Source organism: Microcoleus sp. C2D2 (assembly GCF_036702495.1).
Lineage (GTDB): Bacteria > Cyanobacteriota > Cyanobacteriia > Cyanobacteriales > Microcoleaceae > Microcoleus.
In genome coordinates, this window is sequence record NZ_JAUBTO010000011.1 from 57672 (window position 1) to 106245 (window position 48574).

General features: G+C 46.6%; 38 protein-coding genes and 1 pseudogene (1 of these 39 running past the window's edge). 21 read left to right on the forward strand and 18 right to left on the reverse strand.

The annotated features are described in order from the left end of the window. Positions 1–1877, forward strand: the 3' portion of a protein-coding gene (locus QUB61_RS06310) for an alpha-mannosidase (protein ID WP_333125272.1). Its footprint begins 1678 nt before the window's first position; the window shows 1877 of its 3555 coding nt (coding positions 1679–3555); its start codon lies off the left edge, out of view; its stop codon occupies positions 1875–1877. A 247-nt stretch (positions 1878–2124) separates the two neighbouring features. Here the strand turns inward: QUB61_RS06310 and QUB61_RS06315 are convergent, their stop codons facing one another. Continuing rightward, a complete protein-coding gene (locus QUB61_RS06315; RefSeq protein WP_333125269.1) occupies positions 2125–2712 on the reverse strand; it encodes a cytochrome b/b6 domain-containing protein in 588 nt (195 codons plus the stop codon). Positions 2713–2883: 171 nt separating this feature from the next. Between QUB61_RS06315 and QUB61_RS06320 the strand changes: the two genes are divergently transcribed. After that, entirely contained in the window at positions 2884–3210 is a 327-nt protein-coding gene (locus tag QUB61_RS06320) for a glycosyl hydrolase-related protein (protein WP_333125266.1), read from the forward strand. An 86-nt stretch (positions 3211–3296) separates the two neighbouring features. On the opposite strand, the gene QUB61_RS06325 is transcribed toward QUB61_RS06320, so the two are convergent. Continuing rightward, positions 3297–3884 carry a cytochrome b/b6 domain-containing protein gene (locus QUB61_RS06325; RefSeq protein ID WP_333125264.1) on the reverse strand — a complete coding sequence of 196 codons (588 nt, stop codon included), beginning with the start codon at positions 3882–3884 and terminating at the stop codon, positions 3297–3299. A gap of 128 nt (positions 3885–4012) precedes the next feature. Beyond that, the gene (locus QUB61_RS06330) at positions 4013–4225 is read right to left on the reverse strand and encodes a hypothetical protein (protein ID WP_333125262.1); all 213 of its coding nucleotides are present in this window, start codon (positions 4223–4225) and stop codon (positions 4013–4015) included. 297 nt (positions 4226–4522) lie between these two features. On the opposite strand from QUB61_RS06330, the gene QUB61_RS06335 reads away from it, so the two are divergent. Further along, positions 4523–8491, forward strand: coding sequence for a PAS domain S-box protein (locus QUB61_RS06335; RefSeq protein WP_333125260.1), 3969 nt, complete (start codon positions 4523–4525; stop codon positions 8489–8491). 101 nt (positions 8492–8592) lie between these two features. Here QUB61_RS06335 and QUB61_RS06340 read toward each other — a convergent pair whose 3' ends face one another. Beyond that, positions 8593–13233 (reverse strand): choice-of-anchor Y domain-containing protein, encoded by a 4641-nt coding sequence (locus QUB61_RS06340; protein ID WP_333125257.1) that lies wholly within the window; start codon positions 13231–13233, stop codon positions 8593–8595. Here QUB61_RS06340 and QUB61_RS06345 point away from each other — a divergent pair. Beyond that, positions 13232–13531, forward strand: a complete 300-nt coding sequence (locus tag QUB61_RS06345; RefSeq protein ID WP_333125254.1) for a hypothetical protein — start codon at positions 13232–13234, stop codon at positions 13529–13531. The genes QUB61_RS06340 and QUB61_RS06345 overlap by 2 nt on opposite strands. Positions 13532–13650: 119 nt before the next feature. Here the strand turns inward: QUB61_RS06345 and QUB61_RS06350 are convergent, their stop codons facing one another. Next, the gene (locus QUB61_RS06350) at positions 13651–18132 is read right to left on the reverse strand and encodes a tetratricopeptide repeat protein (RefSeq protein ID WP_333125251.1); all 4482 of its coding nucleotides are present in this window, start codon (positions 18130–18132) and stop codon (positions 13651–13653) included. A gap of 214 nt (positions 18133–18346) precedes the next feature. Between QUB61_RS06350 and rpiA the strand changes: the two genes are divergently transcribed. Further along, positions 18347–19063, forward strand: a complete 717-nt coding sequence (gene rpiA, locus QUB61_RS06355; protein WP_333125248.1) for a ribose-5-phosphate isomerase RpiA — start codon at positions 18347–18349, stop codon at positions 19061–19063. A gap of 115 nt (positions 19064–19178) precedes the next feature. Here rpiA and QUB61_RS06360 read toward each other — a convergent pair whose 3' ends face one another. Then, the gene (locus tag QUB61_RS06360; protein WP_333125245.1) at positions 19179–19361 is read right to left on the reverse strand and encodes a hypothetical protein; all 183 of its coding nucleotides are present in this window, start codon (positions 19359–19361) and stop codon (positions 19179–19181) included. Here QUB61_RS06360 and QUB61_RS06365 point away from each other — a divergent pair. Both QUB61_RS06365 and QUB61_RS06370 read left to right on the forward strand, forming a co-directional pair. After that, complete coding sequence (locus QUB61_RS06365; protein ID WP_445300178.1) at positions 19353–20537, forward strand: aldo/keto reductase; 1185 nt, start codon at positions 19353–19355, stop codon at positions 20535–20537. The two genes, QUB61_RS06360 and QUB61_RS06365, sit on opposite strands and share 9 nt — an antisense overlap. 241 nt (positions 20538–20778) lie before the next feature. Continuing rightward, positions 20779–21534, forward strand: a complete 756-nt coding sequence (locus QUB61_RS06370; RefSeq protein WP_333125243.1) for a Fe-Mn family superoxide dismutase — start codon at positions 20779–20781, stop codon at positions 21532–21534. 304 nt (positions 21535–21838) lie between these two features. Here the strand turns inward: QUB61_RS06370 and QUB61_RS06375 are convergent, their stop codons facing one another. The 3 genes from QUB61_RS06375 to QUB61_RS06385 form a co-directional block, all read right to left on the reverse strand. Next, on the reverse strand, positions 21839–23044 hold the full coding sequence (locus QUB61_RS06375; RefSeq protein WP_333125240.1) for a transposase: 1206 nt from the start codon (positions 23042–23044) through the stop codon (positions 21839–21841). A gap of 147 nt (positions 23045–23191) precedes the next feature. Next, positions 23192–23935 carry a 16S rRNA (guanine(527)-N(7))-methyltransferase RsmG gene (gene rsmG, locus QUB61_RS06380; protein ID WP_333125237.1) on the reverse strand — a complete coding sequence of 248 codons (744 nt, stop codon included), beginning with the start codon at positions 23933–23935 and terminating at the stop codon, positions 23192–23194. A gap of 108 nt (positions 23936–24043) precedes the next feature. Continuing rightward, a complete protein-coding gene (locus tag QUB61_RS06385; protein WP_333125234.1) occupies positions 24044–24715 on the reverse strand; it encodes an energy-coupling factor ABC transporter ATP-binding protein in 672 nt (223 codons plus the stop codon). 375 nt (positions 24716–25090) lie between these two features. Between QUB61_RS06385 and QUB61_RS06390 the strand changes: the two genes are divergently transcribed. Both QUB61_RS06390 and QUB61_RS06395 read left to right on the forward strand, forming a co-directional pair. Then, complete coding sequence (locus QUB61_RS06390) at positions 25091–26107, forward strand: Sll0314/Alr1548 family TPR repeat-containing protein (RefSeq protein ID WP_333125231.1); 1017 nt, start codon at positions 25091–25093, stop codon at positions 26105–26107. Between the two features lie 15 nt (positions 26108–26122). Next, on the forward strand, positions 26123–26575 hold the full coding sequence (locus QUB61_RS06395; protein ID WP_333125228.1) for a DUF3531 family protein: 453 nt from the start codon (positions 26123–26125) through the stop codon (positions 26573–26575). A gap of 702 nt (positions 26576–27277) precedes the next feature. On the opposite strand, the gene QUB61_RS06400 is transcribed toward QUB61_RS06395, so the two are convergent. From QUB61_RS06400 to QUB61_RS06410, 3 genes are all read right to left on the reverse strand, one after another. After that, a complete protein-coding gene (locus tag QUB61_RS06400; RefSeq protein ID WP_333125226.1) occupies positions 27278–27643 on the reverse strand; it encodes a phage holin family protein in 366 nt (121 codons plus the stop codon). Positions 27644–27664: 21 nt separating this feature from the next. After that, complete coding sequence (ychF, locus tag QUB61_RS06405) at positions 27665–28756, reverse strand: redox-regulated ATPase YchF (RefSeq protein ID WP_333125222.1); 1092 nt, start codon at positions 28754–28756, stop codon at positions 27665–27667. A gap of 167 nt (positions 28757–28923) precedes the next feature. Next, complete coding sequence (locus QUB61_RS06410) at positions 28924–29172, reverse strand: gamma-aminobutyric acid A receptor, epsilon-like protein (RefSeq protein WP_333125219.1); 249 nt, start codon at positions 29170–29172, stop codon at positions 28924–28926. 358 nt (positions 29173–29530) lie between these two features. Here QUB61_RS06410 and QUB61_RS06415 point away from each other — a divergent pair, with 358 nt between their 5' ends. The 3 genes from QUB61_RS06415 to QUB61_RS06425 all read left to right on the forward strand — a co-directional run bounded on the left by QUB61_RS06415 (position 29531) and on the right by QUB61_RS06425 (position 32994). Then, entirely contained in the window at positions 29531–31039 is a 1509-nt protein-coding gene (locus QUB61_RS06415; RefSeq protein ID WP_333125217.1) for an aminotransferase class I/II-fold pyridoxal phosphate-dependent enzyme, read from the forward strand. Between the two features lie 99 nt (positions 31040–31138). Beyond that, entirely contained in the window at positions 31139–31732 is a 594-nt protein-coding gene (gene cbiT / locus QUB61_RS06420) for a precorrin-6Y C5,15-methyltransferase subunit CbiT (RefSeq protein ID WP_333125215.1), read from the forward strand. A gap of 344 nt (positions 31733–32076) precedes the next feature. Further along, complete coding sequence (locus QUB61_RS06425; RefSeq protein ID WP_333125213.1) at positions 32077–32994, forward strand: phosphatidate cytidylyltransferase; 918 nt, start codon at positions 32077–32079, stop codon at positions 32992–32994. Between the two features lie 124 nt (positions 32995–33118). On the opposite strand, the gene QUB61_RS06430 is transcribed toward QUB61_RS06425, so the two are convergent. After that, on the reverse strand, positions 33119–33910 hold the full coding sequence (locus tag QUB61_RS06430; RefSeq protein ID WP_333125210.1) for a DUF2993 domain-containing protein: 792 nt from the start codon (positions 33908–33910) through the stop codon (positions 33119–33121). A 135-nt stretch (positions 33911–34045) separates the two neighbouring features. On the opposite strand from QUB61_RS06430, the gene QUB61_RS06435 reads away from it, so the two are divergent. From QUB61_RS06435 to QUB61_RS06445, 3 genes are all read left to right on the forward strand, one after another. Then, positions 34046–34240 carry a hypothetical protein gene (locus tag QUB61_RS06435; protein ID WP_333125208.1) on the forward strand — a complete coding sequence of 65 codons (195 nt, stop codon included), beginning with the start codon at positions 34046–34048 and terminating at the stop codon, positions 34238–34240. Between the two features lie 271 nt (positions 34241–34511). Next, positions 34512–35306 carry a pseudouridine synthase gene (locus QUB61_RS06440; RefSeq protein WP_333125205.1) on the forward strand — a complete coding sequence of 265 codons (795 nt, stop codon included), beginning with the start codon at positions 34512–34514 and terminating at the stop codon, positions 35304–35306. Further along, positions 35303–36184 carry a RodZ domain-containing protein gene (locus QUB61_RS06445; RefSeq protein WP_333125201.1) on the forward strand — a complete coding sequence of 294 codons (882 nt, stop codon included), beginning with the start codon at positions 35303–35305 and terminating at the stop codon, positions 36182–36184. The genes QUB61_RS06440 and QUB61_RS06445 overlap by 4 nt, the downstream gene beginning before the upstream one ends. A gap of 165 nt (positions 36185–36349) precedes the next feature. On the opposite strand, the gene malQ is transcribed toward QUB61_RS06445, so the two are convergent. The 4 genes from malQ to QUB61_RS06465 form a co-directional block, all read right to left on the reverse strand. Continuing rightward, entirely contained in the window at positions 36350–37858 is a 1509-nt protein-coding gene (gene malQ / locus QUB61_RS06450; RefSeq protein ID WP_333125199.1) for a 4-alpha-glucanotransferase, read from the reverse strand. Positions 37859–38321: 463 nt separating this feature from the next. Then, positions 38322–38447 (reverse strand): photosystem II protein Y, encoded by a 126-nt coding sequence (locus tag QUB61_RS06455; RefSeq protein ID WP_332960340.1) that lies wholly within the window; start codon positions 38445–38447, stop codon positions 38322–38324. Positions 38448–38650: 203 nt separating this feature from the next. Further along, positions 38651–39409, reverse strand: a complete 759-nt coding sequence (locus tag QUB61_RS06460) for a MinD/ParA family protein (RefSeq protein ID WP_333125196.1) — start codon at positions 39407–39409, stop codon at positions 38651–38653. A 71-nt stretch (positions 39410–39480) separates the two neighbouring features. Next, a complete protein-coding gene (locus tag QUB61_RS06465; RefSeq protein WP_333125193.1) occupies positions 39481–41271 on the reverse strand; it encodes a CHASE2 domain-containing protein in 1791 nt (596 codons plus the stop codon). Between the two features lie 339 nt (positions 41272–41610). On the opposite strand from QUB61_RS06465, the gene QUB61_RS06470 reads away from it, so the two are divergent. From QUB61_RS06470 to QUB61_RS06485, 4 genes and pseudogenes are all read left to right on the forward strand, one after another. Continuing rightward, entirely contained in the window at positions 41611–42348 is a 738-nt protein-coding gene (locus tag QUB61_RS06470; protein WP_333125191.1) for a DUF928 domain-containing protein, read from the forward strand. A 385-nt stretch (positions 42349–42733) separates the two neighbouring features. Further along, positions 42734–44001, forward strand: a pseudogene (iscB, locus tag QUB61_RS06475) (RNA-guided endonuclease IscB). 85 nt (positions 44002–44086) lie between these two features. Further along, positions 44087–44830, forward strand: coding sequence for a DUF928 domain-containing protein (locus QUB61_RS06480; RefSeq protein WP_333125188.1), 744 nt, complete (start codon positions 44087–44089; stop codon positions 44828–44830). 569 nt (positions 44831–45399) lie between these two features. Further along, entirely contained in the window at positions 45400–46194 is a 795-nt protein-coding gene (locus QUB61_RS06485; RefSeq protein ID WP_333125185.1) for an HAD hydrolase-like protein, read from the forward strand. A 45-nt stretch (positions 46195–46239) separates the two neighbouring features. On the opposite strand, the gene QUB61_RS06490 is transcribed toward QUB61_RS06485, so the two are convergent. Further along, positions 46240–46590 (reverse strand): hypothetical protein, encoded by a 351-nt coding sequence (locus tag QUB61_RS06490; protein WP_333125182.1) that lies wholly within the window; start codon positions 46588–46590, stop codon positions 46240–46242. 140 nt (positions 46591–46730) lie between these two features. Here QUB61_RS06490 and QUB61_RS06495 point away from each other — a divergent pair, with 140 nt between their 5' ends. Beyond that, positions 46731–47948 carry a DNA double-strand break repair nuclease NurA gene (locus tag QUB61_RS06495; RefSeq protein WP_333125179.1) on the forward strand — a complete coding sequence of 406 codons (1218 nt, stop codon included), beginning with the start codon at positions 46731–46733 and terminating at the stop codon, positions 47946–47948. 237 nt (positions 47949–48185) lie between these two features. After that, positions 48186–48404: a hypothetical protein gene (locus tag QUB61_RS06500; protein WP_333125177.1), complete on the forward strand. Its 219-nt coding sequence runs from the start codon at positions 48186–48188 to the stop codon at positions 48402–48404. Positions 48405–48574 lie beyond the last annotated feature (170 nt).

The window sequence follows — 48574 nt, forward strand, 5'->3', positions numbered from 1 at the left end:
AACGTGATGTTCCCGAATCGGACAATCAGGAGAATTTGGGGGCGCTAGAATTTTCCAACTTGTCGGCAATGAAGGATGCAAATCCTCCCATCTCACAACTCAAAACTCTTCCCGTTTGGCAAGACGAACTTTATTTAGAATTCCACCGGGGTTGCTACACGACTCGCGCCGACCAAAAACGCCAAAACCGCCGCTGCGAAGAATTGCTCTACCAAGCTGAGTTGCTGTCTTCGCTGGCAACGATTTGTACTGGTGCGGTTTATCCGAAATCAGAATTAGAATCAGCTTGGAAACAAATTTTGTTTAACCAGTTTCACGATATTTTGCCCGGTTCTGCGATCGCCCAAGTTTATGCGGATGCTAATCTAGCCTTTGCCGAGGTCGATCGCGCTTGTCGCGAAATCCTGCTAAAATCTTTGGATGCAATCTCGGCTCAAATTTCTCTCCCTTCCCCTCCTCGGCCCGACGCTCAACCAATTTTGATTTTCAATACCCTCAATTGGTCGCGCTCTGAGGTTGTCGCCGTACCGCTTCCCGATGCCGCTGATTCAGCTTGGCAAATTTACGATTTTTCCCGACGGCGACTCGCTTCGCAGATTGTCAGGGGCGATCGACCGCAATCGCACTCTACACTGTTATTTTCGGCAAATAATCTCCCCGCCCTTGGCTACCAGGTGTTTTGGCTCTGTCACGAAGACGCTCAAACTGTGGATAATGCCTGCGCGAGTCCAGAAACCGACAAAAAGACAGATTTATCAAAACTTACATACGGTATAGCACAAAAAAACACACCTTGTCAAGAAACGCATTTTGCAGCCGCAGAGATGGTTTTAGAAAATGAATTTATTCGGGCAACAGTAGACGGAAAAACCGGGGATTTATCCAGCATTTGGGATAAAGTAAATAACAGAGAAGTCCTGAATGCAGCAGGCGGCAATCAACTGCAAGCATTTCAAGACAGCGGTCAATATTGGGATGCTTGGAACATCGACCCAAATTATCAAAAACATCAATTACCCGCGCCGACACTCAAAGATATTTCTTGGGTAGAGGAGGGCGAATTGCGGCAGAGTTTGCGCGTAGTTCGACAAATTGGCAAATCGGAGTTTTGCCAAGATTATATAGTAGAAATAGGTTCGCCGCTGCTGAAAATCAAGACAGTTGCAGATTGGCAAGAAAGTCACGTTTTAGTAAAAGCAGCTTTTGGGTTAAATGTAGAAGCAGATTTTGCAACTTGCGAAATTCCCGCAGGTGCGATCGCACGCACAACCAAGCCGCAAACACCCGCCGAAAAAGCCAAATGGGAAGTGCCGATTTTGCGCTGGACTGATATCAGCAATGACGGTTTTGGAGTGAGTTTGCTCAATGATTGCAAATACGGTTGCGACATTCAACCAAATCAAATTCGGCTGACATTGCTTCGGGGTTCGACTTGGCCGGATGAACAAGCAGATGTAGGAGTTTCCGAATTTACTTGTGCAGTCTATCCCCACAGCGGAAATTGGCAGGAGGCAGGTACGGTTCGACAGGGGTACGAGTTGAATTTACCGCTGCTAGTAAAGGTGTTACCCAAGTTAGAGGAAAATGGCCGCAAGACTCTGCCCGCAGTGGGCAAGTTTTTGGATTTGTCCGCCGAAAATTTAGTGCTGATGGCATTCAAACAATCGGAAGATGATTCTAATGTGTGGATTTTGCGGTGTTACGAGTGTCACGGTGAAGAGGCGAAGTTGGAATTAAAGAGCGATTTGGGTTTGGCGATTAGTCAGCCTGTCGATTTATTAGAACAACCCATATATTTGCCCCAGAAGTCAGACGATGGGACAAGTTTCAGAATATCGCCGTGGAAAATAGCGAGTTTTGCAGTCAATTTATCATAAATAGTCTTGGACGCATCAACTAATTATGTAAGGTAGGCAGCGTGCACCCTACCGCTACCAATTGAGAATAGTACCCCACCGCAAATTTATATCGTTTCCGGCTGCATCGGAATGATAAATTAGAGGGCAATTCATGAATTATTTTTACAAGTCGCCACCTATCTCGGCGCAATCTTCAGCTATTCGATTCACAGTCAACAGTCAACAGTCAACAGTCAACATCATTCCGGTGTAACCGGAATTGATATTATCCAACCTTTTGAGACTTTGCGAACTTAGTGCCAACAAAATTTGTCAACCTGCGCCAATTAGCTCTGACAACTTTCTTCTGCTCTAAAAGATGCAAAATTACAAACGCTAAAAACGTGTACGCCAGCCAAAAATGCAAACTCCTTCCCACCTCAACCATTGCGGGATTCGGCGGAAACACATTCACGAAAAAAATTCCGAAAAATGGCACATTATTACTTCTGATAGAGTTAGAAAGTAAGAAACCAGCAACCGGAACTAGCCACATAAAAACGTACAAACTCGCGTGCAGAGCAAAACTTTTGTACCATTCCTTGGTAAACTTTGGCAGGCGTTTCGTATATTTTTTCCACCATACCCGCAGCAGAGTCAAAATCCGCAAAGTCAGGAAAGCCATTGTCAGCACCCCTACGGATTTGTGAAAAGCGTAAAGCGGATTTCGGATAAAGAATTCTTTCTGCAATTCAGACATAAATGGACCGGTAATAAACAGCACTAAATAGCAAGCTGCCATCGCCCAGTGTAAAGACATCAGTTGTTTGAATGCAGAATTAAGTCTGGGTTTCGCAGCGGGTTGGGTAGTCATTCTTCCTTACCTCCTTAGCGTTTGCTGGACAAGATTAAGTAAAAACTATCGGGCTAAAGCCCCTGGTACAATGTGCATTATAAGATATACTTAACTTAATTATTGCAAATATTTATTAAACAGTCAAATTAAGTATATTCACGATCGTCATTCCCAAGACAAAACGATCGTATGCTAGTAAAGGTGTTACCCGAGTTAGAGAAAAATGGCCACAAGACTCTGCCCGCAGATGGCAAGCTTTTAGATTTGTCCGCCGAAAATTTAGTGCTGATGGCATTCAAACAATCGGAAGATGATTCTAATGTCTGGATTTTGCGGTGTTACGAGTGCCACGGTGAAGAGGCGAAGTTGGAATTAAAGAGCAATTTGGGTTTGGCGATTAGTCAGCCTGTCGATTTATTAGAACAACCCATAAATTTGCCCCAGAAGTCAGACGATGCCAGAAGTCTCAAAATATCACCGTGGAAAATAGCGAGTTTTGCAGTCCATTTATCATAAATAGTCCTGGACGCATCAACTAATTATGTACGGTAGGCAGCGTGCACCCTACCGCTACCAATTCAGAATAATACCCCATCGCAAATTTATCCAACCTTTTGAGACTTTGCGAACTTAGTGCCAACAAAATTTGTCAACCTGCGCCAATTAGCTCTGACAACTTTCTTCTGCTCTAAAATATGCAAAATTACGAACGCTAAAAACGTGTATCCAAGCCAAAAATGCAAACTCCTTCCCACATCAACCATTTCGGAATTCTGCGGAAACAGATCCGGCAAAGGAATTCCGAAAAATTTCACAATGTTACTTTTGTAAGAGTTAGAAAGTAAGAAACCAGCAACCGGAACTAGCCACATAAAAACGTACAAAGTTGCGTGCAGAGCAAAATTTTTGTACCATTCCTTGGTAAACTTTGGCAGGCGTTTCGTATATTTTTTCCACCATACCCGCAGCAGAGTTAAAATCCGCAAAGTCAGCAAAGCCATTGTCAGCACCCCTACGGATTTGTGAAAATCGTAAAGGGGGCCTCGAACAAACAATTCATCCGGCAATCGAGCCATAAACGCACCGGTAATAAACACCACTAAATAGCAAGCTGACATCGCCCAGTGTAAAGACATCAGTTGTTTGAACGCAGAATTAAGTCGGGGTTTCGCAGCGGGTTGGGTAGTCACTCTTCCTTACCTCCTTAGCGTTTGCTGGACAAAATTAAGTATAAACTATCGGACTAAAGCCCCTGACCGATTGTGTATTATAAGATATACTTAACTTAAGTATTGCAAATATTTATTAAACAGTCAAATTAAGTATATTCACGATCGTCATTCCCAACACAAAACATCGTACTGGGGTCGATCGCCCGCCAAGCAGTTTTCAGGTCGAGTATCCCCAAAGCCACCGCAAAAGCTGACCCAACAATTGCAACCGCCGCCCAGTTCATCCGCAGCCCCGGCCAATATCCCAAACCGAATCCCAAGTAGGTCACTGCCAATACTAAATATTTGAGTGTTATCATATATACTTAGAAATCAGGGATAGTCGGTTTTTTCCATTGTCTAGGATGCTAAAAGTACAGACCGGGTAATTGCAGCTAAACCTGCTGGCATTGCAACTAGCGGGAAATATCGCCGGCAGAGGGTCTACCAACTACAAACAAACACTGTGGTTGCATTGGAAAGCGAAAAGCAGGGTGCTGGACAAGTGGTAATTTTGTTACAACTTGTAACTTTTTTATAACAACAGGTTTAATTTAGTTTCACAAGGAAGTTAAATTCCAGAAAGTAAAATTAATTACAGTCGAGTTAAGCTAAAAGTGTTTGCTAAAAAAAGTCATTCAAGCAACCCAGAAACCAACAATTCTTACTTAATCGGCACGGAGGACGAGCTCGCCGCAGCAAAACTTTCGTGCAGCCAACAAGTCCCACAGGATTGGTATCGAACTCTCTACGACAATTTTCCTGGCATTTACTTCGTCCTTGACGCTTTGGGAAGAGTTTTTTCGCTCAATCAATTCGGCGAGTCTCGCCTCGCCTACAAATCGCAGGAATTAATTTGTCATTCAGTTTTTAACATATTTTACTGCCAATATCAAGGGGAAATGCAGGCAGAATTTGCCGGACTAGCCCTGCCGGAAAACGGTACGTCAACTCCAAAAGTTGCCTGTTGGGAAGGTTATTTGACTTGCAAAGACGGCAGGGTAATCACGGTAAAAGCAACCGCGCGCGCCATGCCGGCGGTTGAGTGGAAAATAGAGAAAAATACCAACGGTGGCTCTGTTCCCAATTTTCAAGGGCCGGCTGTACTGTTAGTTTGCGAAGAAATTAAGCCCGCTTGGCAGTCATCCACGCTATCGGCGCCGTCCAAACAAAGAGAAAATTGGCGCCGTCCAACTTTGGCGATCGCAAAATTAGCCCAAATTCAAATTAAAAAACGCAACAATATAGAACAATTCATCCGCGAAGTAACAGAAACCGCTGTCAGTATAGTCAACTGCGATCGAGCCAGTATTTGGCTGTACGGCGAAGACAAAACGCAGCTTCACTGCATCGACCTTTACGAACAAAATACTAAACTCCATTCCGTACAAATAATCATCACAGCCGCCGACTGTCCGGCATATTTTCAAGCTTTAAAATCCGCAACTGCGATCGCAACAGTGGCCGCAGAAAATGACCCGAGAACGCGAGAACTTGTCGGTCTTTATTTGGCAGATCGGGACAGGAATTCCCTGTTAAACGTACCGATTGTGCTGGCAGGTCAAATGGCTGGAATAGTCAGTGCCGAACGCCACGGTTCCGAGGGCAATTGGACAGAAGAAGAACAGGAATTAACCCAAATATTAGCCGAATTTGTATCGTCAAGTTTGTCAGATAGCGAAAGCGTTAAATTAGAAGCAATGCGGCGCGAACAGCAGCAAAGCTTGCTGACCCAATACTACGATCAACTAGAAGAAAGAGTAGACAGACGCACTGCTGAACTCAAAAAAGCCAACCAAAAACTGCAAAAAGAAATAATTAAAAGAAAACAAGCAGAAGCAGAAATGCGCCGGCAGCAACAAGAACAGCAAATTATTTTTGATTCCGTGCCGGCGATGATTTGGTACAAAGATACCGAAAGCCGCCTGCTGCGAATTAATCAAGCCGCCGCTGCATCGAGAGGTTTGCCCGCAGCTCAATTAGAAGGTAAATCTTTTTATGAAATCTATCCAGACGAAGCAGAGCAATATTATTTAGAAGATTTGGAAGTAATCAATTCCGGCCTTCCCAAACACGGCAAAATCGAACTGCTGCCAACTGTCTCGGGTCAAAAATGCTGGGTGCGGACAGATAAAATACCTTACCGCGACGAAACAGGTCAAGTCGCTGGCGTGATTGTGTTTGCAGTAGATATTACTGATTTAATTAGAGTAGAAAAAAAACTGCGAGAATATCGCAATAGACTTGAAGCAAAAGTCGAAAAGCGCACTGCTATGTACAGGCAAGCCATGACCGCTTTGTACTCGGCAAATACGCAATTACAACAGCTAATTAACAACAGCTATTCCGGCGAAAATGGCAGCAGCAGCTCAGCAGCGCGCTTGCTCGAATGCGAAGATTATTTTGAAGCAGTTGCGGTGGCTGACCGCGACACAATTTTGAGCGTCAGCAACAAGTTTGCCGAGCTGTTCGGTTACGAACCTGCGTCCATGGCGGGAATGAGCTTGCTGGAACTGCTGTCGCCGAAATCATACAAACAGGCGCCGCAAATGATTTCTGCAGCTAGCAATACAGTCTGTGAAACTATTTTTATCAGGCGAGACGGGACTGCTTTTCCCGCTGACGTGCGCAGCAAATTCGTATTTTGGGAAGGTCGTTTAGTGCAGGTGAAAGCAGTGCGAGACCTCACAGAACGCAAATTAATCGCAGCAGAATTAGAGCGATCGCGCTCTCTGCTGCACGCTACCTTGGAAGCAACGGCAGACGGCATTCTCGCTGTTACTACCGCCGGAGAACTGATTAGTTTTAACGAAAAGTTAGTCCAAATGTGGGGAATTTATGAAGAAGTTAGAAACTCAATGGATCGAACGGTGCGGCTGGCATTTCTCACCAAGCAAGTTAAAGATCCGAGCGCTTTTTTGCAGAGAGTTAAAGAAATTTATAGCGATGCGGAGTCCGAAGGCTGCGATATTCTAGAATTTAAAGACGGCCGCACTTTTGAGCGCTACACCCAGCCGATTCGAGTCGGACATAATATTATTGGCAGGGTGTGGCGCTTCCGCGATATTACCTCTCGCGAAAAGGTGACGGCAATGTTGGGAGATTCTCAAAGGCGCTTTCGGGCAATTTTTGATTCTTCTTTCCAATTTGTGAGCTTGTTGAAACCGGACGGCACTCTCCTGGAAGCTAACCAAACTTCTCTGGATTTCGCGGGAATTAAGCTGCGGGATGTGGCAAATAGACCGTTTTGGCTGTTGCCGTGGTGGGGAGATTCTCAGGAAGTTCGCCAACAGTTGCAAGATGCGATTTCTCGATCGGCAAAAGGTGAATTTGTCCGCTATGAAGTGGAAGTTCAAGGCGTAAATCGGACGGCAACTGTTGATTTTTCTCTCAAGCCGGTCGCGGATGAAACTGGCAAAATAGTATTGCTGCTGCCGGAAGGTCGGGACATTACTCAAAGCAAGCAAGCCCAAGTCGCGCTGCGGCAACAAATAGAACGGGAACGCCTGATTGCACAGATTCAATCGCGCATCCGTTCTTCTTTGGATCTGCAAGATATTCTCAACACTACAGTAGCGGAAGTGCGGGAGTTTTTGGCAACCGATCGCGTGCTGATTTTCCGCTTCCGACCCGACTGGAACGGAGATGTGGTGGTGGAGTCGGTTGGAGAAGGATGGATGCCACTAAAGGAGATGGCAATTGACGATTGCTGTTTTGCCGATAGTTACATCGGACAGTATTTAAAGGGCCGCATTCGCGCCATAGAGGATATTCATGCTTCTAATTTGACCGAGTGTCACATTAATTTTTTGGTGGCGTGTCAGGTGAAGGCAAATTTGGTAGTGCCGATTGTCCAGCAGGGAATAGAACACCGCGATGGCAATCCTTCTTGTCAAGTGCCGCAGTTGTGGGGTTTGTTGATTGCCCACCACTGTTCGGCACCCCGCCAGTGGCAGCAGTTTGACGTGGATTTGCTGAGTCAGTTGGGCACTCAAGTGGCGATCGCGATCGAACAATCTTTACTTTACCAGCAGTTAGCTGCTGCTAACCAGCGGTTGGACGCGTTGGCGAATTTGGACAGTTTGACTCAATTAGCTAACCGCCGCCGGTTTGACGAGGTGATCAACCGGGAATGGGAGCAGTCGAGCTCGGAGGAACCGCTATCTTTGATTATGTGCGACATTGACTGTTTTAAACTTTACAACGACAATTACGGCCACCAAGCCGGGGATGCTTGTTTGCAGCAAGTGGCGCGGGCGATCGGGGATGCTTGCACGAACGCACCCGCAGAACGCCTCTATTTGGCTGCTAGGTACGGCGGCGAGGAATTTGGGGTAATTTTGCCAAATACGAATATCGTGGCTGCACAGGCTGTTGCTGAGGGAATCCGCCAGCGCGTCAAAGCCTTAGCAATTCCCCACATCAAGTCTGTTGTCAGCGATTGTGTGACTCTCAGCTTGGGAGTTGCGGGCGTTTCCGAAAGTCAAAATTCCCCGAAAATGTTGATTGAAGCGGCGGATAAGGCACTTTATCGAGCTAAGTCGGGCGGGCGCGATCGAGTGGCGATCGACTACTCACTAAAGTGAAATTATAGCCTTTCTCAGTAACATGAGGTACTATCTGGCCCACGGGCATAGGGCATAGGGCATAGGGCATAGGGCATAGGGCATAGGGCATAGGGCATACCTCACCACGCGATCGAACCGCTATATATCGATCGCTGTGGTGCGATCGCACTAGCTTGCACCCCTACCAACAGCACCAAACCTTCCCCACTTGCTTGACTAATTAAAGTGCCTTCGGGAATTTGACTGATTGCCAATCCCCCAATACTTGCGCCTTTATATTGTAGCACATCCAGCCCTGACGTGAAATCAGAAATAACATCAAATCCGGCGTTACTTTCTAACACAAACGTGTCATTTCCTAGACCTCCAGCTAGACTATCATTCTCCAAACCTCCGATTAAAATGTCATCGCCCAAACCGCCAATGAGAGTGTCACTACCAGCCCCGCCAAAGATAGTATCATTTCCCTCGCAGCCATCTAGCAAATCGCTACTTTGATTCCCGCTTAAGAAATCATTTCCAGCCCCTCCGCAGAGAGTATCGCTGCCAAAATAGCCGTAGAGAAGATCGTTGCCTTTGGCACCGAACACAACATCATTACCTTTGCCGCCAAATGCAGAATCATTACCTTTACCGCCGTGGATAAAATCAGCATCTTCATTACCAAAAATTAAGTCGTTATCTTCCTTGCCATTTATGGAATCGTTGCCGCGATTGCCAAAAATGATATCTTCACCTTCCCCGCCAACAATGATGTCATTATTTTTGCCTCCAAAAAGGAGATCGACTCCCTTGTTCCCGTCAATAAAATCCTTACCTCGGTTGCCGTAAAGGATATCGTTGCCTTCACCGCCGTAGAGGTTGTCGTCGCCTTTTTCCCCATCGAAAATGTTGGGATTGGGACTGCCGTAAAAAGCATCATTTCCCGCAGTGCCAAACTGAATTTCATCGCTACCATTGCTGTTGATAATATTGTCAACTTGATTTGGTTGGTGGAAGTTTGGCCCAGGAATAGTATCGCAAATGCAATCGCTTTCCGTTGGAGTCGGAGTCGGTGTTCCCGATTGGGTGGGAGTAGGTGTTCCCGATTGGGTTGGCGTCGGCGTGGACGATGGCGTGGGAGTAGGTGTTTCCGTCGGAGTCGGGGTGGACGGTGGTGTGGGAGTAGGTGTGGACGTTGGAGTCGGACTCGGCGTTTCGGTCGGCGGGGTTCCCGTTGGAGTCGGAGTAGGTGTGGACGTTGGAGTGGGCGTCGGAGTTTCCGTCGGAGTGGGAGTTGGTGTTCCCGTTGGAGTCGGTGTTTCCGATGGTGTGGGTGTTGGAGTTTCCGTCGGAGTCGGTGTTGGTGTTCCCGTTGGAGTCGGAGTCGGAGTCGGAGTTTCCGTTGGAGTCGGCGTCGGTGTTTCCGTTGGAGTCGGAGTCGGAGTCGGAGTTTCCGTTGGAGTCGGAGTCGGCGTTGGAGTCGGAGTCGGCGTTGGAGTCGGAGTCGGCGTTGGAGTCGGAGTCGGAGTCGGAGTCGGAGTCGGAGTTGGCGCGGTAATATTAACGCTGAAGGTTCCTAAAGTCGTAGCATCTACAGGATTCCCAGCAGTATCTTTAACTTGATTACCTTGCAGATTAATACTGTAAGTTGGATTATTATCTGCAATATCCCAACTTCCCCCAGGCGGAGTAAATGAATAACTCGCGGCCCGCGTCAAGCCATTAGTATTAGTATCAACACCGATTGAGCTAACAGGAATACTACCGCCTGACCAATTGATTAAAAAGTCAGAACTGTCGAGAGTTGTAACATCGATCGCACTATTATCGTTAAAAGTAACAGTAAAACTTTGACTGGTTCCCCCCGCCGCCGTAATATCAGCAATAGTGGTCGGATTTACAGTTGGGGCAATGCCATCAATTACAAGATCCTTATTTTGGCCCAAGGAATTAGCAGCACCCGGATTCGGCAAAGTCAAGACAGCAGCAGCATTGGCAGCATTCTTAATAGTACCGCCGTTGAGAGATAAGGCAGTTGTGGAGGTATAATCTAAGTCGGGACTGCTATTGCCGGCTGTTACTGTGTAATTAAATGTCAGAGTATTGCTGCCGCTGCCGCTAACATAATTAACGAGAGTACCTGCACCGGCTGTGGCTAAGGTAAGCTGCGGCGTACCCGTAACAGTAACTGGTTGATTGAATGTGACGGTAATGGGAATAGTTGCACCGATCGCGTAACTTCCATCTGCCTGAGTTGATGTGATATTAGTAATAGTAGGTAAAGGACTAACTGTAATGCTGGCAGTTTCGCTGGCGGTACTAAAAGGACTAGAAACGCCGTTAGTTGTTAAGTCTGTTGTGACATTAGCCGTGCCGCCGTTAGTGCCAGTAATTCGATCCCAAGCATTGAAGGTAATGCCGTTAGTAACTGTTCCGGTGTAGTTAGGATTGGGAACGAAGCGGAGGCGGGTTGTCGCGTCGGCTGCTAACAACAGTGCAGTTGCAGCCGTAGGAACAGTAGTAATATTATTCCAAGTTGTGCCATCTGTCGTATACTGCCAACTGCCGTTTGTAGTATCTAAATTTGTGAGGGCGATGCCTCTGGGACGCTGGGAAATGACATCGTTGGGGTCGGTAATTAGGGTGCCGATAATAGCAGATATTAATGTGCCGCTGTTGTTGGTTTCGTTGGCGTTAATTGCTGTTAAATTAGGCGTGCCGGAATTGTTGAGGACTGGGGAATTGTTGACGAGGACGCTGACAGTTGATGTGCTGTTGCTGTAACCGTCAGTTGCTGTGTAGGAGAAGGTGTCGAGGCCGTTGAAATTGGCGTTTGGGGTGTAGACAATGCTGCGTTTGGGGTCGATCGCGATCGCCCGGACTCTATCGTCCGCGTTGGGGTTAAAAGCAGGATCTGCCAACCCAGTGCTGCTGTTCAACCGGGCAATTCTGTTGCGCGGCAGCCCGCCGATATTGGTAAAATTGCCCCCGACTACTGGATTGTTATTAGGATCGATCGCGATCGCATAGACTTCCCGATCTGCGTTGGGGTTAAAAGTAGGAACTGCCGTGCCGTTGCTGCTGTTGAACCGGGTAATTCTGTTGCGCGTTTGCCCGCCGATATTGGTAAAATTCCCCCCGACTACTGGATCGTTATTAGCATCAAGCGCGATCGCATAGACTATACTATCTGCACTAGAGTTAAAAGTAACATCTGCCGTGCCGTTGCTGCTGTTCAACCGGGCAATTCTGTTGCGCGCTTGCCCGCCGATATTGGTAAAATTCCCCCCGACTACTGGATTGTTATTAGCATCAAGCGCGATCGCATAGACTGCATTATTCGCATTAGGGTTAAAAGTAGCATCTGCCGTACCGTTGCTGCTGTTCAACCGGGCAATATAATTGCGTGTCTGCCCGTCGATCTCGGTCAAAAAGCCACCTACTACTGGATTGTTATTAGCATCGATCGCGATCGCGTAAACCCAATTATCCGCATTAGGGTTAAAAATAGGATCGGCCGTGCCATTGCTGCTATTCAACCGGGCAATATAATTGCGAGGTTGCCCGCCGATAGTATTGAATAGGCCTCCTACTACTGGGTTGTTGTTAGCATCGATCGCGATCGCCTCGACATAATCATCCGCATTGGGATTAAAAGTAGGATCTGCCAACCCATTGCTGCTGTTCAACCGGGCAATATGGTTGCGCGACTGCCCGCCGATATTGGTGAAATAGCCGCCTACTACTGGGTTGCCGTTGGCATCGATCGCGATCGCCCTGACTTGACCGTCAGCATTCGGGTTAAAAGTAGCATCGGCCGTACCGTCGCTGCCATACAACCGGGCAATATTATTGCGCGGCTGCCCGCCAATATTTGTAAAATTTCCTCCTGCATAAATCCAGTCGTCAACAGTAACAGTGCCGCCTGTTGGTTGAGTAACACTCTGCACTCTCAGTGCCTTTGTGCCGCCCGTATCATTTGTCAGGACTTTAATTTTAATATTAGGAGTGCCGACAGTTGCGATCGCACTGTCGGGACTAGCAACAGGCAAATCATTAACAGCTATCCTGCCCAAAAGAAATGTAGCGCTTCCCTGGTCAGTATTGTCACCAAAAAATAGGAAACTCGGCAATGTGTAAGGATTGAAACTTAAAGGAGACTGGGTTTGTCCTGGGTTAAACTCGATTTGACGCAGTGACCCTGTTAAAATGGGATCGGCGGAATTATTTGCAAAAAGTTGGTAATTTAGTCCTTGTACTTTCAGGACATAATTGTTATTAGTAGTAGTATTAAAATTAACATTTTCCGACTCTTCTAAATTTTCTGACTGAGCGAATATTATGCCATTTTTAAAACCCAATTCTAAACCGTTCAAGCCGTCGCTGCTAATAGCGGTGACACTGAAACCAGCGCGGTTGGGATTGCTAATTTCTGTGGGAATTGCTGCATTAAAAGATATCGTATAACCAGCCGTGCGGTCTAATGTGGCCGCGGTGAAAGGCGGCAATATCGCTGGTGTCGGAGTAAGCAGCGATTGTGGATTGTAATTGCTGTAACCCGCATAGCCAGGGCTATTGGCAGGGGAGATAGTGGCAGTATTGATGCCCGTTGTGTTTGGCCAAAACGCACCCTCCGCCTCATAAGCAACAATAGGTGGAGTTGTCGAAGGTAAGGGTATCTGTAGGTAAGCAAGGGCGGTGCCGCTGGGCGTGCCTATGCCGGGGGGCGTTCCGGCTGGAAGGTTGGTAATCGCGTCGTAGAGGGTAATGTTGGGCATGATGTATCTAAAGGTAGATGTTTTGCTGAGTTTTATAGCAGAAGGAAGAAGTCCGATGGAAGTCGGAAGAAGGAAGAAGGAAGAAGTAGTAATAGCAATGGTTTCAGCGATTAAGAATGTCCTAACCGTCTTGGCGGTTGCTATAGAAGTCAAGCCTAGCCAATTTACCGATCAGTATCAGCGTTTTTGTACCTGCTGTCAAAATAATTACGCAATCTTTTACTTGGGCGCAATTCTGGCACCACAAAAAAACGATCGCCCTAACTGGCATAAAGTTAGGGCGATCGCGCTACCATGAATCAGCTATTTATTAATCAGACTCGGCGCCTAGCTTTTACGCATTTTCACGAAGATTGTGACACGACTTCACAGAAAGAAAGCAAGAGTGCCAGATGCGGAAATTTTTCCTTCTAATCACTAATGACTACTGACTGCTGACTGCTGACTAACCTGTTTAGCTAACAGTTTTTGAAATACCTCATACATTTCCCTTGCCAACTTTTTAGGATTCCACAAAGGTGCGAGATGTTCTGGCTGCTTAGATTTTACTAAATGCTCTTTCACCGCATTTCTGAAACCAGCATCGCGGCCAAACTTAACTCCCCACTGCGTGTATTCATCCCAACTCCACGCCGCACCGACATCAAGATTTGCACTTTTCAGAAAAGCGTAACCCATCCGCGAAAGATATTGGTCGCCCGATCTAGTTACCACTGGCAAATTCGCCCACAAAGCCTCTAAATTGTGAGTCCCCCCGTTGTAAGGATAGGAATCTAAAAGCACATCAGCTACATAATAAATAGCCCGGTGTTCTTCCTCACTTCGGGTTTGCCCTATAAACTTAATCCGAGCAAAATCTACTCCCTGAATTTCGCATTCTTCGCGGTAAGTCCTGTGAATAACATCGGGGTCGCCTTGACCTTTGCGGATTAACAAACTATCTGGTACTTCCTTAAGAATTTTAACTTGAGCTCGTACCATTTCGGGATTAGTTTTTCTGCCCGGAGCAACGCACAGATAAGTCATTTTATCCAAGCCAATTCCGAGAGCATTTCTAATCTCCTCTCGATTCACAGGAACGCTTTGCAGTTCGCCAATTGCTACAGAACAAACAGGCAATCTTACTAACTGTTCTAAGTAATTTTTTTCAACACCAGGGGGGTGAGTGTGTTCGTCGCACAGAAAGTAGTGATTATCTGAAATGTAGGGCGCGTCAAATCCTAGCCAAGAAACGCAAATCCCCGCAGGATATTGATACAGCACTTCGACATTTGTTGGTACTGTCATCGAGTCTAAGTCTATTAAAACATCCAAGTTGTCTTGCGCTACTTCCGCGAGGATTTCACCGCCATCAGCAAAGCCGTTTGGATATTTTTTAGGCCAGTAAAACTTGCCCGCCATTTCTTCAAACCGCTGCGTAACCTCATCTCGGTTGAGTTTTCCGGTGACGTAAAGGTGAACGTGGGGGGTGATGTGGCTTAATTCGCGAATTAAAGCTTCGCTGCACCAACCTACCGAGTGGCGGCGGAAGTGTTTGGAAAGGAAGCCGATTTTTAAAGGCTGTTGTTTGATTTGGTAATCGGCGGGTTTGATGCTGTTAAATTGCTGCCGCTGGGGGACGGCTTTTTTGTAGTATTCTTTGGCAATTAATCTGTAGAAACTGGCATTTTTTTCGCGGTTGTCTCGCAGGTGAGAAACTGCAAACAGGAAGATTTCGTAGAGCAGTTTTAGTTCGATTACGCTAAAGGTTTCGACCTTTTCGTAGCAGAGTTTTTCGATTTCTTCGAGTTTCTGAATAGCCTGTTTGCTGACACCTGATTGCAGGTAGGAAAAGACGTAGGCTGTAGCTGACATGACAGGGGCATTTTCGCCGCAGTTTTCGCAGTATTTGTCGGCTACGCTGCGGGCGGCGGCGAGGTTGGTGGAATGGCTTAGCAAGTCGCACAGTTGTTGGTGGGCTTCGCTGAATTTGGGGTTGCAGGCGATCGCCTTTTCAAAATTGGCGATCGCCTCCAACGGACGATCGTGTTTCTGAATGTGTCCCAGGCGACAGTAAACCTCTGCCCAATCCGGTTTTAATACCAAAGCTTGCTGATAGCTGGCTAAAGCTTCTTCCAGCCGCCCCAGCATGGAAAAACAACTGCCGAGGTTAGCGTGAACTTCCGGCCAGTCGGGCTTAATTTTGAGAGTATTTTGATAATTAGCAATCGCTTCTTCATACTTGTATTGCTGTAAATAAGAATTGGCTAAATTGAAGTGCAAAACTTCTAATTCCGGCTTTAAAGCTACAGCTTTCTGATAGTAAGCGATGGCAGCATCGAGATTGCCTTGCTGAGATTGCGCGCTGCCGATGTTACCGTAAGCTTCGGCCCAATCCGGTTTAATGGCGATCGCTTTTTCGTAGCTTTCGATGGCTTCCTCGCGCTTTCCTTGGCTGAAAAGTCGATTACCTAAGTTAAAGTGGAAGTCGGCACCGACTAGCTGCGGGTTGAGTTCGGATGTTCTTTTAAAACAGGCGATCGCTGCTTCGGTGTTGCCGTGTTTCTGATATACTTTCCCTAAATTCCAGTGAGCGCCCGCTAAATCTGGACTGAGGGCAATGGCTTGCTGGTAATGGGCGATCGCTTCTGGCAAACGCCCCATTTTGAAATACATACTGCCGATATTGGCGCGCACTTCCGCAAAGTTTGGCCGCAATTCTAGGGCTTGAAAATACGATCGAATCGCAGCTTCAACTTTGCCTTCTGCTTGCAAAGCATTGCCTAAAGTGACGTAAGCGTGAATAAAATCTGGTCGGATTTTTATCGCTTGCTGACACGCTGCGATCGCCTCTTTAATTTTACCTTGAACTAAAAAATTTTCGGCGAGGTTTTTGTAGGGTTCTACTTCTTGAAAATTGACAACTTGTGCGCTATCTGGAACATTGAGCGAGGTAACTTGTTCGGAAACTTCGGCGGGGTTTGTAAACGGAGTATTTAAAGTCTCAGTAGTTGGCGCTGGCGGCAAATTGATGCTAGAAGGCTGCAAGCCGTAGCCTTCATCTTCGTTGACAGATACTGGTTGCTGTGCGCCTGATTCTGTTTCTAATTCGATAAATTTGCTGTCCGTAGTTTCCCGCTGTTTTTGTGCGGTCAAACTCGATAGTTTCTCAGCAGCGCTGGCATCTCCCGGTTGCAGTTGCAGGACTTTTTGATAGCAAGCAATTGCTGCATCTAACTTTCCTTGCTGCTGCCAAACGCTGGCCAACATCAAATTAACCGAGCACAATTGAGGATTTATTTCAAGAGCTTTTTCGTAAGAACTTGCCGCCTGTTCCAATTGCCCTAACTTGTAATACATACTGCCCAAATTAGCGCAGGCTTCAGCAAATTCCGGCTGAATTTTCAGTGCTTGCAAGTAAGCTTGAATTGCCATTTCCAGCTTGTCTTGAGCCTGTAGAGCATTCCCCATTGTCAAGTAAGCAGGAGCAAAATTAGGTTTGAATTTAATCGCGAGATTGCAACAGGCGATCGCCTTTTCAAATTCCCCTTGCAAAACATAAACTTCCGCCAACTTTTTAGGAACTTCTGCATCTCCCGGATTTAACTCTAAAGCTTTCTGATAATTCTCGATTGCGCCACCGAGATCGCCTGCATCTTTCAGCCGATTTCCCTTTACAAAATATGCTTTAGCTGCTTCTAAATCCACCAACGACTCCGTTATCATTTGCTCTGCCACTCTTACAGGTTTTACACTAATAATATTCAACCATTCTACCCACTCTCGGGCTCGCACAGACCAAGTACACCCTCGATTTATATATTCTACCTGCTGTCTCAGATGATTTTCAGCAGTTGCGCCGCCCGCACCCAGGTCTTCTTTTAAAACTCCGACTGTCGCCTCTAAAAACCGCCTTGTATATCCCTCCCAATCTGGTTTACCGGCACAGTTCCAATTAGTTACCGATGCCAAGTTTTCCACCCCTGACATTGAAACTAGACGGGCAAACCCAGCAGTTGTTTCCGGCAAAGCTGCCAATTCACTCGTCACAATCCGGCAACCGCTGGCCATCGCCTCCATCACGGCAATAGATGACGTTTCCAAATAGGTATTCGGGTAAGCTAAAACCGCAACTGAACGCAGTTGCCGGACGAGTTCGGGTTGCGGTACGGAACCGACGTACTCGACGCCTTCTGTTTCCTGACACTGGCGGTAAAGTTGACCGAAAAAAAGCTGGTTCTCATTGTCGTCTATTTGGTGTACTTTCATGCTTGAAAATACTTTTAATCTAGTTCCGGGGACAGCTTGACGAATTTCGGGAAAGACGTTTAACAAAATATCAAGTCCGCGGAATGGAGTGCTGGTGTAAGCTAGAATAGGCGGTCGAGATTTATAAGAGAGGATAGAAATATTATCGGCGAAAATGTTAGCAAAACAAGGTGCGATCGCATTTCTTAAAACACAACTGCGATTCGAGTCAATCCCAAAGCGCCGATGAAATTGCTCGCGCTGCCAGTCGCTGACAAATACAAAGGCATCGCAAGCATTGATTTCTTGCTCATTCTTAAAATCTTGGAGGAATACAAAGCCAGGTTCGTTATGAATCCACAAAATTAATTGAGTGCGATCGCCCAAAAGCGGCTTGATTTCCAGCGCTTTGCCGACTATATTGACTATAACTAAAAAATCGAGCGATCGCAGCAATTCTAAATTAGATTTGTCCCCCACCCTGCGCCTGCAATCAACGCCGCGCCAAATCCCCGACTCGGAAGTATTGTTGAGCAAAAATACCTCGTTTCCCTGTGCAGCCAACGCCTCAGCTAAGTAACAAATAGCCGACTGAGTGCCGCCCAAAGGTTTGCAGTAAGGAGTTTCAATATTGTAATCCCAAGTGTAGGTATCGAGAAATCCGATTTTCATTGTGGCAATTATCCGCCGATTTGTGAACTAGATTCTTTTTATTTAACCGCAGAGGACGCAGAGTGCCCAGAGAAAAAAGAGAGAAGTTCCCACTTGAAATAATTTGCGAGTTCCCTCTCTTCTGCTTCTTCCTCTCTGCGTTCTCTGCGCTCTCTGCGGTTAAATAAATCCATAATAAATGGTATAATCTTAAAACTATTGAGGAGTACCGAACATGACCACAGAACAAGATCCCGTAAAATTGATGAAACAGCAAGTCGGCTTTGCAGCAGCCGATCGCGTAAAATCTGGTATGATTGTCGGACTCGGCACCGGGTCAACTACAGCTTATACTATTCAAGCCTTGGGCGATCGCATAAAATCAGGTGAACTCAAAGATATCAAGGGAGTACCGACATCTTTTCAATCAGAAGTGTTAGCCAAACAGTACGGAGTACCGCTGACAACACTAGATGAAATTGACAGAATAGATGTTGCTATTGACGGCGCTGATGAAGTAGATCCCCACCTCAACTTAATTAAAGGTGGCGGCGCCGCCCACACCCGCGAAAAAGTAGTCGATTACCTCGCCACTCAGTTTATTGTAGTAGTTGACAGTTCCAAAATGGTTGATAAATTGGGTTCCACTTTTCGCGTACCCATCGAAGTTATACCGATGGCATTAACACCAGTAATGCGCGCCATTGAAAAATTGGGCGGTAAACCAGAACTCCGCATGGGCGTGAAAAAAGCAGGCCCGGTAATTACCGATCAAGGTAATATGGTAATCGATGTCAAATTTGATGACATTGCCAACCCCGGAGAAATGGAAAAAATTTTGAATAACATTCCCGGTGTGTTAGAAAATGGTTTGTTTGTAGACTGTACAGATTTGGTTTTAGTCGGCGAAATCAAAGACGGAAAACCAGTAGTACGGGAGATTTCTAAATAGTCAAAACTGCCCCTGTGGTGGTCAAAAACTCTTTGTGGAACAGGCATCTTGCCTGTTCAGGAGAAGGCTGCAATATGCGAGTTACAACCCGCAAAAATACCAAAAACAAGGTTTCTTACCCTATAGCAACCGCCAAGACTATTAAGAAGTTCTTAATCAGTGAAACCCTGGCGATTGTTACAGCTTCTTCATTCTTCCTTCTTGCTTCTTCTTTCTTCCTTCTTCCTTCTTCCTTCTTCCTTCTTCCTTCTGCCTTCTGCCTTCTGCTATAGCTTTGACTTTGATTATGATGATGCAATATCGCAGATTCGGTCGCACAGAATTATCCATGCCCGTCTTTTCCTGCGGTGGCATGAGATATCAGTACAAATGGCAAGACGTGCCAGCCAATGAAATTCCACCAGACAATCAACAAAATCTAGAATCGACGATTCGCTACTCGGTTGAATGCGGCATCAATCACATAGAAACTGCTCGCGGTTACGGCACTTCCGAGATGCAGTTGGGGTGGATTTTGCCGAATTTTCCCCGCGAAAAATTGATAGTGCAAACGAAAGTTAATCCCACACCAAACTCTCAAGAGTTTCGCGAACAATTTGATAAATCCTTAACTTATCTGCAACTGGAATACGTCGATTTACTGTCGCTACACGGCATTAATACGTGGGAATTGCTAGAGGAGTCTATGCGTCCGGGTGGCTGCCTGGATGTGGCGAAGAAGTTGCAAACCGAAGGCAAAGTTAGGTTTATTGGTTTCTCAACTCACGGCCCAACGGATGTGATTGTCAAAACAATTGAAACTAATCAATTTGATTATCTTAACTTGCACTGGTACTACATCAATCAAAGTAATTGGCCGGCTATTGAAGCTGCTCAACGTCACGATATGGGCGTTTTTATTATCAGTCCTTCCGACAAAGGCGGTCAGCTTTACAGCCCGCCGCAAAAATTGGTAGACTTGTGCTATCCGCTGAGTCCGATGGTGTTTAACGATTTGTTTTGTTTGTCGCATCCGCAAGTACACACTTTGAGTTTAGGAGCAGCAAAACCAGAAGATTTCAACGAGCATCTTAAAGCTGTAGAATTGTTAGATAGAGCCGATGAAATTTTGCCACCGATATTAGCAAGGTTGGAAAATGCAGCAATTAATAAATTAGGAGAAGATTGGTTTAAGACTTGGCACGTAGGTTTACCAACTATCGAAAATACTCCCGGAGGTATTAATATTTATGTGATTTTGTGGCTGTGGAATTTGGCGCAGGCTTACGATACGATCGACTATTGCAAGATGCGCTACAACCTTTTAGGTAATGCGGGCCACTGGTTCCCCGGCAAAAAAGCCGATCGCCTCAATGAGTTAGACTTGCTCCGCTGTCTGGCCCACAGTCCCCACGCTGCTAAAATTCCCGGTATTCTTCAAGCAGCCGATCGGCTTTTTGGAGGCGAAGCCATCCAGCGCTTGTCCCAAGAATAATCAAAAAAAACCCGGTTTCCAGAGAGAAACCGGGTTGGTTAACCCGAGCAGGTGAGATTTAGTTACGCACACACAATTAGCCTATACTTAAGAAACTTTCACAACCATCGCCCATCCGTCTCATCCATTCGGGCGATTCCTGCTCGCAATAGCTGCGCTCGCACGTACTTTTTTTCTAAACTCCCTAGCATTTTGCTTTAATCTGAGATAAAACAGTTAATAATTGACTTAGGTATTTTTTATGACTCTTAAACGCCGAAATTTCTTGTATTTGCTGACGGCCAGCGTCGGAGCTATTACCGCAGGTGCTTGCCAAGCGTCAGGAAATAATGCCGCGCCACCAACTCCAATTGCAGAAAGCCCAAAAATAGCTCAAACTCCCGGGCCTTTTACACTGCCGCCTCTGCCTTACGAATACAATGCTTTAGAACCGCACATCGATGCGCGGACAATGCAATTTCACCACGACAAACACCACGCCGCTTACGTTAAAAGCCTCAACGAGGCTATCAGCAAATACCCGCAACTCAAAAACATCAGTGCGGAAAATATGCTGCGAGATTTGAGCAAAGTGCCGGAAGATATTCGCACAACCGTGCGAAATAACGGCGGCGGACACTTAAATCACAGTATGTTTTGGGAAATCATGAGTCCCAAAGGCGGCGGCGAACCCACAGGAGAAATTGCAACAGCAATTAAGCAAACTTTCGGCAGTTTTGACGCTTTTAAAGAAAAATTCAATGATGCAGGTACAAAGCGTTTTGGCAGCGGTTGGGTTTGGCTAGTCCGCAATAAAGCCGGCAAACTTGAGATTACAACTACTGCCAATCAAGACACTCCTTTCATGGAGGGCAACTATCCAATTATGGGCAACGATGTTTGGGAACACGCTTATTATCTCAAATACCAAAATTTGCGCGCTGACTACTTAAAAGCTTGGTGGAATGTGGTTAATTGGACGGAAATTAACAAGCGCTACTCCCAGGCTAGGGCTTAGTTCAACAAAGTTAGTTGTTGTGCTCAACCGCAGACAGCCCAACAACTAACTCTGTTTTAAGTAGGTAGGCGCTGTAAAATGCAACTATAGCCTTTCTCAGTAACATGAGGTACTCTCGCGGCCTCCGTGGGCATAGGCCTCCGTGGGCATAGGCCTCCGCGGGCATCAGTTGCGAGCGGTGTGTACCTCATTTTATTGAGAACCGCTATATGTAAACGATTTTAAAGTATCCTTAGCCTACCTACTTATCTTGAGATTCTGCTTTGACATCCTCCCCGCCGTGAACGGTCGGGGATTCTAAACATCACTGTTTAGGCTTCCTCTTTCCACGACTCGACTTACATTGAGGAGTTGCCTCACCAGTGCAGTGGTCGATGTCTCCAGAGGCGTTTAACGTTTCCGTGTGCCCCACGGTACGAAGCCCTAGTTCAAGTATGTTGATTGCGGCATTCCAGTCACGGTCTAGTACAACACCGCAATGTTGGCAGCGGTGCGTTTTTTGACTCAAAGACTTTTTAACAACTTCCCCACAGTTAGAACAATTTTGCGAAGTGTAGTGCCCAGGTACAGCAACTGTTACTACCCCAAATACTTTGCCAAAATATTCCAACCATTGACGGAAAGTAGACCATGCCACATCAGAAATAGACTTGGCTAGCTTTCTATTTTTGACCATATTCCGCACCTGCAAATCCTCGTAGGCAACCAAGTCGCTAGACTGGATTACGCATTTTGCTAATTTCACAGCAAAATCTTTACGCTGTCTACTTACTTTGAGGTGCTTTCTGCTCAATCGGTTTCTTGCTCTGGCTCTATTTTTAGAGCCTTTTTTTGTTCGCGAAAGACGACGATTCAGTCGTTCAAGCGATTTCTCGGAGTTCCGCAGATGGCGCGGGTTCTCAATTGTTTGACCGTCGGAATCGGTGTAGAAATGCGTCAAGCCAACATCCAAACCTAGTGTTTTACCAGTCGGCGTCCTCTTTTCTAATCGTTCTTGATTTACCAAGAATTGAACGTAGTAACCGTCTGCTCTACGAACAACACGCACTCGCTTAATCTGCTTTAACTGGTAGAAGTGCAAGTCGCGAGTTCCCCACAGCTTAAAGCTTCCAGCTTCAAATCCATCGGTGAAAGTGATAGTACGCCTATCTTCTGACAACTTATAGCCTGTTGTTTTGTATTCAACAGAACCGTGGGTCTGATGCTTCTTAAAGCGTGGGAAACCTTTTTTGCCTGGTTTGCCTTTTTTGCAGTTGTCGTAAAACCGCGCAATTGCTGACCAAGCTCTTTCGGCAGAAGCCTGACGCGCTTGCGAATTGAGCTTGTCAGCCCAAGGAAATTCTTTGGCGAGAACAGCGCAGTATGCACTTAACTCGTACTTGCCGATTCCCTTGTTGTCGAGCCAGTATCTAAGACAGCTATTGCGAACAAAGCGAGCGGTGCGGATGGCTTCGTCTAGCCTCTCGTACTGCTGCTTCGTCCCCTCAAGTTTTGCCTCAAATACCAACATAAGTTTACGCTTGCTGTTTCAGCGTAAGTATAACACAGAAAGCCGTCCTTATAGGACGGGGCTTTAAACCCAATTGTTTTAGGTAAACTGTAGAAAGAAATAATTCAACCTGGTTTCGTGTTATAAACCCTTGAAAAACCGCTCTAGCTAGCGAACGGGACGCTCTAACTGCGTTACAACTTTCCGCAAGTAAACGCAGTGCCGCGCGCCCTGACTCGTCGGGGTTGTGAATGCTTCGACTGACTCAACTGTGCCGCCCAAATGCTCGATCGCACTTTGCAACTGAGTCTCTTCCTCCACCGTCCAATTCCCGCGGTAAAGTACAGCCCAACCGCCATTTTTCAGCAGAGGCAGCGCGCATTTAGCGCAGAGAGGAGCGGCTCCAACTGCTCTCAGAAGTGCTATATCGTAAGCTTGTTTGTGCTGCGGCCCTCGGGCAATTTCATCGGCTCTGCCCAACAAAGTCGCAGCATTTTCTATCCCTAAAGACGGCAATACAGTTTCCAAAAAAGTAATTTTTTTGCGAGTAGAATCGAGCAAAGTAACTGATAGTTGCGGCAGGGCGATCGCGATCGGCAGACCCGGAAAACCCGCACCAGTCCCAATATCAATAACTTTCTGCACCGACTCGGCGGGCAATTTGCGATTTTCCCCTGCGCTGTTATTAGCTGGCAGCAGTCTCGCAATTCCCCGCAGAGAATCCCACAAATGTTTTTCCCAAAACTCTATCGGCTCAGTAATTCGAGTTAAATTCAAGGAGCGATTGCCCTCGACAATTAACTCATAAAGCCGCTGAAATTGTTGCTGCTGCGACTCATCCGGCTGCCAATTCAGCGTTTCTTGCCACAACTCGTTCATCTCCGGTAGCACAGGCATTGTAATTTGATTCATCTTGTATTGCCACTCTTTCCTAAACTAGGCAAATTCTCTTCGCCCAAAAATGCTTCACAATGCGATCGACCCGCCCGCCCGCACTAACTAATGACTAATGACTGATGACTAATGACTAACAAAACTGGTTTCCTTAGCCTCTAATTTAGCGCGATCGACCTCTTGCAAATCCCCGTGGTCTAAAGTCCAAAATCGATCGGCAACGCTCAGCAAATCGCTAGCATCGTGAGTAACAATCAACAAAGTCCAGTGACTTTTCAACTTGCTCAACAAGCTTACCAACTGCCTGCGCATCGACCAATCCAAACCCGCCGTCGGTTCGTCCAAAAGTAGCAAATGCGGCTGCCGAATTAGCTGCACCGCCAGCGCTACCCTGCGCTGTTGGCCGCCGCTCAAAGCGTGGGGGGAAGCCCGCAGCGGCAAATGTCCGAGTCCCACTTCTGCCATTGCTTTGTTGATTTGTTCTTGTCCCAATTCCGGATGTCCCAGTCGCAATTCTTCTAAAATTGTGCCTCCGCAAAAATGCCTTTCTGGGAACTGGAACACTAAACCTCCTAACTGTTGTAAGTGTTCTGGTGTTAATTCCTGTTCGCGCCAGCGGATGTCGCCGCTAGTTTTTTCCGCTAAACCTGCTAATATTTCTAAGAGCGTACTTTTGCCTGAACCGCTGCGACCCACAATCAGCCCCATTTGCTGCGAGGGAAGTTCTAAGTTAATATTTTTCAGAATAGCATTCGGACAGGCTGTAGGATGATATACTAAGTTTTTTAGATAAAGCATTAACGCAATTGGTAGTTGGGGAGAAGGAAGTTCGGCAACGAGCCGCTTACGGGATTTAACGGATTTGTGCTATTAATAGTTAAGGCTTTTTCTGGCTGTTGCCGATCGCCCACTATTATTTTACATAAATATTTACAAAAATTTTTGTTTTTTTTTCAGTTTGGGAGTTTGATTTTTCACTTTTTTTATGGTATATTTTAATAATGGAAATCTGTTTGTTCGTAGATGAGAACTCACACTTCCATTATTAAAATATACCGTAACAGCAGGAAAAAATCAAGCAAATTTCACTCTTTTTTTTGTCCGGGCCCGATAGTCTGACATTTTAACTATCTTGTTTGTAGTTTACAGTATATTCCATTGAGAGAATTAACGATGACGAAAACCCCTTTAGGATGGCTAGGCAAGCAAATGTTAAGTTCTAAAAAGACTGTGCGGGCGATCGCCTGTGCAGGAGCGATCGCCCTCAGCATCTGCGTTAACTCAGCATTAGCGGGCGATCCCTTTCGCAGCAGCAACCCGCAGGCGATCGGGCCCAACACCGAAACCGCTTTCAAAACAATGTTTCAGCAAGGAAACTACAAACAAGCAAAAACTCAAGTTCAACAAGCACTATCAGCCGAACCAAACGAGCCGCTAGCCTATGCGATGGCAGCCTCCCTATCCTACATCGAAAAAGACTTAAACTCGATGAATTCCTACGCGCAAAAAACCCGCGAAGTCGGCGAAAATTTGACGAAAACCAATCCCTTGCGCGGCAACCTTTACACAGCAGCAGGTCACTTTCTAGAAGGGGCGAACATTATAGCCAAAGAAGGAACAGCCAAAGGCGCGCCCCAAGCACTCAACAAACTGCGAGTAGTATTTCAATACCTAGAAGCCGCCGATAAAATAGCGCCCAACGACCCAGAACTCAATCTGATCAAAGGCTACATGGACTTAATGCTAGCCAAAAACCTGCCCTTTTCCAACCCCAACGAAGCAATTCAAAGACTCGAAGAAAAAGCCTTTCCCCGCTACTTAGCTTATCGCGGCATGGCAGTAGGCTATCGAGACTTAAAAAAGTACGATCGCGCTTTAGAGTTTGCCAACAAATCCCTAGCAGAAACGCCCAATAATCCAGAACTTCTCTATCTAAAAGCACAAATCTTGTTTTCCCAATCCCAGGGTAAAAACAGCAACAAAACCTTACTTGAGGAAGCCCGAAAAAACTTGGACGCAGCCTTAGCAAAACCAGACCAACTGCCGCGCAGTTTAGTAGCCGAAATCTTCTTTCAGCAGTGCAGAACCCGCAACCGTATCGACAGCAAATCTCGCGACTGCGACCCGATGCGCGATAAAATTAGAGATGCAAATGGACTCTGGGGGCCGGCCGCCTTACCACCACTATAAAAATACCAAAAAACTATGCAAGTAGAGTTTCGCGAGTTTAACCCCTTTGACCTCTGGATTTGGCTGAAGTTCAGCAACGTGCCTTCAAACGGTGAAAAACAGTATGTTGAAGAAGTGTTTGACTCTTGGTTTTTCTTGGGAAAACTCGGAGGATTTAATGCGGAAAATTTGCAAGTTCAAGATGAAGGCTTAGATATCAGTCACATGAATTACGATGTTAATCTAGCCGACCAAAGTATGATGGCTTTGATGCACAATATGGGAGAAATGGAGTATCAAGGTTCTTGGGCTCGCTGCTGGTTTGATTTGGGTACTAGCGACGCGATCGGCATTGATGTTTTAATTAATGTATTCCAACAACTCAGCAAAGAATTCGTAACGATTGAAAAACTCATTATTGGCGGAGAAAATAGAAACTGGCCCGTTGAAAACAGTCGCAGTCGAGAGTCTTTTGCTGCTGATAATTAACCCTTGACACGACTTGGATAACACGGACTACTCGTTACTAGGCTCTGCCTGGTAACACATATCCGGAGGCTCTGCCTCCTATTGCCTGGTAACACATATCCGGAGGCTCTGCCTCCTATTTTGCTGCTCCCAAAGCGAGGCATAGCCTCTGGACATTGATTCCTAGGCAGAACCTAGGAACCAGTTAACTAGAGATATTTGCTATAGCTAACAAGATAGTTGACACTCCCGGGCCTAAAGGCGAGGGGATTCTTAATTCAGCGACTGACCTTTAAGTGTTACGTCATGAAAGGCAATACTCAAACCTTTTAACCGTGGGAATTCCACCAATTAACGAGCCTGAGAAAGCAGCCACCCCAGAGGGTCTATCTCCAAAAGCTTACTAGGATACTGACAAGCGAGTTTGGGTGTGCCCCACCCTACTTAACAAGACTAGAATAGTTTGTTTTTCTGGTTTTGAGACTGTGTTAAGCCTCTAGCTGTTTAAAGAGTTTTCGCCGCTCTTTGCCCCCCGGTTTATGCCTAAAAGTGTGTCTCATGTCCCGTTTCACGAGGGCATTGCGAGTTTAACCTCGACTATTGCAGTATACCATGATTACTGGAATTGCCAGAAGTTTTAGGAATAAATTAAAGCCGTCCTAAAAGGACGGGGTTTTAGACCCAACTCCTTTGATAAACCCGCCTCTACCGCGTTACCTTCATCTACCGTACATTTGGCAGCGTCCTCAACACCTCATAGAGAAGAGAGTTAATAAAACCGAGGGCGAGAGCCCCCAGCAAAGCACTCCAAATTCCCCACCGCAAGCGAAATCCATCCACTAGCCAAGCCGCCAATCCAAAGATAACAGCGTTGATAACAATTATCCACAAACCAAAAGTTACCAACAGCAATGGAAAACCCAAAACCACAAAAAGCGGCCGCACCAAAGCATTCAGCAATCCAAAAACCGCCGCCGAAATCATCGCTTTTCCAAAAGTGTCAATATCCACCCCGATGGGCAACTTGGAAATAATAAAAAAGCTCACAGAAGTAACCAGCCAAGCAATTACCAGCGAAACGATATCCATGTGCCAATCTCCTTAAAAAAGCTAAACATTAAATCGGAACAACAGCACATCCCCCTCTTGTACAATATACTCTTTTCCTTCACTGCGAACTAAGCCTTTTTCCTTAGCCGCATTCATCGCGCCCGTAGCAACCAAATCTTCATAAGCTACAGTTTCGGCCCGGATGAAACCCCGTTCAAAATCTGAGTGAATCACCCCCGCAGCTTGCGGTGCTAACATTCCCGCGATAATCGTCCAAGCGCGAGTTTCCTTCGGTCCGCTAGTAAAATAAGTCCGCAAACCCAATAATTCGTAAGTAGCTCGAATCAGAGATTTCAAGCCCCCTTCTTTTACCCCGAGAGATTCTAGGAAATCCGTTCGTTCTTCCTCTGATAAGTCTACCAATTCTGACTCAACTTGCGCCGAAACTATGACAACCTTAGCATTTTCTGCTTTTGCTACTTCCCGCACTTGTTCGACATAGCTATTTCCTGTGGCCAAATCGTCCTCAGACACGTTAGCAGCATAGATAATTGGTTTGTTGGTGAGTAATTCCAAACCTTTAACTAATTCAGCTTCTTCATCTGTGAAACTGTACTGCCGCGCCGGTTTCCCCGCATTCAAAACCGCTACTAATTTTTCGAGCACATCCACTTCTGCCTGAGCTTCCTTATTGTTGCGGGCGAGCTTGCGAGTGCGATCGAGCCTGCGTTCAATTTGAGCTAAGTCTGCTAAAATTAATTCGAGATTGATAATCTCAATATCTCGCTGGGGATCGACAGAACCCGCAACGTGAATAATATCATCATTGTCAAAACAGCGGACAACGTGGACGATCGCATCTACGGCCCGGATGTGAGACAAAAACTGATTTCCCAATCCTTCCCCCTGACTCGCCCCCTTCACCAAACCCGCAATATCCACAAACTCCATCCGCGTCGGCACCGTTTGCGCGGAATTGCTAATATTGCTCAGCACGTTCAACCGTTCGTCTGGCACTGCCACGATACCCGTATTTGGCTCGATCGTACAGAAAGGAAAATTAGCAGCAGTCGCCTTGGCATTAGCAACCAGAGCATTAAACAAAGTAGATTTGCCAACATTAGGCAGTCCGACAATTCCGGCAGTAAGCATAGCTATTTAGAAACATATCACTGTTTCAAAATATCATAAGTATCCGCAATATATCGGACAGGACTTACGGACGCGCGGTGAGAAACCCAGTTTCTGTGGGAATGTCTCCTGGCCAAACCCCAGATTTTTTGCAAAAACCGGGAATATGTGCGTAAGTCCTACATAATTTACACCGGATCGGGGATTGTCTGAGGAATAGGTCCGGGCACTGTTTGAGGAATCGGAGAGGGGACGGTTTCCGGCACCGGTTCGGGAATTGGCTGCGGAATTGGCGCAGGTACCGGTTCGGGTACCGGACCGGGAATCGGCTCCGGTACGGGGCCCGGCACTGGTGGCGATGCGGGTATAGTCGGCAGTCCCGGTTCGGTACTGGGAATCTGCGGGCCTGGCAACGGACTAGGGTTGGGATAAATCATGTTAGTGTTTTGCTCGCTAATAGAGATGTTCCAAAAACATTTGGTCGCCACTTCTCGCTATATTTTTCAACAAAAATAACTGAGTTGTGGTATTGTTTTATCTCATAATTTTAAACTCAAAATTGCAGCGAAAACATCTATCTAAATAGCTATAATTAACTGTTACTTTCGCATAAATTTATGCCTGTGGCATTAAACTAAGTAGGTAGTTACAAATAAAGATTAGATGGGGAGTGCGCGTGAGTACAGCAATAAACAGCCTGAGAGTAAAGGTACTCGCCGGGTCCGCCCCTACAAGATATTATGGTTGTTTCATACCGCTCTACTTAGATATCAAATACAGCAATCAAGATTAATCGTGTCACCAGCAAACTCTCAAACAAAAACGCCTCTATTAGATGCTTTGCGCGATCGCACAAATCATCCGCACGCCCCGTTCTACGCCCCCGGACATAAACGCGGACAAGGAATCTCGGGGCCGCTAGTTGACTTATTCGGTGCCACAGTATTTCGCTCGGATTTGCCGGAATTGCCGGAATTAGACAATCTCTTTAATCCTGAAGGTGCAATTGCCGAAGCTCAAGACTTAGCAGCCGAAGCATTTGGAGCAAAATCAACTCGGTTTTTGGCCAACGGTTCGACTTGCGGAATTATCGCCGCCATCTTAGCGACTTGCGGCCCAGGAGATAAAATTATCCTGCCTCGAAATATCCACTCCTCGGCGATTTCAGGTTTAATTTTATCCGGTGCAATTCCGATTTTTGTCAATCCCGAGTACGATCGCACTTGGGATATTGCCAACAGCATCACCCCAGAAGCCACAGCCTCCGCATTAGAACAACATCCCGACGCCAAAGCAGTAATGATAATTTACCCAACCTATCACGGCGTCTGCGGGGATTTGCGGGCGATCGCCCAAATTACCCATCAATACAACATACCGTTATTAGTAGACGAAGCCCACGGCGCGCACTTTAACTTTCATTCAAACTTGCCAGAAACGGCACTATCAGGCGGTGCCGATTTAACAGTACAATCAATCCACAAAACCCTCGGTGCAATGACACAAGCATCGATGCTGCACGTCAAGGGCGATCGCATAGATATCCAAAAATTAAATAGAGCATTGCAGTTAGTACAATCTACCAGTCCGAGTTACATACTATTAGCATCCCTAGACGCAGCCCGCCAACAAATCGCACTGCACGGCGAACAGTTAATGACCAAAACTTTACTGCTAGCCGAAAAAGCGCGATCGCGCATCAGTCTAATTCCCGGCTTATCAGTTTTAGAACCGTTAAATACACCCGGTTTTGCAGCATTAGACCGAACCCGGCTAACAGTAAAAGTATCCGATTTAGGAATCACAGGATTTGCCGCCGATGAAATTATGCACTCGGAACTCGCAGTCACCGCAGAACTTCCCATGCCTCAACATCTAACATTTATTATTAGCTTGGGCAATACAGAAACAGATATTGACAATTTAGTTAAAGCTTTTACGATTTTAGAAGGAAGAAGGAAGAAGGAAGAAGGAAGAAGGAAGAAGGAAGAAGGAAGATTTGCCCCATCTCCCCCTCTCCCACTCTCCCCCTCTCCCAATCTCCCACTCTCCCCCTCTCCCCCTCTCCTCTCCCCCCGCGAGGCTTTCTTTTTGCCAGCGGAAACAGTACCCGCAGACAAAGCAGTCGATCGCCTCAGCGCCGAACTCATATGTCCCTACCCCCCAGGAATACCAGTCCTGATGCCCGGTGAAATCATTACCCCAGAAGCCGTTGACTACCTGCAACAAGTCCTTACCGCCGGCGGCAAAATCACAGGTTGTAGCGATAGAAACCTCCAAACTCTCAAGGTTGTGCGACAGTAAATATAAAGGCTTGGGGGAAATGGGGAGAATTTCTACTTCTTCCGCGAGTTCCAACTTCGGTCTTGCTTCAATCAAAAATCAAAAATCAAAAATAGAACTATGCTTTGGCCCTACGTCACTCCAGGCATTCCCGATGACTTATTTGAACGTTTACCGGGAATTCCCATGAGTAAGCGAGAAGTCCGACTGCTGTTACTCTCCCACCTGCGGCTGCAAGCAGACTCAGTGGTGTGGGACATCGGTGCAGGTACTGGCACAATCGCCGTAGAAACAGGTTTGCTGTGTCCCAAAGGTCGGATTATCGCCGTCGAAAGGGACGAAGAAGTCGCAAGCTTGATTCGCAGAAATTGCGATCGATTCGATCTCAACAACGTAGAAGTCATAGAAGGCAGTGCCCCGGAATGCCTCAAAAACCTGCCCCAACGGCCCCACCGAGTCTGCATCGAAGGAGGTCGCCCCATTAAAGCCATTCTCCAAGAAGTCTGGCGGTACTTGCAACCCCACGGTAGAGTTGTCGCTACCGCTGGCAATTTAGAGAATCTTTACGCCATTTCCGAAGGGTTCGCCGAGTTGCAAGTCCGCAACATCGAAGTAGTCCAGTCCGCCGTCAACCGCTTGGAGACTCGCGGCCTGAGTCAAACCTTTGCCGCCGTCAATCCCATATTTATTCTCAGTGGCGAAAAGCTGGATTAGAAGTTAGTTGACTGTTGACTGTTGACTGTTGACTGTTGTTATTGGTTATTTGTTACCAATCACCTTCCAGGCTGTACCTGCAATGCCCCATGCCTCATGCTTTTAGGCCCCATGCCCATTCCTAAATGTAATTCTTAATCTTTTTTAAGTTCACTTAACCTTCATACTTAAGAATAGGGGCCACCATAGCTGGATTGACCGCCTGATTTGAGATTTTGGATCGCCGATTGGAAATGGGGGTTAGCTGTGCAACGGAGAAACTCGTGCTCTTGAAAAATCCAAAATCCAAAATCCAAAATCCAAAATCGAATGACCCGCCGCCGTCTGCAAGAGAAATTCATTTTATGCCTTGGTCTCGTATCCTCAGTGGAATAGTTGCGATCGCCCTTGCTTTGGGAATGATTATTATGGGGGGATGGTACTTCACCGTCGGCTTTGGAGTCATCGTCTACCTAGGCCAATTGGAATATTTTGAATTAGCCAGGGCTAAAGGCATTGCACCTGCTGCCAAAACTACCTTAGCCGTCAGTCAAGGTCTGCTAATTACTGCCGCCCTAGCACCGCAACTCGTAGACGCCATGTTCCCCCTAGCCGGAACCTTAATCTGTTTCTACCTGTTATTCCAACCTAAATTATCTACGATCGCCGATATTGCCTCCTCAATTTTAGGATTGTTCTACGGCGGTTATTTGCCCAGCTATTGGATACGGCTGCGAGTCGGCATCGACCCAGCCAATCTTGCTACAACTGGACTGGGCAAAGCAGTAGCAAGCAATTTGCCCGTTAACATTTACTCACCGCCGTCTTGGACAACTTCGGGCCACATTTCTTTAGGATTGACTTCGCTGCTGCTTGCTTTCCTCTGCATCTGGGCCGCTGACATTGGGGCTTATTTTGTCGGCAAATTCTTCGGCCGCACTAGCCTGTCCCACATCAGCCCCAAAAAAACCGTTGAAGGTGCCGTATTTGGAGTTTGCGGCAGCATCGCCGTGGCCGTCGCTGGGTCTTGGTATTTACACTGGCCGGGGTGGCCGTATACTGGGGCTGCTTTTGGTCTGTTGATTGGCGTTGCTAGCCTGTTGGGAGATTTAACTGAGTCGATGATGAAGCGAGACGCCGGTGTTAAGGATTCGGGACAGTTGATCCCCGGTCACGGCGGCATTCTCGATCGCACCGACAGTTATGTTTTTACCGCACCCTTAGTCTACTATTTTGTCACTTTACTGTTGCCCGCGATCGACTCTTACCTCATCGCCCGCTAATTGCCAATTGAGAATTGGGAATGGGGAATTTGGCATTGGGAATTGGGTATGTATTCCCAAGCTGTGCGTGGAAGGTTAAAGTCAACAGTCAACAGTCAACAGTCAACAGTCAACTGTTAACTAACTAAGGCAAAACTCTAATTCCTCCCCGACAAACAATCTCCCCCGGACTCAAAATCAACTCTTCTATCTCAACTTCCGGCCCAAAATCAATTTTAAAACCATTGAAATCACTGCTCTTTAATTCTCCATCCATTTCGATTTCTGGTGCTTCAAACATCAATTCGCGACCGCTGGCCATCCGCAAACCAGTCCGCAATACCAAAGGAATTTGCCTACCGCCAGCGCGCAAAATTGTCGCCGAAAGCGTCAACACACCCGCCTCAATTGCAATCAGCGAATTTTGCAACTTCAGCGACTTTTCCCTATCTGTTAGCGGCAGCATCGTCCGCAAAAATTCGCTCAAAGCATCAGCAAGCAAAGGCGCTTTCAGCGACGCATTCAAATCCGCTTGACTTAGCCTCAAAAGGCCTGCCACGGGAACGGATTCCACCAGACGCAGGGGTTGGCCTTTGAGAGCTTGACCCAGGTTGATGCGAATGCCACAGCCCTCTAGGGCAACTTCAGTTAGGTGTAGTCCTTTATACACAGCACCGCTCGCGGCAGCCGTTACTTTGGGGATCGCACCGCTGAAGATTTGTCGATCGCTCCCCTCAATTTTCACCTTCAACTCGTCTACCTGCTGAACTTGCGATCGCAGCCACAACTGCACCGCCGGAGACAGCACGGCGCTCGCGATCCGGCTGCCTTGACTAGGCGTTGGTTTCCCCGGCTCTAAGCCGAGATTAACAGTCCCACCAGAGCCAGCAGCGCCATCTCTATTGTCAAATTGAAGAGAGTTTCGATCGACAGTCATAAACAATTTCAGAATATAAACCTTAATATTCAAGCACACAAATTTAACTAGAACTTGCGCATCCGGCCTGACAAACGCGGTTTCTTCATAGATATATCGCCGTCAACCTCTAATTCTTCTGGCGAAACCGGGTTGATGAGCGCAACTCCTATGAGCTCCCAAAGCAAGCAGAAATCTCGAATCAGCAACGCCAGAAGCAGAAAAATTCTCACCCGACTCGGGCCTTTCGATCTCTCCTTCCTTCGCCAGTTGTGCGATCCCCAGGAAAACTTCGCGATCGAGCGTATAAATTTAACCAGCAGTACGGGATTTATGGTAGTGTGGGTTTAGGGTCTGGTCAGACCCACAGCTCTCAAATTAGCCGCAAACCAACGGTGCAAGCCTGTGCCTGCCGCGAGTCTTTTCCTCGTAGTTTTTGCACAACATTCAGGGTCATGCCATCAGGACAATCCTTACATGGCGCAACGCCCTGTAAGTATTGGTCGATCGTGATAATTTATTCCCAACCCGGAATAGAGCATTGCCAGCATCGGTTAATCAATTAACCGTGTCGTGTTCCCTCCCCCACCGCTCACTCGTTGGGGGTTTCCACACTCCCGTCATGTCTGATGAAAGGCTGCAAAAAATCCTCGCCCAGTGGGGCATTGCCTCTCGCCGTCTTGCAGAACAGATGATTGTAGCTGGACGAGTCCGAGTTAATGGCAATATTGTTCGCTTAGGAGAAAAAGCGAACCCCGATCGGGACCTGATCGAAGTCGATGGAGTCCCGGTAAAACCAACGGATAGACCGTCACAGGTTTATCTATTGCTCAACAAACCGGCAGGCGTCGTTTCTACTTGCAGCGATCCCAGATCTCGATCGAAAGTTCTCGACTTGCTGCCACCCCAACTGCGCTCGGGTCAAGGCATCCACCCCGTAGGACGCTTAGATGCAGATTCCACCGGCGCCCTCTTGCTCACCAATGATGGTAAGCTGACATTTTGTTTGACCCATCCGCGTCACTCGATCGCCAAAACTTATCAGGTTTGGGTGCTCGGCGATCCCCCGGAACCCATACTGCAAGCGTGGCGTCAGGGCATCATCTTGTCAGGCAGAAAGACTTTGCCCGCGAAAGTAAGAGTTCTCGAGCGCGCGCGCGAGCAAACTCTGTTAGAAGTCATTCTATCAGAAGGCAGAAACCGACAGATTCGGCGAACAGCCGAGCAGTTGGGATATCCCGTGGTGCGCCTGCACCGCACCGCCATCGGCCCGATTCAATTGCAGCGGCCCGAATTGCCAATATTGCCACCAGGCTGCTACCGACCCCTAGAAGATTCGGAAATTATTTATTTATGGAATCTAGTCAACCTAACATCAATAAGCGTGCCAGTAAATTCCCAGGAGCACAGCATATGACAAAGAATTTATTGTTTTTATTCTTCAAAACAACTAAGAAGAAACTGCACTCCCAAGAGCCAGAACCAGCTCAGAAGAAGCTAGCGGAAATAGGGGCTCAACTCCGTCAGTACCGCGAACAGCACTCGATTTGTTTGGACAAAGTAGCCCTGGTAACAATGATTAGGCGGAATCTGCTGCAAGCCATTGAGGACGGTCAACTCGACCAACTTCCCGAACCCGTCTACACTCAGGGTTTGATCAAGCGCTACGCTGAAGCAATGGGTTTGGACGGAAGTCAGTTTGCCGAGTTTTTCCCGATCGAACCGCCACCTCGAGCGAGAACCAAGCTATCCTGGCAAGATGGGCCTCAGTTGCGGCCGATCCACCTGTACATCTTTTATACATTTCTAATTATCTGTTCAGTCAATGTCTTATCTCAGTTGATGGGCAGTTCTGTGACCGCAAAAAACGGTGCGGGAGCCGAAGAACTCGCACTTGGGCAGCAACAACAAGCTCGCGCCGCTGCTGAGGCATCGAGCGCCTCAAAAACTCAGAAACCGGATAGTTACGCCACTGTGGAAGCAGCAAGAACCGGTCAAAAATTAGATACATCTGGCAATAAACCAGTGATGGTTAGCCTCACTTTTAAAGCAGAATCGTGGATGCAGGTTGAAGTCGATGGCAAAACAGAGTTTGAGGGAGTTTTGCCTTCAGGGACTGTGCGCACCTGGCAGGCTCAAAAGCAATTAGTAGTTGTAGCTGGTAACGCCGGCGGAGTAATGATTGCTGTTAATAACGGACAAGCCGAACTACTCGGAGTTCCTGGAGTCGTGAAAGAAGTTGTTTTTAAAGCAGACGAACTCAAGCCTTCAGCAAAGCCCAAGAATGAAGGTTAATTGTTAATTGTTAAGTGGTAATTGTTAATGAGTAATCGGGAATAGGTAATGGCTGGCACCCCACAGCTTTTAATTAGAATGTCCGTCTTTATTGACTCATTACCAATTACCAATTACCAATTACCCATTAACAATTACCCATTACCAACTACCCATTCCCCACGATCAATTTTTATGGGGAGCGCGCCCGGAGATGTAAGTCATGGTTTTGAGCCGATCGCCCACTTCCCTATTTAAAGCTTCGGGCCGATACCGCCAGCCCCAATTTCCCTCTGGTTTCCCCGGAAAATTCATCCGCGCGTCTGTGTCCAAACCCAACAAATCTTGAAACGGCACAATTGCCATATTAGCAATAGACATCCAACCCATGCGGATTAAAGACCAGTGGATTCCTTGGGGATCGATGCAGCCCAAATAACGCAAAACCTCATCTCTTTCGTAGTTTGACAGTTGATTGAACCAGCCGACAGTCGTGTCGTTGTCGTGGGTGCCGGTGTAAACTACGCAGTTGCGATCGTAGTTGAAAGGCAAAAAAGGATCGCCAGGGCCCGCGCCGAAAGCAAACTGCAAAATCTTCATTCCTGGAAACTCGTATCGATCGCGCAAAGCTACCACTTCTGGAGTAATTACCCCTAAATCCTCAGCGATAATCGGCAAATCGCCAAACTTCTGGTTAATTAGATCCAACAAAGCTGTTCCCGGCGCTTTAATCCACTCTCCGTACATAGCAGTTTCTTGCCCGCGCTCCACCGCCCAGTAAGCGTCAAATCCTCGAAAGTGGTCGATCCGAGTCACGTCTACATAAGCGAAAATCGCTTCAAAACGCTCCACCCACCATTCGAAATTACTTGCTTGCAACTTCTCCCAATTGTAGACGGGGTTGCCCCACAATTGACCTGTACTGCTGAAGTAATCCGGGGGAACTCCCGCCATTAAAGCTGGTTCTCCGCTGGCTTCATCCAAGCAGAATATTTCTCGATGAGACCATACATCCGCGCTGTCGTGAGCTACATAAATCGGAATGTCGCCAATAATTTTAATGTCCCGCAGATTGGCATAGCGTTTCAACTCCGTCCACTGGCTAAAAAACTCAAACTGGACGTATTTGTAGTAATAAATCTCAGCATTTAGCTGCTGGCGCCACTTCTCTAGAGACTCTGGTTCTCGACGGGCAATTTCTGGTTCCCAATTATTCCAGCTAACACCGCCAAAGTGGTCTTTTAGTGCCATAAATAAGGCGTAATCTTCCAGCCAATTCTCTTTGCTTTCGCAAAAACCTGAGAATTCTTTTTGCTGCATCGGCGATGCTTTGGCTTTGAAGTTTTCGCAAGCTTTTTTGAGCAAAGGCACTTTCAGGGCGATCGCCCGCTCGAAGTCTACATAATCGAGCGGAAATTCTGGTAAATTAGCGAAGTCTTCATCGCCGAGCAATTGGTCGTCCCGCAGCAGTTCTGGGTTGATCAGCAGCGGATTTCCCGCCATTGCTGAATAGCACGAATAAGGAGAATTGCCGTATCCTGTCGGCCCCAGCGGCAATACCTGCCAGTATTGCTGGTCGCTCTCTACTAAAAAGTCAATAAAGCGATATGCTTCTATTCCCATGTCTCCCATGCCAAATCGACTGGGAAAGGATGTGGGGTGGAGTAGAATGCCGCTCGATCGGGGAAAAAGCATAATCTATCTAAAGATATAGGAATTAAACATTGACAATTTGACCGATATTCCCTACCAGTTAAACTTCGTAGTTTTTAGGGCGATTGTCAGGGCAAATACTTTTGTGATTGTCTCATATTTTCTGCCAGAACGTGCTTGCCAAATATTTTTATCGCACTCTACTCACAACTTCTGAGTAGATCCCAAAGATCAAAATCCAGAGTTACCCGATTGCCTCGCTTTCGCAACGCCGGTTTTTTTACCCAGGTGCATTTGCTGCAACAAAGTAGTTTGGTCGATCGCACCCGGTTTCTGCCTAAGTTTTGAAGATAACTTTTCTTTCGCTTTCGCCCTATCTCTCTGCAGTAGTAAATTGCCCGCCAAAAATCAGCCATCGCTTAAGCAGAGCCCATGCACAAATCAGCCGGCTGTTTTGTATCTCAAAAAACAGTCGGCTGCGGAATTACCTGAAAAGAGGCTGAGTTTAAGCTTGGTTGTTGAACATTTTCTGCACTTGTTTGAGAGCTAAAGTGCCGATGTTGTAAGCTGCCCAGCCGCCCGCCAACAATACGGGCATCAATACTATTAGTATGCGGAAGTCAAAATCCATGAGTTCTCCTCCTAAAGTTTTTTAACAAATTCTCATAATCTATTTGTATCTCATTTTGTCGCCATTCTCCAGACTCTTTAACCAAATATTGTCGCCTTTGAAAGTTCCTGGGCCAGCCGCCCCAGACGCAGGAGGACATCCCTGCAGAAGAATTGAGATCGAAACTCAAGCCAACCGCGGGATCTCGACATTCGCTGCACCACTTATTCCAAAATCAGTTTCGCAATCCCTTCCACCACCTGAGTTAGAGGATCTTTAGGGAAGTGCAGCACAAACACCCCCTGGCTGGCGAGAAGCATCATCTTGTCGCTGTGGGGCAGCACCCCTGCAACTGGGATGGTGAAAATACTCTCTACTTGCTGCTTCAAATCCTCGAAATCTAGGGATTCAGGGGCTTTATTGATCGTCATCAAAATCTTGGGAACTTCTAATTTTCGGGCCACATCTACCGTCACAGCCGTTCCCTGAAAATCTTGCTGATCCGGACGCAGAATCAGCAGCAGGATGTCGGAAATGGTGATGCTGAGGAGGGTTTCTTCGTTGAGCCCCGGGTGCGTGTCGATAAATAGGTAGTCTAAGTCAAGAACATCGATCAGTTCTTGAAAGCCGTCGGTAAGCAGTCCCACATCGTAGCCTTCGCGCAAAACTCGCGCTATCTCCCCTGCTTTAATGCTCGAAGGAATCAGGTAGAGCGTGCCGTTACTGGCTAATTTTGGCAGCAGCGAACTCACATCGTAGGCTGTATCCCCGATCGGACACCGGCCCCACAGGTAATCGTTCAAGCAGCGATCCATGTTGCTCTCGCTGAAACCGAACAGCACGTGAATCCCCGGCGATTGAATGTCGGTGTCCACAATGGCGACCCGATTTCCGCCGCGAGCGATAATAGCTGCCAGGTTTGCTGTCGTGTTCGATTTGCCAGTTCCGCCGCGGTAAGAGTGGACAGAGATGATTTTGGACATGATCTGCGTATGAGGGTAAGTAACGGCGAGAATTAATTATGATGCAATTCTCGATGCAGTCGAGTTCTCTGTCATTCTTCCTTGTCCCCCAAATCCTCCTTGTCTGCTAAACTATCAATTTTTTGATCTTGTATCCTCTTTTCTGCGCCCCTGCGCTGCCGCATCAGTTTGGCTTTGGCTTGCAAATGGCTGAACTCGTCATCCGGTTTGGTTTCGGCTGAACTAGCACCGCCGCCGGCATCAGGAGCCACACCCGTTTTTGAGCTGCTTTCCCCTTCAGTCACGGCGACGCGCTGCTTCTGCTGTTTGGCTTTTTCCTGCAACAGAGTTAAGTATTCGTCTGTCTGACTTTCGGCTTTGGGAAGCTCTGGGACGCGGGCAGTTATTTCTTGGGGTTCGGAAGGTGCTTTTTCAGAGGTTTCTTGTTTGCTAATCCTCAGTTTATCTCTCTTTTGCTGCAAATCTATAAAGAACTGAGATTGGGTGATTTCTGCGACTTGCTGGTCTTTTTTGGCTTGGTCTATTTCGATTTTGAAGACTTGTTTTACTCGATCGCTAATTGCTTTCCCGTATCCGGCTTTATTAAATCTTTCTGCCGATACTATGCTAGCGCCAGCTAGGATTAATGCTAAGGTTGGTGCTGCCACAGGCACCCACCCTCCCAACAGAAAAATCCCAAAGCTGAGCGCGCAGCACCCGGACAGCATTGCTGCGAATGTCCCCCCCAACTTCGCTGGGTGAGCTATCCGCGATGCCAAGGTTCCTCCCACAATTGACCATCCCGAAATCCACAAGATTTCTGCCCATTCCGGCCAAAACCAAAACATCGGTCTGTTGTCTAAAACTGTACTCAAAATTTGGCTGACTACTTGTGCGTGTGCCACGATCCCCGGCATGAATTGCTTGTTTTGCTGTTGCCCGCTGTAAGGAGTATAAAAGAAATCTTTAACGCTGTCTGTGGTGTAACCGATGAGAACTATTTTATCTTTAACTAAATGCGGGTCAACTTTCCCTTCTAAAACATCCGTAATTCTGACTTGGTTTGCGACTTGCCGCCTGGAACGATAATTAATTAATATTTGATATCCCCTGGTATCGGCATTTGTGTATCCTCCGTCATTGCTTTCTAGTCGTTTTAATTGGGTTTTTCCCAGCCATAAAGATTGATCGGCTGCCAGTTTGGGATAAATTTTTTGCCCTTGCAGATAGCGGAGTGCTAGCTTGAGGTTGAAGGAATATAAAACTTGAGAGTTGTCATTGCAAAGATGTTTTTTTACCGAGGATTTGCCCTCCATTTTCGGTGGTTTCATAAATAATAAAGACCTGCGGAGTATGCCGCCAGGATCGATTCCGAAATCTGCAAATCCCACCCGGTTTTCTGGCATTCCCGGCGGAGGCGGAGAACCAGGATTGTCCGGGCCCCCGTCGGTGACTAAACATACCCCGATAATTAGATCGCTTTTTTGCAAAACTTTAGTTAATTCCTGGCGCCCGTCTCCTAAAGGTACGTCTCGCAATACATCTAAACCGATGACTGCTGGCTGCATTTTTTCCAGTTTTTGTAAGGTTGCAGCTATGTTGCGATCGGATATCGGCCACTGATCCAGTTTCTGAATGTCTGCTTCGGTAATCCCCACAACTAGCAAGCGCGAGTCTGGCTGTTCCTCGGGACGCCACCTCACCATTTGGTCGTAAACGCTTAATTCTATTGGTTGGAGTATTCCTAGCTGTCTGACCCCCATCAAGGATAATGTTACTGCCGCGCTGGCAATTAATACAGACTTAGCAAATGCTAGTGATGGTTTATACATTTGACTCACTTGAGCCGCTGCCGATCGAATTTTGTTAGATATTTTACTCATTATCCCAGCATAAAAGTTTGACTTGTTTCTGGAACAGCAGTTGTTTCGCCGTGGGCCGCCTGCCGGAGACTTCCTCCATCTTAGGACACCCAGGAACTCCGAGCGCTTTGTAACAAAATTTTACATTGGGCGGCCAGCAACTGTATGCAATGATACTGGCGACCTAGGTTGGCTGATTTTCCCGACGGAGAATGCACTTGCCGATCGAATTAATTAATGTTATGGATAAGATGTCAAGGTTAAATTTGTGTATCTACGCCATCGACTAGTCGGTCAAAAATATTTGTCGCCATCAGCGAATGCCTGTGTTTGCAATATTATAGTGAAAGGTACAACAAAATGAAACGTTTTCTACATCAAGCTACACTTGCGGTCGCCGTATCTGCGATCGCAGCTACCCTCCCCAGTTCACTTGCACCGATGCGGGCACAAGCCCAGCCGCTTCTGCTGAGTCAAAATGTAAATTTCAAGCCTCCCGACGTAACAGCCCCCACCAGCCGACAAGGAGGGGCACATCGCGGCAGCAAGCTTTGTCCGGCGGGTTTATCGATTACTCCTTTAGTGCCTCCAACTAATATCGGTTTAACCCTAACAGAGTCCCCCACAATTTTTGTCTATGTTCCTCAAACCTCGGCAAAACTAGAGTTTACTCTGCTCAACGAGAGCGAAGAGGAAGTGGTCTACGAAGAAACATTTAAACTTGACAAATCTGGGATTGTTGGAGTTACCATTCCTGCTACGGCCAACAAAAAATCCATTGAAGTTGGTAAGCGATACGTGTGGTCATTTTCGCTAGTTTGCGACCCCGAAGACCGATCGGGAGATTTCGTTGTTAAAGGGTTCGTGCAGCGAGTTGAACCGCAGGCAAATCTCAAGAGCGATTTGGCAAATGCCGACCAGATGACTAGGCTCAACGTTTACGCTACAAATGGGATTTGGTACGAAACTCTCGCTACTTTAGCCCAAATGCGGCGCCAGACACCCGGGGATGCGAGGCTGACAGCCAAGTGGACGCAATTGTTGGAGTCGCAAGGACTGGAATCAGTTGCAGCTCAACCGCTGGTTCAGCCTCTCTAAAGCTCGCTATAGGTTGAAGCTTTGTCAGTCTTCCTATCGCTATGTGAAAATTGACAAATTTACCCGCTCGCGGCCGGGGTTAAAACTCCGGCTTACTTAAAAGTAGAGATGCGATCTATCACATCTCTACAATCTGGTGAAAGAGTCAATAACTCAGCCCTAAAGAAACGCTCGCTAGCAAGAATAGTTTGCAAGCAACACTGACCAGTCTAAGTCTTCACTGACTCGGTTATCAGGGTGAAAACACTCCTTGAAAGCGACGCTAGTTTCCCGCTGTGTCGCTTTCAATTAAACAGTTCTAAAGTCACGCTCAACATTCTTGTAAGCCGAAAGCACCCAAATAACCAGGTCGAAGCTAACATTACCCCGCAAGGGAGGACTTAAAATGTCTAATCTTGTTTTTGTTCTAGATACTGAGAAACGACCACTCTTACCGGTTCATCCCGGTAAAGCACGTAGGTTGTTGAACGCCGGAAAAGCGGCTGTATTTCGGAGGGACCCGTTTACGATAATTTTAAAAGTGGTAGTAACAGCAACCCCGGAATCAATCACTTTAAAAATAGACCCCGGCTCTCAAACCACAGGTATCGCATTAGTGAAGGGAGAAAAAGTCGTCTTGGGCGCCGAATTAACCCATCGCGATCGATCGCTCAAAACAACTCTCGAATCCCGCCGCTCATGGCATCGCTCACGAATAAATCGTCACACACCATACCGCCAAGCAAGGTTCTTGAATCGCACCCATCCGAAGGGTTGGTTAGCACCATCCTTGCAACATCGGACAGAAAAAACTCTAACTTGGGTCAAAAAATTGCTCCGACTTGCACCTATCGGTTCAATCGTTCAAGAGCTTGTCCGATTTGACCTACAACAATTAGAAAATCCTGAATTTTCAGGGATTGGATATTAACAAGGAGAATTGCCAGGTTACGAAGTTCGTGAGTATTTACTCAATAAGTGGGATAGAAAATGTGCTTACTGCGGTGTGGAAAATATAGCATTGCAAGTTGAGCATATTTATCCGAGAGCCAAGGGTGGAAGCAATCGAATTTCTAATCTCTGGCTTGCTTGCGATTCGTGCAATCAAAAGAAAGGAACTAAAAACAGTTCAATGTTTTTAGTTAAAAAACCTGATATTCCCAAGCGCATTCTCGCACAAGTTAAACGTCCCCTCAAGGATGCTGCTGTAAATTTGACTTGCTGGGCGTTGTTTAATCGCCTGAAAGAAACGGGATTGCCTATCGTCACTGGTTCCGGTGGATTGACTAAGTTCAACCTTACTCGATGAGAACTCCCTAAAAGCCATTGGCTTGATGTTGCCTGTGTGGGTCAAATTGAATTGTTAGAAGTTCTAACAAACAAGCCGCTGTTAATTAAAGCGACGGGACACGGAACTCGTCAAATCGGCCGCACGGATAAGTTTGGATTCCCATCTCGGTATGTTCCGAGAAACAAGTCTGTCAAAGGTTTTCAAACTGTGATATCGTAAAAGCGGTGGTTGCGACAGGTAAGAAAATACGTAAATAAGTGGGTCGTGTTGCCTGGGGTTCAAGTGGCTCATTCAATATTTCAGGATCAGAATTAGTTCCAGGAATCAGCCACCGATACTGCGAAATTGTCCATCCCAAAGATAGCTATGGTTACGCATTCTGAAAGTTCACTCGCTTATTGAAATTCCCGTGTCGTTTGCCACGAGCAGTCTCAAGACGCGCTCGGAACCCACTTACCGAATTTTTTTATGAAACGTTTTCTAAATTTTACTGCACTGGCGATGGCTGTATTTGCGATCGCAGTTACTCTCTCCAGTTTGCTTACACCGATGCAGGCTGTGCCTGCACCAATTCTGCTGACTCAGAATGTTAATTTCCAACCCCCAGATGTAACAGCCCCCGAGAACCGGCAAGGGGCGACGCATCGAGGCGAGGCTTGTCCCAAGGATTTATCTATTATTCCTTTAATACCTAAAAGCAATGATGGTTTAACCCTAGGAGAGTCGCCAACATTCTTTGCCTACATTTCTGACTCTTCGACTCAAGTCGAGTTTACTTTGCAAGCTGACGATGAAAAAGGAACCGAGGTTTACAAAACTACTTTCAAAGTTGACAAACCCGGGATAGCTGAGGTCAGTATTCCTGCTATCGGCGATCGCCAAAAATCTCTTGAGATCGGCCAGCGATATCAATGGTCGTATTCGGTGGTTTGCGATGACAAGGATCGGTCGGGGGATTATTTTGTTTACGGAATCGTGCAGCGAATTGAACCCCAGGAAACTCTCAAGAACGATTTGGCAAATGCCGACCCTATGGCTAGGGCGATCGCTTATGCTAAAAATGGGATTTGGTACGAGACTCTTGCTACTCTAGCCCAAATGCGGCGCCTCGCACCCGATGATTCCGGACCCAGGACCGAGTGGACGCAATTGTTGCAGTCCCAAGGACTAGAATCGATTGCCGATCGACCGCTAGTTGAGTCTTTTGAATAACGACTCTTGACTAATCACTGCTGAGTGTTTGCACAGTCAATTCTTCAATTTTTCAATTCTTCCATCCAGTGACCGAAAGCAGCCAGGATAGAAGCCCCCGGATTTATCCGTGCAGAACAAAAAAACCTAGTATCGGATAACAAGTCCCCGGATTGATCCGTGAGCTCGCTTTCTTCAATTCTCCAATTCTTCAATTCTTCAATCCCAAATCCAAAATCTCAAATCGATTGACCGAAAGCAGCCAGGGTAAAAGCCCCCGGATTTATCCGTGCAAAACAAAAAAACCTAGTATCTGATAACAAGTCCCCGGATTCATCCGTGAGCTCGCTTTCTTCAATTCTCCAATTCTTCAATTCTTCAATCCCAAATCTCAAATCTCAAATCTCAAATCGATTGACCGAAAGCAGCCAGGGTACAAGCCCCCGGATTTATCCGTGCAGAACAAAAAAACCTAGTATCTGATAACAAGTCCCCGGATCGATCCGTGAGCTCGCTTTCTTCAATTCTCCAATTCTTCAATTCTTCAATCCCAAATCTAAAATCTAAAATCTAAAATCTAAAATCGATTGATGGCTAATAACTTTCCGACAATTCTAGCTCTTGATTTTGACGGTGTGATTTGTGACGGACTAATCGAATATTTCCAAACAGCTTGGCGTACCTACTGTCAAATCTGGAAACCAGTCGAAACAGTGCCAGATGCAGATTTAGCTTTGAGTTTTTACCGAGTGCGGCCCGCCATCGAAACAGGTTGGGAAATGCCGCTGCTGATCCGCGCACTGCTGACAGGCATTTCCCAAGAGCAAATTTTGCTGGAGTGGCCCAATATAGTACCGCATTTATTGACCGAAAATAATTTGAAAGCGCAGTCTGTCGGCGCTATGTTAGACGGATTGCGCGATAATTGGATTGCTGATGATTTAGCTGGGTGGCTGTCTTTGCATCGCTTTTATCCAGGGGTTGCCGATCGCTTGCACTCCTTGCAGGAGAGTTCGGTGAAAGTGGCGATCGTCACTACGAAGGAAGGTCGTTTTGTGCGGGAACTTTTGCAGCTAGCAGGCGTACAAATGCCGTCCGAGTTGATTTTTGGCAAGGAATACAACAAGCCAAAACACCAAACTTTGCGGGAATTTTTGGCAGCGTCTGGCAAAGATTCGACTATTTGGTTTGTGGAAGACCGCTTAAAAACTTTGCTGTCGGTGAAGCAGCAGCCGGATTTATCTCAGGTGAGGTTATTTTTGGCTGATTGGGGTTACAATACTTTGCCAGAACGGGAATCGGTCGCCCAAAACCCACCCGTTCAATTGCTTTCTCTGTCGCAGTTTGCCGGAGATTTTGCCGATTGGCTGCCGGCAGAATGTTGATGTTAGATTTATTTGCAGGTGGGAAGTTTTTTTTGGTTGTCAGAGTCAAAAAAAATCACAAAATTTTACATTTTTTTTTGTTGACTTTTGCGGCGCTGGTATGGTATTTTTATATAATGGGATGGTTGCAAAAAAAATATTTTGGGACAGATTCCTATTATAAAATATAATATAACAGAAATTCCCCAAAAAAGCAAGAACCTCGACCGAAAAAATCAATTTTTTTTTGATACAGTCTTGCAGGCATTCTTGACCTGAGAAACTAATTTTTTTTACAGTTGCTGGGGCGGCAAGGAAATATTTTCGTCCATCAAACCCGGTGGCTGGCCAAAAAAGCAAGCTTGGTAACCGACAATTTGAAAATTGTTTTGATAATTTCTCAGCTTCAGGGCTCACAGGTGGGGCCGAGAAACCCGGTTGATACGAGTTTTGGGTTTAGTAAGGACAAATCTACCAAGAAACCGGGTTTAGCTTTTGCGACGAGTGCGATCGGCGAACTAAAATTGAAAGCTTTCTAATATTGAGACTTAAAACCAATGCTCGATTTAACTAAAGCAGCCAAGGCAATGCAGGGAATGAGCCAACATTTGAATGTGGAAGCTCAGGCGGCTCGTCAGCGTTTGGAAGTGGCTCAGAATTTGCTGGTCAAGGCTGCAGCGGAACAGGAAAAATTGGTGGAATTGCAAGAGAGTTGGCGCGATCGCACTTTATTTAATGCTGCTACGCCGATCGAGCCCTTAGACGATCGCACCTACATCACCGCACCCCCCGCCGCTCACACAGTCTTTGCCACAGACGGCTCGCAAATTTCCCCCAACCATCACGAAATAGCCTACTGCTACTTGCTAAACGTCGGCACAGTCATGCTACACTACGGGCAAAGCCGCCACCCAGTTTTAGACAGCGTCCCCGAGGTTTTCTACAAACCTGAAGACTTGTACGGTTCGCGGCAGTGGGGAATTAGAACCGAAGAATGGATGGGATATCGGCGCGCCGTTTCCGAAGCCATCGCCTTGGCAGAAATGGGCGAAAATTGGGCCAAAGTTAACGACAATAAATTGCCCGCGCCAGCTTTAGCAATGGTAGACGGTTCCCTGATTTATTGGTTTTTGGAACAGTTACCCAGCGAAGCGCGCGATCAAATTTTGCAGCCAATTTTAGAAGCTTGGCACAAGTTGCGTTTAGCAGGAATTCCCCTCTTAGGATACTTAAGCGCTTCTCGCAGCAGCGAAAGCTTATCTTTTTTGCGGTTTGAAGCTTGCACCCACGAAGTACCAGACTGCATGACAAATTGCCCGAACGTCGGATTTGCCGCCACAATTTCTTTCGCCGAAAAAGCACCTTGTCAAGAATTTGAACCCTTGCGGGATGCCATCTTGTGGGCAACAATCCTGTCCCCCGGACAAAGAAGTCCTTTATGGAAATCCCAAGCTCGAATCTTAGATTTGTACGGCCTCAATTCAGTTTATTTCTGTTACGTTCACGTCGGCACAGAAATTGCTAGGATAGAAGTGCCGGAATGGGTAGCACAAGATACTGCACAGCTAGATTTAGCATTGGGAATGATGCTGGCTCAAGTACACAAAGGCGGCGGCTATCCGGTGACGCTAGCAGAAGCTCACAATCAAGCGGTAGTCACGGGAGGCGATCGAACTCGCTTTTTCGCTTTGTTAGAGCAGCAAATGATTAAAGCAGGCTTAAAAAAGGTGGGAATTTCTTATAAGGAAACACGGAAACGCGGTAGTATTGCTTAAAGTAATAAGTACAGTAGTCCTGGACGCAGAAACCTGGTTTTTACGTAAATACTACATTTGAGGCTTTTACAATGATAAAAAAATTGGTTTTTTTGGTATGTAGCGGTTCTCAAGCGTGGTGAGGTATGGGGGCGAGTCCTATGCCCTATGCCCTATGCCCTATCAGCACCTCATGTTACTGAGAAAGGCTATAGATGCGTAAGTTATGTATAGTTAAAATAGAGTTAAAAATGTTATATGCCAATAGAACTAATTATCTTAATTGCTTCCTTACTTGTGTCTTGGCTGGTGTTTAATTGGGCTTTTAAAGTGTTGAAAGCCAGCATCGGGACTGCGATTTCTTTAGCAGCTATTGTGCTGGCGATGCAGTTAGTGTTTGGCATCGGGCCAAACCAGCTTTTTCAACATATAATTCACCTGCCGGAAACCCTGGGGAAAATGATTTCAGGCAAGTGAGCCGATTTTAGATTTTAGATTTTAGATTTTAAATTTTAGATTCGAGGACAAATTTAAAATCTAAAATCGATAGTGTTGGGTTTCATTCCTCCACCCAACTTAGGATCGCGAATTAAATAACTTACAATTTTAATTGTTATTGTGGGATGGGCGTCCCCCCCCGCCAAAAA

Coding starts and splice junctions, on each gene's coding strand:
- QUB61_RS06315 (WP_333125269.1), bottom strand. CDS start 2,712: ATGACTACCCAACCCGCTGCGAAACCCAGACTTAATTCTGCATTCAAA.
- QUB61_RS06320 (WP_333125266.1), top strand. CDS start 2,884: ATGCTAGTAAAGGTGTTACCCGAGTTAGAGAAAAATGGCCACAAGACT.
- QUB61_RS06330 (WP_333125262.1), bottom strand. CDS start 4,225: ATGATAACACTCAAATATTTAGTATTGGCAGTGACCTACTTGGGATTC.
- QUB61_RS06345 (WP_333125254.1), top strand. CDS start 13,232: ATGATGTATCTAAAGGTAGATGTTTTGCTGAGTTTTATAGCAGAAGGA.
- QUB61_RS06340 (WP_333125257.1), bottom strand. CDS start 13,233: ATGCCCAACATTACCCTCTACGACGCGATTACCAACCTTCCAGCCGGA.
- QUB61_RS06350 (WP_333125251.1), bottom strand. CDS start 18,132: ATGAAAATCGGATTTCTCGATACCTACACTTGGGATTACAATATTGAA.
- rpiA (WP_333125248.1), top strand. CDS start 18,347: ATGACCACAGAACAAGATCCCGTAAAATTGATGAAACAGCAAGTCGGC.
- QUB61_RS06365 (WP_445300178.1), top strand. CDS start 19,353: ATGATGCAATATCGCAGATTCGGTCGCACAGAATTATCCATGCCCGTC.
- QUB61_RS06370 (WP_333125243.1), top strand. CDS start 20,779: ATGACTCTTAAACGCCGAAATTTCTTGTATTTGCTGACGGCCAGCGTC.
- QUB61_RS06375 (WP_333125240.1), bottom strand. CDS start 23,044: ATGTTGGTATTTGAGGCAAAACTTGAGGGGACGAAGCAGCAGTACGAG.
- rsmG (WP_333125237.1), bottom strand. CDS start 23,935: ATGAATCAAATTACAATGCCTGTGCTACCGGAGATGAACGAGTTGTGG.
- QUB61_RS06385 (WP_333125234.1), bottom strand. CDS start 24,715: ATGCTTTATCTAAAAAACTTAGTATATCATCCTACAGCCTGTCCGAAT.
- QUB61_RS06390 (WP_333125231.1), top strand. CDS start 25,091: ATGACGAAAACCCCTTTAGGATGGCTAGGCAAGCAAATGTTAAGTTCT.
- QUB61_RS06395 (WP_333125228.1), top strand. CDS start 26,123: ATGCAAGTAGAGTTTCGCGAGTTTAACCCCTTTGACCTCTGGATTTGG.
- QUB61_RS06400 (WP_333125226.1), bottom strand. CDS start 27,643: ATGGATATCGTTTCGCTGGTAATTGCTTGGCTGGTTACTTCTGTGAGC.
- ychF (WP_333125222.1), bottom strand. CDS start 28,756: ATGCTTACTGCCGGAATTGTCGGACTGCCTAATGTTGGCAAATCTACT.
- QUB61_RS06410 (WP_333125219.1), bottom strand. CDS start 29,172: ATGATTTATCCCAACCCTAGTCCGTTGCCAGGCCCGCAGATTCCCAGT.
- cbiT (WP_333125215.1), top strand. CDS start 31,139: ATGCTTTGGCCCTACGTCACTCCAGGCATTCCCGATGACTTATTTGAA.
- QUB61_RS06425 (WP_333125213.1), top strand. CDS start 32,077: ATGCCTTGGTCTCGTATCCTCAGTGGAATAGTTGCGATCGCCCTTGCT.
- QUB61_RS06430 (WP_333125210.1), bottom strand. CDS start 33,910: ATGACTGTCGATCGAAACTCTCTTCAATTTGACAATAGAGATGGCGCT.
- QUB61_RS06435 (WP_333125208.1), top strand. CDS start 34,046: ATGAGCGCAACTCCTATGAGCTCCCAAAGCAAGCAGAAATCTCGAATC.
- QUB61_RS06440 (WP_333125205.1), top strand. CDS start 34,512: ATGTCTGATGAAAGGCTGCAAAAAATCCTCGCCCAGTGGGGCATTGCC.
- QUB61_RS06445 (WP_333125201.1), top strand. CDS start 35,303: ATGACAAAGAATTTATTGTTTTTATTCTTCAAAACAACTAAGAAGAAA.
- malQ (WP_333125199.1), bottom strand. CDS start 37,858: ATGCTTTTTCCCCGATCGAGCGGCATTCTACTCCACCCCACATCCTTT.
- QUB61_RS06455 (WP_332960340.1), bottom strand. CDS start 38,447: ATGGATTTTGACTTCCGCATACTAATAGTATTGATGCCCGTATTGTTG.
- QUB61_RS06460 (WP_333125196.1), bottom strand. CDS start 39,409: ATGTCCAAAATCATCTCTGTCCACTCTTACCGCGGCGGAACTGGCAAA.
- QUB61_RS06465 (WP_333125193.1), bottom strand. CDS start 41,271: ATGAGTAAAATATCTAACAAAATTCGATCGGCAGCGGCTCAAGTGAGT.
- QUB61_RS06470 (WP_333125191.1), top strand. CDS start 41,611: ATGAAACGTTTTCTACATCAAGCTACACTTGCGGTCGCCGTATCTGCG.
- QUB61_RS06480 (WP_333125188.1), top strand. CDS start 44,087: ATGAAACGTTTTCTAAATTTTACTGCACTGGCGATGGCTGTATTTGCG.
- QUB61_RS06485 (WP_333125185.1), top strand. CDS start 45,400: ATGGCTAATAACTTTCCGACAATTCTAGCTCTTGATTTTGACGGTGTG.
- QUB61_RS06495 (WP_333125179.1), top strand. CDS start 46,731: ATGCTCGATTTAACTAAAGCAGCCAAGGCAATGCAGGGAATGAGCCAA.
- QUB61_RS06500 (WP_333125177.1), top strand. CDS start 48,186: ATGCCAATAGAACTAATTATCTTAATTGCTTCCTTACTTGTGTCTTGG.